Below are 57,036 nucleotides of genomic sequence, written 5' to 3' on the forward strand. Positions count from 1 at the left end.
TTGGTCAGTAAATTTCGGCGCCGGACGATGAATCGGATATCGTTTTTTTGACTTAAATTCTCCAAGTCCGTCGACCGTTTCACCTAAAAGATTAAAAACTCTGCCAAGCGTTTCTTTTCCAACCGGTACGGAAATCGGCGCGTCAGTATCTACGGCTTCCATTTGCCGACGCAGACCGTCTGTCGCGCCCATAGCCACGGCACGAACCAAATTTCCGCCAAGGTGCTGTTGGACCTCAAGAACAAGCTTTTCTCCATCTGCCTTTTTTATTTCCACGGCATTGTAAATTTGCGGAATTTTTTCTTTAAATTCCAAGTCCACAACCGGACCAATGATTTGTTTGACAGTTCCTTTGTTCATATTTTTTATATAATTTATAAATTAAATTAATGCTATTCCAGGGCCGCCTTGCCACTTACAATTTCCATAATTTCTTTTGTGATAGCCGACTGGCGAACTTGATTATACATTAAAGTTAAATCAAATATCATGTCTTCGGCAGAATCAGAAGCATTCTTCATCGCCACCATTCTGGCGGAATGTTCCGAAGCGTTAGATTCCAAAATTGCCTGAAAAATTTGCATTTCCACCATTTTCGGTAGCATATATTCCAAAACTTGATCGGGCGACGGTTCAAATAAAAATTCATATTCTTTTTCTTCACGCTTTTCCGGCGTTTTTTCTTCACTCACTTTTCCCAAATCCGCGTCACGCTCCCGAGAAAACGGCAAGAGTTTTAAAATTCTCGGGCGCTGGGAAATTGTAGAAATAAAATCAGTATAAGCCAGATAAACTTCGTCGTACTTTCCCGCGGAAAAATCATCAATCACAATTTTCGCAATCGCTCTAATCTCCGCGAGCCGTGTCACGCTGGATAAATTCGTAAAATCCGCCACGAGTTTTATTTTGTGGCGCGCCGTAAAATCCCGGCTTTTTTTCCCGACAGTTAAAAACTCCATTTCAATTCCCTTGTCCATTAAACCTTTGGAAAATTCCGCGATTTTTTTAATAATTTGCGCGTTAAATCCTCCGCACAAACCGCGATCAGAAGAAACCAAAACCACGCAAACCTTTTTAACTTTATCTTTTTTAACTAAGAAAGAATGAAGTTTAGAATCGGTTTTTCCCGACAAATCAGAAATCAAAGACCAAGCCCGGTTGGCGTAATCGCGAGTGCGAAGCGTTGCCTGCTGGGCTTTTCTCATTTTTGAAGCCGCAACCATTTCCATCGCCTTGGTAATTTTTTTGGTGTTAGTGATGGATTTGATACGTCTTCGGATGATTTTTGTAGAAACGGCCATTGCTGTGCGTTAAAATTATAAGCTTGCCTTAAAATCCGCGATAGTTGTTTTTAATTTTTCTTCAATTTCCGGAACTAACTCTTTCTTTTTCGCAATCTCTGCCAAAACGCCAGCCGGTTCGGATTTCAGATACGCATGGAATTTATCTTCCCACTCTTTTAATTTTTCCACTGGCACGTCATCCAAATAACCATTGATGCCGGCGTAAAGAATCGCGACCTGATTTTCCATAGACATCGGAACATATTGGCCTTGTTTTAAAACTTCAGTTAATCTTCTGCCGCGTTCAATTTGTTTTCTTGTTGCTTCATCAAGATCTGAAGCAAATTGGGCAAAGGCCTCAAGTTCACGGAATTGCGCCAAGTCCAAACGCAAACGGCCGGCAACTTTTTTCATAGCTTTAGTCTGTGCGGCGGAACCAACGCGGGAAACGGAAAGACCGACGTTTAGAGCCGGACGAATACCTTTGTAAAATAAATCTGATTCCAAATAAATCTGGCCGTCGGTAATGGAAATAACATTGGTCGGAATGTAAGCGGAAACATCTCCAGCCTGAGTTTCAATAATTGGCAAAGCGGTCAAAGATCCACCGCCAAAATCAGGATTCATCTTTGCGGCGCGTTCCAAAAGGCGTGAATGCAAATAAAAAATATCGCCCGGATAAGCTTCACGTCCCGGAGGTCGGCGAAGAAGTAAAGAGATTTGACGATAAGAGGCGGCGTGCTTTGAAAGATCATCATAAATAACAAGTGCGTCTTTGCCCTGATCCATAAAATATTCGCCCATGGCGCAGCCAGCGTAAGGCGCGATAAAAGAAAGTGAAGCGGGATCTGAAGCGCCGGCAGACACGACAATTGTGTGCTCCATAGCGCCAAATTCTTCAAATTTGGCTACAATTTTAGCAATTTTTGATTCCTTCTGTCCGATAGCCACATAAATACAAACACAATTTTTCCCCTTTTGATTAATAATCGTATCAATCGCGAGGGCGGTTTTTCCGGTTTGACGATCTCCAATAATTAATTCTCTTTGCCCGCGGCCGATTGGGATCATAGAATCGATAGCTTTAATGCCGGTTTGGAGCGGAGTCGCAACTTTTTGTCTTGTTATAACGCCCGGCGCAATTTTTTCTATCGGATAAAATTTACTTTCTTTTATAGCGCCTTTTCCATCTTTCGGCAGACCAAGAGAATCCACAACTCTTCCAATCAAATTTTCTCCGACAGGTACGGATAGAATTCTGCCAGTGCTTTTGACCGTATCCCCTTCTTTAATATGAATATGTTCACCCAAAATCATGGCGCCGATAATATCTTCTTCAAGATTTAGGGCAACGCCAAAAACCGACTCCCCTGATTTTTCACTGCTCACAAATTCAAGCATTTCTCCGGCCATGCACTCCGAGAGCCCAGTAATTCTTGCGATACCATCGCCAATCTCCGCGACATGGCCGACTTTTTCCACACCAGAGGAAACTTTTGCTTCGGCAATTTGTTTTTTTAAACTTTCAATAATAAAATTCACGTCCGACATAATTTTTTATTTAACAAATAAATGATTTTTTAATATTCTAAATTTATTTTTTAAACTACTGTCAAAAACCATATCTTCTGCTTCAAGAATAAAACCGCCAATTAAACTCGGGTCAACCTCTTTTGTAATATTTATTTTTTTAAAACTTTTTTTCAAAATAGTGGGAGCTGATTGTTTTATTTTCTCCATTAAATCTTCTTTAATCGGTTCCGCACTTTTTATTTTTAAATCCACAATTCCTTCTGCATGATTAGCATATTTTATAAAGTACTCGATAATTTGCGGAGCAAAACGAAACGCATTATTTTTTGCGAGCGTCTTTATAAAATTGCCCAAAATACTCCGCACCTTTTCTTTGGGTGCGTCTTTTACTGCTTCATACAGGGCAATCGCGTATTGTTTGGGTTTTATTTTCATAAATCAACTATTTTTTATCAACTTCTCGTAGGGTTTCTTCTATCAAACTTTTTTGTGCTTTTATATCAATTGTTTTACCAATTATTTTTTCTGCCACAGCTATAACCATCTCTGCCGCTTCTTTTTTAACTTCAGCCATCATCTTTATTTTCTCCTCGATCATTTGATTTTTTGCGACGGTAATTAGCTTTTCCACCTCAGCCTTTGTTTTAAGTTTTGTTTCCGCCCCAGCCACTTCAGCGCGCTTCCCCGCTTCTTCAATAATTCCTTTCGCTTCCTGCTTAGCTTTTTGAATTTCTGCGGCCTGAAGTTCTTTAGTTTTTTCCAATTCTACTCCAAGCTGTTCGGCGTCACGCAGGCCTTTTTCAATTTTTTCTTTTCGTCCCTCGAGCATTTTTAAAAGCGGTTTGTATAAAAATTTATACAAAATCAAAACCAAAATCAAAAAATTTACAAGTTGGGCGATTAAAAGTCGCCAATCAATGCCAAGTTTTTCTAATAATTCCATATTTTTAATATTAGTTCAAAGTTTTAAGTCCACGGCTTTTTGCCATGGACTCCGAACCGTGGACTAAACAAACTTAATGATTAGAGCCACGACAAGCGCGTAAATGGCGATAGCTTCGGTGAAAGCGATAGCCAAAATCATCGCGGTCTGCACTTTTGAAGCAGCCTCCGGATTTCGGCCGATCGATTCCATGGCCTTGCCAGCCAATTTTCCGATAGCCATAGCCGGGCCAAAAGCACCGACAGCAATTGCGAAAGCCGCAGCGATAGCTTTTACAGCATCTAAATTGCCAAGAAGCCCGCCCGCAGCCTGCGTTGTTTCTGTTACAGCCATAATTTTATTCGACAGTCATCCACTTTCGACGGAAATTTTTTTATTTAACGTCGGCGATTTACTGTCGTTATGTTAATTAATGATAAATAAATGAATTAATGCGCTTCATGTTCCTCGTGTTCATGTTCCGTGACTGCCATTTTTAGAAATACTAAAGTTAACATCGCAAAAACCAAAGCTTGAACAAATCCCACAAAAATTTCCAAAAATAAAAATGGCAAAGGCACAATATATGGTACGAGAAAACTAACTACTGTCAATAAAACTTCTCCGGCAAAAATATTTCCGAAAAGCCGAAAAGAAAAAGAAACAAATTTCGCTAGTTCGGCAATTAATTCTAAAAAACCGGCAAAAAAATTAATAATTCCGTTAAAAGAAGGAACCGGTAAAAATCCGTATTTTATTTTAAATAAACCGCCGAAGGGAAGAAATTTTTTTCCATATTTCCAAAGACCAATTCCAGCAATGCCGAAAATTTGAGTAGAAATTACAGAAACAATGGCGATCGCCAAAGTAACATTCAAATCAGCCGAAGCCGAACGAATAAAGGGAACTAAAATTGTTTTTCCGTGATGTTCTTCCCAAATGCCTATCGTCCCAAGTCCTGGAACAATTTCAATCCAATTAGATAAAATTACAAAAATAAAAATTGTAAAAACTATCGGGAAAAATTTTTTGGCCTGTTTCCGGTCGCCCGTGATTGTTTCCATAAAACTTAACGCCCCCTCCACAACTGTTTCCACAACATTTTGTAATCCTCTCGGTACTTCTTTTAAATTTTTTCGTACTACTAGCGCGATGATTATCAAAAATAAAATTATTACCCAAGCTACGAGCAAAGTATTTGTAACGGGAAAACTGCCGATATGGAAAATTGGTTCCGCGGCAAGGGAAATATTCATACTTATTTATTTTTGTTCAGTTTTTTCAGATTTTACCTTTTCGGAATCTGCCGTTCCTAAAATTTTTATTGTCTTAAAATAAACAGCAAAAGTTGAAATAACTAAAGATAAAAGCACTCCGGCCAATAAAAGCCAAGGTGAAGTGTCAAATCTTTTATCTAAAATTCTACCGAGCAAAGCAAGAAGAACTAACGGAACAGCAATAGAATAACCAAGTTGCCAAGCCAGAGACAGCGCATACCAAACCTGACTTTTTTCTTTTGTTTTTTGGGAAGTTTCTAGCTTATCCACAGGTTTAATTTTTACTTAATCTTAATTTAAATATTTAGGTATTCTAGAACATTTTTAAAAAATGGTCAATGCTTTTTAAAAAAAATAGGGGGCCGCCAGAGATGGCAGGCCCCCTCATAGGGAACTATCGAAAATGGGCTGCGTTGCATGCCCACCTCGCGTATCCCTCCCACACGGGTGAACATTCCAGTCCTCCTTCCTTGAGTAGCTGAATGAACTTCTTCCTTCGATTTTTGGACGGAGGAAGAAGGCTGATTTTGCTTGCGCCACATTCTGGGTTGATTCGCGAGATCCTCACCAAGATGTGCCTTCTCTGGGAATGGAGTAAGCGGATTAATTTTTCCGCGTGAGAATCGGAATCGTTAACCCCTTGAATCAGTGCGTAGTGGATCACGAACTTTACGCGTACTGCTTCTGCGTACGCTGTTCCTAGATCCACAATTTCCTGAACGGGGTCCCTGGCAGGAATGAAGTGTCTCCGTTCTTCATCAGTAGGAAAATGCATGGAGAAGCGGAGTTGGACGCGGTACTCGTCGCAGAACCTCACGTCATTGAGCATCTGCTGGATACCACTCGCAATGCCTGATGTGCAGAGAGAGAAGAATACTTGAACGCCACGCTTGGCAAAAATCTCATCAAGTCTCGTAACGGTCTCCTTTACGGCCTCATACCGCAAGAGTGGCTCACCGGCAGCCGAGAAGGAAATCACGAGACACTTCCTCTCTCTTCTCCAGAAGCGGTTTGCGAGTGGCGATTTCCTGAGGATCAAGCCAATCAAGTTCAACATTTCGAATGGGCTGAGGTGATAACAGGAGGTAAACCTCCCAATGTCACAGAACGAGCAACCACCCTGCCAACCTTGCTTCCTGCCCCACGCGGCCAATTCACAACCGCAGGACACTGGCACCTGAAGATTGGCGTGAACCCGCTTGTAGGGCAGATCCCGATAGATGATCGGCGTAATATTACGCCTCGTGACTCTCGCCCACAATTCTTCAGCTCCGGGTCGATCGTTAGAACCCTGGATGAGGCTCCGGTTTCTCACGATTTCCAGATCCTTACCTCCAAGTTCGCAGAGGATTTCGGCCCTCTTGCGGCATTCTTCTCTGGATTCCATTTCTTCACCATATGGCTCCACTTTTTCTCTGTAATCCACCCTCCGGCTATTCCCTAAGTGGTCCGCCGAAATTCGTCTTCCTGACGTTCTTCGGTAGACCACTTAATCTTTAAATTTAAATTAAAGAACCCGAAAGATTATCTTATAACATTTACACTATTTGTCAACCATCTCCAAACTCGATTTTTTTATTCGGTAAGCGAATAAAAAATTGACTACCCTCCCCCACTTTGCTTTGAACGTCAATAATCCCCCCGTGAGCTTCTGTAATTGATTTACAAATTGCCAATCCGAGCCCGCTGCCACCAATTTTTTCTCTGGTACGAACTTTATTAACGCGATAAAATCTTTCAAAAATAAACGGCAATTCATCTTCGGGGATACCGATGCCGTTATCCGCAATAATCACCTTAATTTCTTCGGCATTATTTTCCGCCGAAAGGCGGACCCGGCCATTGTTTTTTCCATATTTGATTGCATTAGATATCAAGTTCAACAATAATTTCAAAAATTTATTTTCATCAATCATGGCATTCACCCCGCTATTGACATTCACTTCTATTTTTATATTTTTTTCTTTAGCCAAGATTTCCATTGACTGAGCCGCTGTTTTTAAAAGATTTTCTAAATTTACGGTAGTTTTTTTAATATTAAGTTTTCCAGATCCGGCATGCGTTAAAACCATCAAATCAGCAAGAATTCCAGACATTCGCTCAACCTCCTCATCAATACTTTTTAAAGTTTCCTTGAGGTCCTTCACCTTCACTTTCTCGTCCAAAAGAGCAATATCAAGATTTCCTTTCATGATGGTAAGTGGCGTTCTAAGCTCGTGTGATGCATCGGCAATAAATTGAGACTTCAACTCAATTGATTTTTCTAATTTTTGATTGGCAATCTTCAACTCTTCTGTTCTTAGCTGGACTTTCTCTTCCAAATTTTTATTTAAATCTTTTACCCTTTCATACAACTGACTATTAGAAATCGCCACCGCCGCACTATTAGCCAGAGTGACCATCAATTCCGCATCCTCGTCCTTAAATCTTCCTGTTTCATCACTATCAATTTTTATAATGCCGATAACCTCCTTTTCTAAAATAATCGGCACGGCGAGTTCTGATTTAATATTTTCAATCTCTGGCCGGCTAATAAAATATGGATCATTTTTAAGATCATTACTATAATATGGCTGCTTGATAAAAGCGGCATGGCCGCAAAGTCCTTGCCCAACTTTGATACGAACATTTTGCCAACCAGCAGGCATATTATATGCCTCTTTAATAACTAAGTCATCCCTATTTTCAAGCATTAAAACAGCGCCGCTGACCGCGTTCGTCAATTTTACCGCGTTCCGAAGAATTAGCCAAAGAACTTCTTCCAGGTTCAACACAGAATTGATCGCTCTTGATATTTGGTCTATTAAGTGAATCTGTTTAACTTTATTTCGTACCTGTTCCAAGGCAATAAATGTTTCGGTGTTGTCTTGAGCAACCGAGATAGCTCCCTCTACTTCACCCTTTTTATTTTTAAGTGGTACGGCGTAAAAATTTAAAAATTTTCTTGGAATCCAGGAACTGCGTGTGTAGTTAATATACTGAAATGATTCGCCGTTTTTTAATAAATTGTTATATCTAGATTGGAGCTCCTCTGATTCGTACACAAAACCAAAATTAAAAATACTCTTACCTATTTTCTCCGATACCAACTTCCCTGAAAGTTCGGTAAAGTATGGATTAGCTGAGATAACTTCACCTTTTTTATTAAGAGTTAAAATACTGACGGGAACATTTTCTAAAATCTTTTCGTATTCTTCTTTTCGCCGCTGAAGTTCTTTTTCCAAAATATTTTTTTTTCTAAGAGCGACTCGGCCACTACAGTATAAGTAAGAACTTGCAATAAGCGCTGAAACAACAAGGGCGACCCAAAAATAATTTACTATTTGAAAAAGAGAAATTCCTAAATTAAAAGGTTTGACATCTTCCCAAAAAGCAAACTGGTGATGGGTGTATTGATATATAAAATAAAAAATTCCCAGCACTAAGCCAATGCTGGAAAGAAAATAAAATGAAAAATAATCGGAGAGATGAGACCCCGCCTTTTCGCAAGCAACTCTGCAGGATTCCACCAAATCAGTTTTTGATTTAGGTTTTAACATATTTAAACCTATCCTAAATTATTCATTTAAAAGACTTCTGATAGTTATTAATTCAATTTTACCGAGGCTCCTGAATTATCTTATAACCAACATTACGAACAGTTTTAATCAGCTGTAACGGAAAATCCCCGTCAATTTTTTTTCTTAAATTACTAACAGAGACGTCAATAACATTACTACTATCAACAAAATTATATCCCCAGATATGCTCACCAATCATTGTTCGCGTACAAACTTGCCCTGGACGGCGCATAAAATAATCAAGTAAGCGATATTCTTTACTCGTAAGTGTTAGTGGTTTATCGGCTCGCGTGACCTCGTGAGTTGCCGGATCCAAAATTAAATCAGAAATTTGTAAAACTGATCTTTTAACCGTTTTTTCCCGGCGAAGCAGTGCCCTGATTCTTGCTAGAAGTTCGCCGAAAGCAAAAGGTTTAACAATATAATCATCAGCACCTTGATCAAGCCCCCTGATACGATCTTCGATCGTATCGCGCGCGGTAAGCATTATAACTGGCGCGTCAATTTTTTTATCTCTAATTTCTTTACAAACTTCAATGCCATCTTTTTTGGGCAACATCAGATCGAGAATAATCAAATCATAATCATTCACGCCCAATTTGTTTAAGGCTTCTTCCCCATCATAAGCCACGTCAACTGTGTAATGCTCCATTTCAAGACCTCTCTGGATAAAACGCGTTATTTTATACTCGTCTTCTACTACTAAAATGGTCATATTTTTCTCCTTTAGTGAAATGAAATTCACTTTAATTTATTTAAATTTAGAGAAAAACTCTAAATATCCATTAATAGTATATTACAATTAAATTACGAAAAGATTAAGAAATTACTTAATCTTAATCCTCTCGCTGAATTAGTCAAGACAATAAATGGAATTAAGTTTAAAAAACCTCGGTTAATCCGAGGTTTCACTTATTTTATTTTTGAAAAAAGAAGTCTTGCGTTTTCCGTAGTAACTCTTGCTACTTCCTCATAAGTTTCATCTTTAACTCTTGCCACCTCTTTCGCGACATATTCAACGTAGCGCGGTTCATTTCGCTTTCCGCGGTGCGGCTCGGGCGTAAGATATGGACAATCTGTTTCCACCATAATTTTATTCAAAGGAATTTTTGCCAAAGTTTCTCCTTCATAATGAGCAAAGGTTATAACGCCAGTAAAGGAAATTAAAAATCCCAAATTTAAATATCGCCGCGCTTCTTCCCAGCTTCCCGAAAAACAATGCATCACTCCCCTCGCGTCAGAACCCGGTGGTTTGTTAAAATTTTCCAAAAGATCAATCAAATCAGTATGTGCTTCGCGGCAATGGATAATCACTGGTAACTTTTCTTCTGCCCCTAATTTTAAAAATTTAAGTAAAACTTCTTTTTGTAAATTTTTTATTTCCGCTGACGATTTAATCTGACGACCCGTTGCTACTCCACCCGCTCCTTCCGGCCGAATAGTCGTTGGCATTCTAAAATAATCCAAACCAATTTCACCCAGCGCCACGACTTTCGGATGCGCCGCTAATTTTTTATATTCTTCAATATCCACTTCTTCATCCAAAACATGAATCGGATGAAGGCCGACTGCCGCGTAAACACCTTCCTTAAATTCCTCGGCAATTTCTACTGTTTTTTTACTTGTTTCTAAATTACTGCCGACATTTATAATTTTAATATCAGCATCAAGCGCGCGTTTGGCAGTTTCCTTCCAATCATTTTCAAAAGCTTCAAAATTTAAATGCGCGTGAGTGTCAAATAACATAAGATTTTAATTGTTTAACAACTTCCGGAAGAAGCGGCATTAAAATTTTTCCCACGGTTATAAAATAATTTGCAATTTTGGAATCGGCCAAAGAATTTACAAACCAGTCTCCGAGCGGATATCTTTCCGCGACAAAAAGCGTTAAGCCCAAAACCAAAACTCCTTCAAAAAATCCAAACACTGCGCCGAGCAAACGGTTGATCGTGCTCAAAAAGGGAACAATTTTCAAAAACGAAAAAATTTTATCAATAATCCAAAAAATGAGGCCAACAAGACGATTAATTATGACAAAAAGAATTAAAAAACAAACAACTTTGGCTAAATTTTCATGGCCGCCGAAAAGAAAACCCGCCCAGCCAGCAACCGGCTCATACCACCTGGCTGCCAAAAACGCGCCGGCGATCGTGCCGACCAAAACACCAAGGGTATGGATTAAACCAAACCAAAGACCGTAAAGCACAAATCCGCCAAGAATTAGGAGAAGGATGAGATCAAGGAGAATCATAAAAATATATTATTTTTCCAATCTCGGAAAAAGCGCCGCGCCCTTTTTTATCTTTTTTCCCGGCGCAAGACCGCCCCAAACTTTCGCTTTTTCTAAACTTTTTTTCTTTTCCGTTTCTGGTTTCAATCCGAGCTGTTCAAAAATTTTATCCGAAGTCATTGGCATGAACGGCGCGATAAGCCAGGCGATGTGACGCAATGTTTCAAGTAAAGTATAAATCACCCGCGACAATTTTTCTTTATCAACTTTTGCAAGTTGCCAAGGCGCTTCAGTATTTATAAATTGATCGCAAAAAGAAATTAAATCCCAAACATCTTTCAAGGCCAAGTGCGGCGCCAATTTTTCCATGTTTATTTCATAACTCTGCCAAGTCCGTTCCGCACTACCGGAAACTTTCTCCGGAATTTTACTATCAAAATATTTTTCACACATTGCGAGCACCCGAGCAACTAAATTTCCCAATCCGTTTGCCAAATCGGCATTGTATCTCCCTTCCAGGCGAATAAAACCAAAATCCCCGTCTTCACCAAAAGAAACTTCGCGCGATAGAAAATATCTAATTTCGTCCACGCCATATTTCCCCGCGAGTTCCACTGGATCAATAACATTACCTAGCGACTTACTCATTTTCTGCCCGTCAATCGTAAAATATCCATGAACAAAAAGCTGCTTTGGCAATTTCTCCCCCATCGCCAAAAGCATAGCCGGCCAAATCGTGGAATGCACCCGCAAAATATCTTTGCTCATTAATTGCAAGTTAACGGGCCAAAATTTATCGTACACCTTTTTGTTTTTTGGCCAACCAAGACCGGTCAAATAATTTAAAAGAGCGTCAACCCAAACATAAAGAGTGTGATTTTTATCAAACGGCAATTCTATGCCCCACGGAACCTTTTCTTTTTTCCGCGAAATGGCCACGTCCTTTAGCTCCTCTTTTTCTAAAAAAGAAATCATCTCGTTTTTACGGGCTCCGGGGCTAATTTTAAATTTGTCACTTTTTATAAGACGCGATAATTCGTCTTTAAATTTAGACATCCGGAACAAATACGCTTCTTCTGCATGTATTTCCGGTTCGCACTTATGGTCCGGGCATTTCCCGTCAAACAATTCCGCCCTGGTTTTATATTGTTCACAGCCGACACAATAGAGCGCTTCGTATTTTCCCTTATAAATAAATTTCTTGTCAAAAAGTTTTTGTGTTACCGCGGCTACGGCTTTTTCATGCGCCGGATCAGTTGTTCGGATAAAATTATCGTTTGATATATTAAGTACATCCCATGCCTCGGAAAAAGCAGCGGAAATTTCATCAACAAATTCTTTTGGGTTTTTTCGCGTCTTATCGGCGATCTGCTGAATTTTCGCGCCATGCTCATCGGTGCCAGTTAGAAAATAAACATCATCGCCCCGCATCCTGTGATAACGCGCCAAAACATCGGCCGTAATCGTCGTGTACGCGTGGCCAATGTGTGGCTTGGCATTTACATAATAAATCGGAGTAGTGATGTAAAACTTTTTATTTTTTTCTGCCATATTTATTTGTTCCTAACCGCAACGACGAATTCTCCTTTTGTCGTGTCAGATTTTAATTTTTCTAAAACTTCGCCCGCAGTCCCCCGATAAATTGTTTCAAACATTTTTGTCAGTTCGCGGCAAACGACGATTTGTCTCTCCCCTGCTACGTTCTTCAATTCTTCCAAAGATTTTAAAATTCTATGAGTTGATTCGTAAAAAATAACCGTTTCTTCTGCCGTGTTAATTTTTTTAAAAAAAGCAGCGCGCCCATGTTTATGCGGTGGAAAACCGAGAAATAAAAATTTATCTGTCGGAAAACCAGAAACACTTGCCGCGGCGGCCACGGCCGTTGGTCCTGGAATCGGAATGATTTCTGCTTCATCTCCAAACGTCCGTAAAACTTCTTCAACTAATTTTCCACCAGGATCAGAAATGGCTGGTGTGCCTGCGTCCGAAACCAGAGCCAATTTTTTTCCGCTTCGCAAAAGTTCAATAATCTGGTCAACTTTTTGCATCTTGCTGTGCTGATGATAACTCAAAGTCAACGTTTTTATTTCATACCTATCCAACAATTTTTTTGTCTGCCTTGTATCTTCACACAAAACCAAATCAACCTCTTTCAAAATCCGAAGGGAGCGCAAAGTTATATCCTCCAAATTTCCAATTGGCGTGGCAATGATATATAGTTTTCCCATGAACAGATTATACCAACTTTCCCTTTAAATTTCAAGGGAAAACTACCATCGAGTATCTTTAATACGCAGAAAAAAACCTATGTTATTTGTGGCGATATGAAGAATCGGACTCACAATTAAAATTATAAGCAAGACTAGCGAAGAAGGAAAATAAACCGGCGCGACAAATATCAGAACGCCGAGTACAAAATCAATTTGATCAAAAGGAAACCACGGAGTCCCGGGTGCGAAATTTACTCTTCTTTTGAAAAAACTTTTTACCAAATCGCCAAAGAGCGCGCCAAAACCCATTAAAAAGCCGAAAAGCCATGGATTTATTTTTAAATAATCCAGTAAACTTATTTTTTGAAAAATTGGTATTGAGTATAAAAAATATTGGAGCCAGACGATGGCAATAGCCGCCACCACGCCAACCACAAATCCACGCCAAGTTTTATGCGTACCAAAAATTGGCTTGCCTCGAAAAGTCCGCCCTCCGTCAATTGGTTTTGAAAAAAATTTTAAAACACCCAATTTTTTTGCAAAAACCGGCGCCATATTCGCGATGTACGCCGGCAACATAAAGTATAAACTCTGAAGAATAATCATTTTATCTTTAAAATATTTAAAATAACGAGACCGCGGAAAGTATAATTTATAAAAGCAGTAGTAAGAGAAACTGTTACGGCGACAAAGAAGATGTTGGGATAAAAATCAAAAATTACCGCGAAAAACATAACCGTCTGAATAAAAGAATTTAACTTTCCCCAAAAAGCGTGCGGAAGAGCTATGTTTTTTGTTTGGAAAATAATTACCCAGCCTAAAATTATATAAAGATGATAAAAAATAGCAAAAATTGCTAATCCCGGCGGCAGACCATGGTTTAAATATAAAATTAGAAAAGCAAGGAGCGCTAAGAGCCGATCCGCCGCCGGATCCAAAATTTTTCCTAAGGTTGTCACTTGATTATATTTTCTTGCGAGATAGCCGTCCAAAACATCTGTCGCGATAGCTAACAAAAAAACTCCCGCCGCGGGAATTTTATACGAATTAAAAAGAAGTATGGCAAAAACAAACGCCAATACAATCCTAATTAAACTCAAAACATTGGGAATATTAACCATATTTGTTTATACTATTATATCAAACCTTTACCCAAAATAAAAACCCAACTTTATTTTAAGTAGGGTTTTTTATTAATTTAAAAATTCTAATAATTTAATCTCTCCAAATGAAGGCTGAAATATTGAATCCGCTCTTCAAAAGCTTGATGGCTTTACGCAATTCGTATTGACTGATCCCTTCATTCCATGATTCACGATCAAGAAGTGGTTGTCTATTATCATATGTTTCCAAAAACGGCAAAGCCTTTTTGTCACCCAGCTGTCCTAACGCCCAAATAGCATCATTTTTTCCATACCGATCGGATTCATCAGCAACCTGGCTCATTAGGGCATCAACGCATTCACCGCCGTATCTGCTTTGCGCTAATTCACACCGCTTTTTCACATCATAACCAATTTGTGTACATGTGACTAAAAACACAAAGAGAAAAACTAAAATGCCTACTCCGGCAACATAACCTATTAAATTTTTATCAATTTTTTTAAAATTATTCATAAAAAAATTTTTAAATTAAAATTATTACTTCTGGTATTGAAAAACATTTTCAAGCGTTTCATTAAAAACTCTCGCTATCTTAAATGCTAACTCTAGAGACGGAACATATTTATTTTTTTCAATTGCAATAATGGTCTGACGAGTAACGCCGACTTTATCAGCCAACTCTTCCTGTGTCATATCGCGCATCGCGCGAAAAACTTTAATTTTGTTCGTCGTCTGTTTCTCCATATTTTTTGCTGAAATATTTATAAGAAAGTGAATATATAGCCATGCTAAACAGGGTTACATAGCTCAAAATAATACCAAGCATTTCATAATTTGCTTCGCCGACTCGCCTGCCAATTATAATAAAAACTAAAGAAAGAAAAGCGATAGTGATTGTTAAAATCGCATATGTCAGACGAGCCGCGCGGCCGCTAATACTTTGGATTCTTTCATCAACTAAAACTGCTTTTGTTTTTTTTCTGACCAAGAAGAGAAAAAGCATGCCTATTAATACTCCGGCCAACGCTAAAATGATGTTGTTATAAACAACCGCGATGGCCACAATGGCCGAAGCAAAGGACGCAGTAAGAACCTTCATTTTTTTGAATTGTTTGTAATTCATGGTATTTTAGTTAAGTTTATTTTACTTATTGTAAAACATACATTACAATATGTCAAGAAAGTTATCCACAACATTTTAAAAATTAAAATTTAATATAAAACAATTCCAGCTTTTAGTTGGAATTATCTTATAAAAAAATAAAAATTCTTTTATGAAGGTTCTGACATAACCTCAGCTGACCAATACAAGAACCGTTGTTTATTTGGTAATTCGTAATAAAAATTGCCCGAAGCCCGGCCATCTTTAAAAATTCCCGTAAATGCGTGCTGTCCAAGCCAGGCTTCTATTTGCCCATTCTTTTGATTATATGTGCCAGTGACGCTGCCACTTGGAATATCAACCGGATAGCCCCTTATCCAGCTGCCAGAATCATAAATATTGCCTTCGCTGTCAACGCAATCGGCAGCTATATCTGGATCGTCATTTTCAGGACATTGCCAATAATCCCAAACACTCAAATCAATTTGGCCGCTAACGTTATTGCCAAAAATTGACAAATTAATTGTGCCACTGCCCGCTTTTTTGTGCAATCTGCCATCTTCCTTGATTGTAAAAGTTGTTGGCTGAACAAAGAGAGAACCAGACAGACTAAAGGCACTTGGATTAAACTCAAGAATTTTTCGTAAAATAGCTTCCTCGCCGGGTTCATAAACTTTACTTTCTTCAAAAATTTCCTTAACCAAAACTGGATTTTTTCTTAATTCTTCAATCCTGGCAAACATATTGACAATGCTTGTTATCATCCCTTGATCTATTTTTACTTCTTTATTCACAACCGGCACGGCATTCTCAACAATATCAATTACTTCGTAATCTCCGGCCGGCACACTAACTTTGGCTTCCCCGCTCGTTGTTTTGGCCACAGTCATTAAGGTTTTATTTTTTTCTATCTCGTTCAATTTCTCTGCAACGGCTCTCTTTTCTTTAATAGTCCATTGATCGTACGGCTGAATTTGTCCGGCTATTAATCCTGTGCGCGGATCATCCTCGGATAATTCATCGCTGTCTATTTCGCCAGCCAAAACACCATAAATAGCAGTTTGGACTTCTTGGGCCGTTACTATAATTATTTCGGTATCGCCTTCGCTTGGCACTTCGGCCGGATCGACTGATTCGTGCAAGACTTCAAATCCTGTATTTATAGCTTTGCTTTTCAAATATTCTATGACAGTTTCTTTATCAAGCATAATTTTTAAAAAATCTTCTAAGTCGCCGGGCAAAACATCCGGCTCCACGCTTTGAACGCCAGTGGCAGCCAAAATACCATCTACATAAGCCAAGGTGCCGGCCTTGCCCATTTCCGTAGCTGCCTTAGCTAAGTTAACTTCTTCTCTAAATAAATCTCCCAACCCCTCCTCTAAAGTGCTAGCGTCCCGGGTTAAGTCTTCAACTTTGGTAAAATGACAGGTAAAAATTTCGTTGATATTATTTATGCCATTTTTCTTTAATTCTGCATTCAAAATTTCACGATCAACCCCCGCGCAGCCTTGATAGGCTTTGTAAATTCCCAGGCGAGCGCTTTCATGCACAGTATCAAAACCGTCAACTAATTTTCCGACAACAGGAACTTTTGATAAAATAGCGCCAACCAAACCATATTTTTGTTTATAAGTTTGTTCGGCAAAAACGGGTTTAACCAATCCGGATCTCACCAAAAAATTTCCCTCTATCTCCTCAGCCTGCTTATGCAAATCCATCAGCAAATCGTAAACTTTTTTTCCCTTTTCTCTTACTACCTTCATTTGGTCGAGCATCTGTTCTGTGGTGTAGTTTTTATAGCCGTACATTGATAATCGAACATTTTCTTCCTGAAAGTTTAGATATTCGTTGTACAAAGATACGGACTGCTTATCAAAATTTTTTGTTTCTTTTGTTAAATTTTTCCAGGCAAAAAATGAAGCTCCTGCGATCACCAAGATTATCATGATAAAAACAATTATTTTTTTCATAAATTTAATATTATTCTTTAGTTCTATAATTTTATTATCTCATTATCTTGTCATCTGGTCAAAATAAAGGTTTCTTTGGCTTCGGGGGTGGGATTCTTTCCGAACCCCAACAATGAAAAAACGAGTATCTAGTGACACTCATTTTTTCATGGCTCCGAGCTGTGAGAGAACTTAGAACTATCATTTTAAGCGGTTGGAAGTCCTACGAACTGGACGCGGCCGTGGATATGCTGGAAGGAAAGTTCCCACTAAACTACTAATTCGATAAATTCCCTAAAAACTGGCGAGGAAATGAGAAAATTACTTTTTATACCCAACTACTAAATATAAAATTCCCGGAATAAGGGGTGTAAGCAAATTAACGCTGAAGTTTGCGTCCGTTAAAAGTCCGACAACAAAACCGATTATTATAGGAATGATCACAAGAAATCCTCCTGCCTTGGGATATTTCCAACCCAAAACCAAGCCGATAAAGACCAGTGGCATCATGGCCAGCGCGACATTTTCCCATAATGAATAATCCGGCTTGGCAAACGGCAAAGGATTGCCGTAGCCGAAATAAAACGGCAAGGTAAAGATTAAAATACACAATGCAAGTATTCTGGCAACCCATTTTATTGCTTTCATATTTTTATTGTTAGTTTAATTATTTTAAATTCCATCTATATTATAACAGGAATCGTTTTTATATGATATATGGCGCTCCTACGAACTGGACGCAGCCGTAGATATGCTGGAAGGAAAGTTCCCACTGAACTATTAATTCTTATGACGTTCTATCTCACGCGAAATTTTCTCTACCCCTTTATTGATCCCTTCAATATTTTTTGCCATCTCGTAAATTGGTGGCGTACCAAGCTGCCGTTCAACTAAACTCTTAAAACCCATAAGGTATTTATCGTTATAAGTATGTTCAAGGGAGTGATCACTATATTCCAACGAGATGGTCACATCTTTTTTCTGCAGGTCGTCTACTCTACCTACCAAAGAGAGTAAGGGAATTTTTATAGTTTGTTGAGGAGCGAGGGTGGGAAGACCGTTTTTTATAATTTCGATCTCGTTAAGATTTTCCTTCTCATTAAAAAGGGTCAAATTTCCGTCCACAATAAAGGAAATATTTCGAGCGATTCCGTTCCCGTAGTTACCGATCACTAACTCTATCAAATTCAGCCAATCTTCCCTTTGAGCAATAAAAACTGCTATCCGAGGACGTCTATTTTCCTCCTCAGTTTTAGACATCAGCTGAACTGTGCGTTTCGTTTGCCATGCATAATAGGCCGTTATAACCACTAGCAGTAAAGTAGCAACTGCCTGAACAAAACCGCTATTATTATTTAACCAATTGACTATTTGCATAAAATTAATCCCAACGTAAATCTGTTAAATCTGATTCGATATCATGACCTTTAGCTTCGTTTTCGTATGACTCAGAAATAGACTTAAGCAATGCTCCAGTTCTTGGCCATCTATTTTTTACAGAATCACTCATAGCCTTATATCTTTGAGATAATTCACGCTCCTGCTTTCCTCCATCCATTAATCCGCGAGAAGTGACTCCTCGGCTATTATATATTTCAACTTGAACATGTTCGTCAATCGTCTTACTATTGAGCTTCTCTATAAGGTTTCTTACGGCTGTATGAGGCCATACTCCATCTGGATCGCTGGGTGCATGGGCTAGTATAAAGCCTATCTGTAAATCGCCACCGATTGTGTGATTTGTTTCGGCACATTTCTCCCTGGCAGATTCGACCCACTCAGTCAATTCTTTTTCATCGACACTTCCGTCACTTTTTACGCCCGGCAATAGATACCAAGAGTCTAGTGCTTCGCGGGCAACACGTGCTCGTCTTTCAAGTAATATATCATCCACTTTTTCTTTTTCCGGATCGGGCGCACGATCATCTCGCCTGTAAATAAATGAAATTAATTGGGCAAAAAAACCTGGGTCTTTTTGTAATAATCTATGAATCGCAGTAGATGATGAAGTATATCGTTTTAAATCGTCAAAAAGAGCAGCGAAAGGCCATTCTAATTTAACCATTTCTTCCATGGAGAGATCATCATTTTTATAGAGCTGATCGAAAACATGACCCAAATGATATTCCTCCATTACACCTGCTTTTAACTTTTTATCCTCAAGCTTTAAAATCTCTTCGAGTAATCGTTTAAGTAATATACTTGGAAGTAATAACTTGGGATCGCCCGCAATCCGTAATGCCACCTCTGGCCGTTTTACATCGAGTAGTTTTTCAATAGCAATAGGTGCTTCCTCGCTTTTGTCAGCCCTAGAATAACCGCTTGCAATTTTCCAATAAGCCTCCTCGGCCTCTTTACCTTGGGAGTTAACGGCTGACCAGGTTTCCGCGTTTTCTGGTAATCCAAGATACAAAAGCGCACACGCTTCAGATGAATAATTCCCCTTGGTTTTTAAACGTTTGATTTGCTGCTCAACCCATCCTGGTCCAGCGACCTCAACTCTTCCAAGTGCGTATCCTCGGATAAGAAGCGATGCATCGCCAATTCGGTCGATCATCCCATCTAAATTTTTTGCATCCTCTTCCTCGTCACAGATTACTTTACCGAGCGCATGACCAAGAACTCCTACGTATTGGATCGTTCCAGCATATTCGATAATTCGCTCTAAGGATGCCTTGTCGAGTACCTCACGAGCCACTTTTTCTCGACTCGCATTTATAGTGGTATCCTTTGCGTCATATCCTTTTGGCTCCCCCTCGGGTAATCGTGGCCATGGATCACTTAAAAGCCAGCCAACACGGTCCAGTATGTCTTCGGGTTGGAATTTTTCAAGCACTCGATATAGAGCAGGGACTTGTTTTTTTCTTTCATCATCTCCATAGCTATTGACCCAATTACACGCCTCTCTAATACATTGGAGCAACCTAATTTTTTCTTCCCTTGAAAATGAATTAATATCGGCTTCTTCGAGTGTATTTAAAAGTTTTTCCCTGATTTCTAAAGGTAGTCGCGTAAATTCGTCGACGGATGAAATAAGATTCTCTCTTGAACATGCTAAATCGGTAAGTTTCGGTATTAATCCAGCCACATACTTCTGATGAGTCTCATTGCCTTCTGGCTCAAGTCCACGGCGATTGCCACCCATATCGCGCCAGCGAAACCGGTGTGCTTCGCTCATAGAACCATCCCCAAAATAATGCTGAGCGAATTTCCAAACAGTCTGCGAATCTTTAACAGTTATTGTGTCCCATGTAGCCAAACGTTCTTCTGGTGTTGCATACGTTTGTGGAAGCCCAGGAACAAAAATATCTTTCAAACTATTTATGGCTCGATTATTCCAGGTGCCGCCCTTATCAATTCTGGCTAGATCAAATAACAAATTCACTGCGCGAAAAAAATATTCTGAGCTCCATGCCATACCCTCTAATGCCCAAAGTAAGCCAGAATGTTTACAGTCACCAAATATACCTCCCTCGTCAGTCATTAATTCCTGAAAAAGAGCTGGAAATTTTTTTATTTGTTGTTCTGTGGCCTCCATAAAATCATCTGGGGCAGCCTCAGCAAGAAGTGGAGTGACGTCTTTCAAAGATGCCCAAGTCTCCCATTTATCTGCATTAGCAAAAACTTCTTTGACTACTTGATTAGCAAAGGTTTGTGTAGATGAAATATGCGAGGAACGATTTCCATATACCGCAATTAGGACTAATGATTCCACTATACCGGTTCTAAGCCATTCTGAGTAAGGGTTTGATTTACCGTAGATTCCCGCTGCCCATCGTTTATCAGCAGACAATTCATATTTTGGGTCTGTCTTAGTAAGAACTGAAAGGATCGCTCGTTCAAATAGCTTCAAATCAGCTTCAGTCAAATGCTGTGCGAGCATAAACCATGCATCCAGTGGAGATTTAAGCATCCAAATGCTCCCGACTTTACGTATTGGAGCGTCATCAGTTGAAAGAAATGGTTTTAATTTTTCAATAAATTTATCGTGCGATTCTCCTGATAAAAGCTCAATAACTTGTCTATCTCCGTCCTTGCGTTCGTCCCAAGAACCAACAAATAAAACAGGCAATAAAACCCTGGCTGAGGTTTCTTCCGCCCAGGTTGGGGCCTTTGCACTGGATAAAAATAGATGCCGACGCAGCACCGGAATACTTCTGCCCATATCACGTGCTATACGTTGAGCCTCTACTTCAGATAGACCATTTTTATTTAAATTCTTCTCAATTATTTCGCGTCTAGGACGGGATAATTCAAAAAGATTGCTTCGAAAATCGATTGATTTAGAATCAGCGCTAAGAAAAACATAATGACCTTTTTCAACTGCAAAACCTGCTGCTTCCCGGCACTCTGCCGGAGCGGCTATAATAAGAGAATTCTGGAAAGTAGTAGCACAAGACCTTAGCTGGTTAATGTTTTCAACTAATACGCAACGAGACAGGGCTCGTATTTTTTCGTTTTCAGGAAGGTTTGCAATCGCACTATACAAGAATGCAAATGGTTCATCGGGAGAATCTCCGCGGACCTCAAGAATCGAAGGACCTTTGGCTATCCATTGCTGAATCCTTTCCATATCTGAAAGGCGGCCGCCAATAACAATCTCCGTTGTCATTTTAGGTTTTGTTGCAGCTGACCATTCTTCCCAAAAACCTTCTATATCACGAATGTTATCTGATAAATTCTTAATTTGTCTGCCCAACCATAGAGCCACGGCTGGAGCTAAATCAAGCCATTGCTCAATAGCATCGGCAGCAATTACTCTGACATCTTTCCAAGCGGCAGTGGCTCTTTTTTCGTTTTGCCATTTTACTCTACCAGGCCAAGCTCTGGGAGTAACAAAAACAAAACTGGTATCTTTCTGGGTAAACCCTAAAGGATCGGCAGTGCGTTTTAAGTAATCCTCTTCTGCTTTTTTACCTGGCGAAGCTTCTGTTCCGATCTCCCAAGCAGAACTTCCTGTCGGGAAAAGAGTAGAAGCTACGGGTGTTTTTAAACGACCATCCCATCCGGGATTTGCAACGCTGTCACCACTAGGAAACTCAATTTCTTCAATGGTTGGAGCAGTAGCAAAAACAAGACGGCGGATAAGTTCCGGCAACGTCTGAGCACAATGTCGTTGATTGCTAGTTATCCAATTTTTAATATCTCCTGCTGTTATCCACTTCATAAATTATTTAAATAATTATTCACAATAGAGGGTATTCCATTTTCGTAAGATTTTCGGTATACTATAAATATATCACTTAGTTTTAAAAACATCAATCCATTATGCCTATACCAATTACAAAAAGACAAAAAGAAGTTTTAGACTTCATTAAGGGGTTCGTAAAAAAGAAGAAATATCCCCCAACTCTAGAGGAAATATGTAGTGGGCTTAAGCTTTCCGCTGTATCTACTGTTCATCAACACATTGAAGCTCTTGCCGAAAAAGGATACCTAAAAAAGGCCGGCAATAATGCCCGGTCAATTGATGTGAGCGAACCAGAAACAATGATTAAAATTCCTCTACTTGGAACAATTGCGGCCGGAGAACCGATTGAAGCAATTCAGCAAAATGAATTTATTGCTGTACCCAAAACAAAATTACCGGCGCATGGTGAAGTTTATGCCCTTCGAGTAATTGGCAACAGTATGATCGACGAGAATATTAACGATGGAGATATTGTCCTGGTTAAACATCAGAGTACAGCTGAAAACGGCCAAAAAATTGTCGCGCTTATAAACAATCAAGAAACTACCTTAAAAAAATTCTATAAAGAAAAGGGGCACATACGTTTACAACCGGCAAATAAAACCATCGAACCTATTATTTTAGACAGAGGAACTCCATTGGCTATCCAGGGAATAGTTTTGGATGTAATAGAAAGTCAACCAAGAATAGAGGTCTCAAACAAACAAGAGCCAAAAAAAGAGACTGCGCAGCAACTCCTTTCGCTATCACAAAAGAAAATTAAAATTTCTCATAAACCAGCCACAGATGCCGACGTGATACTTTTTCATGGTGACCGGCTTGATCTTATGAAAGGATTACCTGATAAATCCGTAAAACTTGTCGTCACTTCACCACCATACAACATTGGCAAAGAATACGAAAAAAGAAAAGATTTAGATTTGTATCTGGCCGAACAAGAAGAAACTATAAAAGAAGCGATCCGTATTCTTACTGATGATGGCAGTATTTGCTGGCAGGTTGGAAATCATATCGGCAAAGACGGTGAGGTCTTTCCGCTCGATGCGCTCATTTATGCTATAGGGAAAAAACTAGGTCTTAAATTACGGAATAGAATTATTTGGCGATTTGGGCACGGCCTACATTGTACAAAGAGGTTTTCAGGACGACACGAAACGATTGTTTGGTTTACCAAGGGCGATAATTATACTTTCAACCTTGATCCTGTCCGCGTGCCCCAAAAGTATCCAGGCAAAAAGAATTTTAAGAAAAATGAAAAGTATGGAACCTTATCAGGCAATCCCCTAGGAAAGAACCCTGAAGATGTGTGGGATATACCAAACGTCAAAAATAATCATCCGGAAAAAACAAATCATCCATGCCAGTTTCCAATTGAGCTTATAGAGCGTTTGATATTATCCATGACCAACCCGGGAGATGCTGTGCTTGATCCGTATTTGGGCGTAGGGAGCGCAATCTGCGCTGCAGTGATTCATAACCGCAAAGGATATGGATCGGACATTATGAAGGGGTATTTGGATACTGCTGAAGAAAGAGTCAAGGCAGCTGCAAATGGCACACTAAACCGCCGGATGATGGGAACACCGGTTTATCAACCAACCAGCAATGTAAAGCTTGCTGAATTACCAGATGAGTTTAAGAAAGCTCGTGAGAGTCTATTTGGGCCCGGGCTTTGACCCGTTGTATTTGCGAAGTTTTATTTTTGCTAGAGCCTCTGTTTTATTTGTTTTGAAAAGCTCTCTAAGAGTTTGGGATTTTGTTTTTTCTTCATCGGTCAAGCCGATACTTAAAACGAATACCGGAATATCAATATTACTTTCTCCTCGATTCTCAAAATCAACAAGTAGCTGTTCAAATGAGGAAACGCCGGTAGACATCAATTTTACTAGCTCACTACTAGGCACGATCTCTATTCCGCATTCGATATATTTGAGATTTTTGAAAATGATCATCTTAGAAAAAATGTCATAACCCATAAAGGCATATTTTCCAAACTGAATTTCCAACCCAACTTTATTTTTTATTCCATCCATTTCACGAAATCTGCCTTTACCAAAAGCATGACGTGGCTCAACGAAATCCCGTTTCTTACCGTCTTTTGATTTCTCGGTCCAACCCTTTTTGTGAAGCTCATGTTTTAAATAATCATTCATGTCCACCGGCGAGAAGAGAACTTGTCCTTTTTTAGTTTTTTCTTTGCTCTCCTTCGTTAAACAAATAGTGCTATCCAAGGATTTTATTGCATTAAAAACTTCCTGAAGTTCTTTCGGGTGTTTTTCTTTGAGAAATTTCTCTCCGCCCTTAAATGAATAAGTATTGATAACCTTCATAAACCTATCTAAATTAGAAATCCCTTATAACTACAGGATATCAGAGAAATTGAAAAAAATCTATAACTAAGTTTTTGTCAGCTTTTGCCAGAATAATTTATCCACAGGGGGCCCTATTGACGGCGGCCTTTATGGTCCGCTATTATGGACCTGTAAGATAGGAGTTTGCCTGACGGCGTTCCGATTTATCGGAACTAAGTGAGACGAGGCTACGACTTCTGTCATTAAGCACTACGTGTTTTTTGCTTGATGATTAGAAGTGGTAGCCTCTTTTTATTTATATAAATTAATTTAATACCCTTCTGAGGCAATCGCCTGGATAGGACATACATTTTGATAAGACGAGATTAGAGGCTAGCTCCCAGTTGGGGCCAGCCTTTTATGTTGCCCCAAGAAGCAGTCCAACAATTCAAAGAATTATACGAAAAACGCTACGGCGTAAATCTCACTGACGAGGAGGCTTCTTTGCGCGCTAACAATCTTTTTAATCTTTATAAAATCACCTATATCGGTGAACCTTCAATAAAAGACTTTAATAAAAAAGTAGTGAAAAGCCATGACCTCAAACCAAACCATAATTAGCGAAATCCAATTCTACCCCGTTAAGCCCAAGGACGGACTCCTCGGGTTCGTTTCGTTTGTCCTGGACGGAAAATTCTGGATGGGGTCAGTGGCAGTATTCAGCAGGCCAGATGGCAATTACAGGTTGGTTTATCCGACACGTAAAGTAGCGGGTCAGAATATTAATATTTTTCATCCGATCACATATGAGGTCGGCCAACAGGTCGAAGTGGCCGTCAGTGAAAAAGTAGCTGAAATATTTAGTGAAAATTATGGACCAGACGAACCAACAAGAAGCGAATGAAAAACATTTTAATTGTTTTTTCACTCCGCATAAAATTTTTGATGATGAAAAATTATGCCGGTCATTGACTCACGCCGAACACGGTTTTTTTACAGCTTTATGCCATTTACATAACCGTTGTGCTAACAAAGATGGATGGTTCTGGCATGTAGATCATTCTTTTACAGATAAAAACGGAAAGAAACTGGGATTTGCCACCATGGGTTTTGGCAGTTCAACCTGTAAGAGAGCGCGAATTAAATTAGTCAGACTTAAATTGATAGAAATCAAACCGTATATTACCGATGAAAGTACTTGGCCGGCTACAATGTATCGCATTAATCCAAAACTCCTCTACGGTACCGGAGACCAAATTGGTCCACGGTCGAAGACCAATTTGAACTCTGGCCCGGGACCACCATGAGCCCCTAAGTAATAAAGAGTAAATAATAAAAAATAATTAAGATTGCCTAATTAAGGCGAGCAAGCTCGTAAAAATATGAATCAACAACCTACAACTTCAAAGATGCCAAAAGAAACCGAGCAGCAATACACGGCTTGGCTTTTGTATTGCGAATACGGGAGCATCGACAAACTGCTTCAGGCTTGGCAAGGAATCGAGAGGCGGACAAAGGCGGATGAAAGGCGGACAGAATTTGAAGCTCTAATGGAGAAATTAGGTAATCCTCCGGCGCGAACCACCATAGGAGAATGGTCAATAAAATATCAATGGATAAAAAGAAAAGAAATGAAGATAGCGGAAGATTTGGAAGCTCTACGAGAAAAGACGAAAAAAATAAAGCGAGAAAAGCTCCATAGGATCGCTGAAATATTTGACCGAATTACTAACAAAATTCTCAAAGGGCTTCGAGGAAATGAAGAACCAACTATTTCAGAATGGAAAATGGTCTGGGACATGTTTCAGATCGAGCTTGGCAAACCTACCACCAGAGGCGAATTAAAGACAGAACCAGAACAACGACCACTGACTCCCGAAGAAAAAGAGCACGGAAAGAGACTTCATAAAGCTGTGGAATGGTATTTGGAAAACCAGCTGGATGATGAAGACAAATGGCAAGAATTCCAAAAGCTCATTGAGAAAAATAAGAAAATGAGATAAAATAGAATTGCGTCCTACAAGTTTGAATTAAAGCACAGGGTAATTGCTTCTTTTGAAGCCCAATTGCGGGCTGAAAGGGGCGACTATCCTCCACAATTGGTTGCCTTGTGCAATTCAATCTTGTGGGACGCAGGCTCTGGTCGTCCCTTTTTGTTTTGTTTGACTTCCTAAAACCTTCGGCCCATGTTGTGTGTAGAAAGGCCGAAATCAATATTAAGTAAATAATTAATGAACAAACATATGAAAAATAAAGCCATAATTTACGCCGTAATCGCCATTGTAGCGGTCTTTGGGGCAGGTTACGGAGTTTATCACCTTCTAAGCAACGTACCGCAGAATAAAGGCAACGTTGATGTAGCCTCAATAACGACATTCGAGGCATGCAACAAAGCAGGCTTCCCGACCATCAAACATTATCCCGACCAGTGCCAGACTCCTGACGGGAGAATCTTCGTCAATGAAAATCCTCCGAGCGAAGCCGAGCTCGCCAAAGCAGAATCTGCGATCAAGACATTTATGGGAGAGCCGAATCTGGAGCTTGAATACATAACGCAAAAAAGACATCCCGCAAACTTCTCAGTCTTAAGCAACGTCAAACAAAATGACGGCGGGTTCACAGCCGACACTCCCGAAGAATGGTATCGCCCAGTCTACATTTTCCAGCAAAAGAATTATATCAATGACCGATGTGAAGTCTACCAATACCAAGTGACGATCAAAACAAATCAGGTCGTGGAGATTGGAATTGTCTACCCGATAGAACGCAATGCCACAACGCCAGGCAATTGCCCTGATAATGGTTCGCTTGAGACTCCGTTAAAGACCAAAGCCGAGATTGAGCAGATTGCATTTGCTTATTTCGGCAGAGACCCGGAACACACAAAATTCATGCTCCGATCAGACATCCAGCCTCAATATATTCCAAGCAAGGCAGGCGCAGCGAATCCCGCACAAAACGAATGGCGATGGGAAGATAAAAATGTCTCGCTCCCAGATGGACTAACAGGCGATCCCTGGCAACATCCAATCGCCAGAATAATAATATCGAGTGGCGGTAAGCTGATTTATTACCTGAACACCACCGACTTATTTAAAAACTAATATGAACTCAGAGGAATTAACAAAAATAACATATTTCCTCTACGCCAGAAAATCATCTGAACAAGAAGACAGACAAGTACTCTCAATTGATTCTCAGAAAAGTGAGCTTGAATCATTAGCTAAAAAAGAAAGACTAAATATTGTAAGTCGGTTTGAGGAATCATACTCGGCCAAAGGCCCGGGCAGAAAAATCTTTAATGAAATAATCGCCCGGATAGAAAAAGGTGAAGCCAATGCTATTCTTGCGTGGCATCCAAACAGGCTCTCAAGAAACTCGGTTGATACCGGATATTTGATCTATCTCATGGATCAAAACAAATTGCTTGAAATCCGGACTCCGGGCCAGACATTCAAAAATACTCCCAACGATAAATTCCTTCTTAACCTGCTTTGCAGCCAGGCCAAACTTGAAAACGACAACAAAGGCATAGATGTGAAGCGCGGGTTGAGGCGCAAAGTAGAATTGGGATGGCATCCCGGTCCGGCTCCGATCGGCTATTTAAACACGCCCGACAAAGAAAAAGGATTTAAGACAATCCGTAAAGATTCAAAAATGTTCCCGATTATCAGGAAAATGTTTGATATGGTCTTGAGCGGGAGCTATACCGCACCAAGAGTGCATGAGATCGCAGTCAATCAATGGGGTTTAAAGAAATTGGCCCGAAGCGGCTTCTATCGCACGCTTTATAATCCCTTCTATTATGGCTGGTTTGAATGGCCAAGAGGTAGTGGTAACTGGCATAAAGGTAAACACGAACCGATGATCACGCGCGAAGAATTCGATCGCGTCCAACAGCTACTCCATCCTGGTCAAAAACCAAAGCCCGAAAAGCACGTCTTCGCTTATACCGGCATGATCCGCTGTGGCGAGTGTGGCTGTATGGTTACGGCCGAAAATAAAGTTAAAAGAAATAAGCAGGGTGGCGAACATTATTATACTTATTACCACTGCACGAAGCGCAAAGGCCCGTGCAGTCAGCAATGCATTGAAATAAAGGATTTAGAAAAGCAGATAGCAAAAACTCTGACCGGCATTGAAGTACCGCCAGAATTCCACAGCTGGGCTATGACATGGCTCCGGGCCGAGAACGGCAGAGAATCAAGCGACAGAAATAACATTCTTAACAATCTACAAAAGAATTACGAGGTGTGTGTCCGTAAGCTGGACACGCTGATTGATATGCGCGCTGCCGGGGAGATCACTGAAGAAGAATTTAACAAAAAGAAATCGACGGTGACCCAGGAAAAAGCCAGACTCCAGGAACTTTTAAATGACACTGACAACCGCGTAGACAGCTGGCTCGATGTTGCAAACCGGGTCATTAGATTCTCTGAAGACGCAAAAGAAGCATTCGAAAACAAAGGACTTCAGGCCAAGAAAATCATTCTGGCCGGCCTCGGTTCGAACCTCCTCTTAAAAGACAAAATACTCGAGATTGACGTACAAAATGCACTCCTGCCCATGCAACTCGTCTCTTCCGGGGCGAAAATAAAAACAAACCGGTTAGAACCGGTCAAAGTGAGCCTAAATAAAGAGAAAAGCAGAGCTTTTGGCTCTGCAAATCCCACATGGCTCCGGGGGTGGGATTCGAACCCACGACCAATCGGTTAACAGCCGAACGCTCTGCCACTGAGCTACCCCGGAATATCTTAAAAATTACCAAAATTACTTTGGTTTTATACTTTATCAATAATCTCTTAATTTTTCAATACCCTTAAATCCCTGCACTTTTTCAAGCGCCTTAGCTTCAATTTGACGGATACGTTCGCGCGTTACGCCAAACTCTTCACCGACTTCTTCCAAGGTATGCGAAACTCCATCAGAAAGTCCGAAACGCATTTCCAAAATTTTTTGTTCGCGAGGCAACAAATCTTTAATTGCTTCTTTAACATATTCGCGCAAAAGTTGCAGCGCCGCGGCGCGGTCCGGAGAAACATTTTTAAAATCTTCTATAAAATCTTCAAGCACACTGTCTTCATCTTCATCACCAACCGAAGTATCAAGAGAAACCGTGTCTTGCGAAATCTGAATTAAATTTCTGATTTTTTCCACATCCTCGCCCATTTCCGAAGCAATTTCTTCCGGCAATGGTTCGCGTCCTAAATCCTGAATTAATTGCCGCGCCACCTGCTGGTAACGATTAATTGTTTCCACCATATGCACCGGAATTCTGATAGTTCTTGACTGATCAGCGAGGGCGCGCGTGACAGCCTGACGGATCCACCAGGTCGCGTAAGTAGAAAATTTATAACCCTTACTCGGATCAAATTTTTCCACGGCACGCATCAAACCGATATTCCCTTCCTGGATTAAATCTGCTAAAGATAAATTTTTTCCCACGAATTTTTTGGCAATAGAAACAACAAGACGCAAATTGGCGACCATCAACCTCTGTGCCGCTTCCTGATCACCCTGGTCTTTTCGGCGAGCCAACGCCATTTCTTCTTCGGTTGTTAAAAGGGGGACCTTGCCGATTTCGCGGAGATACATCTGAATAGAATCAGTAGAAATATCACCGAGGTCTAGCCGCTTTTTTTCTTTACTGACTCCAATGTCTGCTAAAAGTTTTTTTCTTTCTTCAACGCGTCCCAAAATATCGCTCTTTACTTCGACCACGGAAATTCCGACCTCATCTACTTTATCTAAAAACTCTTCGTATTTTTTAATATAGTTTTCCAAATCAGAAAAAGTAAAAAGTATTTCCGAGTCAGTTAAAAAACCTCTCATGCGACCCTTGTCCAGGAGAGTTTTTGTCGCTACTTCGCTTGGCGGAAGAATTTTTGGTGTGAGAGCTCTCGCTGCTTTTTTCGCTTTATTTTTTTCCCCGCGTTTAACAATCTTTTTCTTCCCGACGCGCTTTTTAACTTTAATTTTTTTAGCGCTGCTTTTCTTCTTCGGCCGACGCGCTTTTTTAGTTTTCATTTATTTTAAATATTCAAAAATTTTAATCAAATCCTTAACCGCCAAAGACAAATTACAAAACTCCCCTCCCTATTTTATACTTCTACTTCAAATATTTATTAGCTGATTGAATTCTTCCGCCAATTCTTTTATTCGGCCAAGTTCTTTATTTTCTTCCGCTTTTTTCATTTCAGCTTGCAGCCGCCGGCGTTCGTTTTTAATATAGTTTTCACGCAATGATTTTGCGTTCTGCAAAATTTCATTACCAATTTCTTCTTCGCTAAATTCGGCAAAATCTTTTTCCGCTAAAAGAAATAAGCTCGCAATATATTTTTTTTCATTTGGATCATCCGAAATACTAACCATTACGTTCTCTAAATCTTCTTTATCCACAGACTTATTATAGTATAAAATTAAGTTTTTGTAAATTTCCCCGAAAGGCTCTTCCGGAAACATAAACGGCTCAAGATAAGGAACAGCCAGGGATAATTGATTGGGATATTTAAAAACCAAAGCAATAAATCTCTCAGCTAAAAGAGGGCGGCGTTTTTTTGCGGCGGCGGTAATGATTTTTTCTCCGGGCAACGACGGACTTGCCGCGATTTTTTCGTGAGGCAGGGATTCACGTAAAATCTGCTCCGGCACCCCTAAAATATTAGCTAATTTTTCCAGATAAAAATTTTGTTCAACTTTATCAGGAATTTTTATCAATTCCGCAAGTAGTGTTTTTGCCGCCTTCTTTTTGTCTTCCACCTTACGCAAATCAAGTCCGTTCAGAGTTTTTTTAATATAATAATCCATGAAGGCCATGGAGTTTGTAATCGCCTCGCGCCAAAGATTTGGATCTTTTTTTATATAATCATCGGGATCTTTTCCAATTTCCGGCGTTAACATTATAACTTTTATATTAATCCCTTCTTTCAGGGCGACGTCAATTCCCCGCATCGCCGCCGTATTACCCGCTAAATCCGCGTCAAAAGAAATCGCGAGGTTTGGCGAATATCTTTTCAATAAATTTATTTGTTCTACGGTCATGGCCGTGCCGGAAGACGCTACAACATTTTGCACACCCGCCTGATGCGAAGCAATTACATCCATATTACCCTCAACCATCACTGCCAAGTTTTCTTTTTTAATTTCCTGTTTGGCAAAATCTAAACCATAAATCACCCGACTTTTATCATAAACCAAAGTCTGCGGCGTGTTCACATATTTCCCGCCGGCGTTTTCCTTTTTCTCCGCCTCGGGCATCAAACGCGCCGTAAATCCGACAACGTGGCCGTGGATGTCGCGGATGGGAAACATTATTCTTCCCCGAAAACGATCGTAATATCCCGCGCCCCGCTCTTTTTTTACGGAAAGCCCGGCCAAAAAAATGTCTTTTTCAGAAAAACCTTTTCCGCATAAAAATTTTATCGCGCTATCCCAGGAATTCGGCCCGAAACCAAGAAAAAATTTCTCTACTGTTTCTTCAGTCAATCGACGTTTTTCAAAAAGATAATTTCTCGCCGCTTCAGCTTCGGGCATTTTTAATAAATTATAATGATAAAATCTCGCTGCCGCTTCCAAAACATCTAACAATTTTGTTTTTTGGCTTGAAAGACTTTTATCTTCATAGCGAAGCGTTACTCCGGCGCGCTTGGCCAAAATTTTTAAAGCTTCGGGAAATTCAATATTTTCAATCTTCTGGACAAAACTTATTACGTCGCCGCCCTCACCGCAGCCAAAACAATGCCAGATTTGTTTGTCGCGAGAAACCATAAAAGAAGGTGTCTTCTCGTTATGAAACGGGCAAAGACCCTTCCAATTACCACCCGCCTGTTTCATATTGGACACATACTCGCCAATAACTTCCACAATGTCCAGGCGGTTTTTAATTTCCTCAACTTGCGAATCGGGCATAATTATATTTTTTCTATTCTAATATTTTTGGAAAACATATCCTTTTCTTGTATATAAAATTCATCATTGAATGAAAGTATATAAGATTGTGAAAATGTTTTTACATTATCGGCCCCAATCAATAAATCTAATTGATATTTTCCTGCTTCTAAAATATTGGGATAGACATCCCCCTCAACCTTATTGGGCTGTGCCACGGTATCGATTTTAAACATAATCCGGTTATCCTTGATTAATACAAAAAAACCTATATCGCAGTGTCTAAAATGTTTGGGCAAAATTTTTTTAATAGTAATATCCCTATAATGACTCCATACTAAATTCATGGGTAAAAATTTCTTTAGCTCGTCTTTTTTCTCGCCATCAAATTTCCAACATTTATTTATCATAACCTCAACATTTTCTGCCGGATGCTTTCCTATATTCACTACTTTCATCCTCATATAGAATGAATCACTTTCACTGCCCGTTTCTCGATCTTTTAATTTTATTTTGTGACAATCTGGCGGCTCTAGTTTGATATCGCTCTCTATTTTTGTTTTTTTGAAACGGGCGGTTATTTTTACCTGAAATAAAGCAACCAGTGCAGTAAAAAACATCACTACTGCTACTATTATATTAACAACCAAATTTGTGGGATCTGTTAAGACGGGAATAATTTGTGGTGCTTGTTTTATTACTTCATTCATACAAAAATCACTATTATATAAATCAATTTTATGCTACAATTACAAAAGTATTTTGCCTTAATATTGTAGTTTAAAATCAGTTTTAAGTAAAGATATGGCTGACAAAAAAATTCCCGAATTAAAAAATCTTGCAAGTGAACCGAAAATCGCTTATTTTACGATGGAAATCGGTCTTCGCGAAGAAATTCCAACTTATAGCGGGGGCCTTGGAATTTTGGCTGGCGATGCGACAAAATCCGCAGCAGATTTGGAAATTCCTTTTGTCGCAGTTACCCTTTTAAACCATAAAGGGTATTTTACACAAGAGCTAACAAAGAACGGCCAACAAATCGAATACCCGGTAAAATGGAATCATAAAAAATATTTAACACCGCTACCCTTCACGACCGAAGTTCATATTCATGGCCGGAGAGTTATAATTAAGCCTTGGCTTTACACTATACGCGGCGCGACCGGCGCGAAAGTCCATGTTATTTTTTTAGATACGGATATTAAAGAAAATATTTTAAAAGATCGAAAAATTTCTTATTTTCTCTATGGCGGCGATGCTAAATACCGATTGAAACAAGAAATCGTTTTAGGAGTTGGCGGGACGCGCATTTTAAAATCGCTCGGTGTTGATGTAAAAAAATACCACATGAACGAAGGCCATGCCGCGTTTTTAACTTTGGAACTTTTGCGAATGAATAATTTTAATTTGGAAGAAACTAGAAAAAAATGTGTTTTTACGACACACACTCCGGTTGCCGCCGGGCACGACCATTTTGATTACGCCCTCGCGGAAGAACAAATGGAGCCGCTTGTCGCGCCGACACTTCTCCGGAAACTTTGCGGAAAAGAAAATTTAAATATGACTCGCCTCGCCTTCAATATGAGCAATTATGTGAACGGCGTGGCCAAACGGCATCGGGAAATTTCTGAAAAAATGTTCCCGGGATACGAAATTCACGCAATCACAAACGGCGTCCATTCTTTTACTTGGACTCATCCCGCCTTCCGAAAACTTTATGATAAATATCTTCCTGGGTGGGAGGCTGAACTAGAGCTTTTTATCCGTGCATCAATAATTCCCAATGAAGAAATTTGGAAGGCCCGCGACAAGGGAAAAAAAGAACTAATTGATTTTGTAAATAAAATAACTCATGTCGGGATGGAAAAAGATGTTTTAACGATTGGCTTTGCCCGCCGCGCCACGGCCTACAAAAGACATAATTTTATTTTTAAAGATTTGGAACGCCTTGAAGAAATTGCCAAAAAGTTTCCATTGCAAATAATTTTTGCGGGCAAAGCTCATCCGCGCGACCTTGGCGGAAAAAAAATAATTAAAGAAGTATTCCAAAATATCAAAAACCTAAAGGGAAAAATAAAAATAGTTTATCTCCCGAACTACAACATTGAAATGGCAAAAAAATTAACTTCCGGATGCGATGTTTGGCTGAATAATCCAGAACGGCCGATGGAAGCCTCGGGAACTTCAGGAATGAAAGCGGCGCATAACGGAGTTTTAAATTTTTCAGTATTAGACGGCTGGTGGCTTGAGGGATTCGTGGAGGGTGTAACCGGGTGGGCAATCGGACCAAAACCTGATGAAAAAATAGGTCCAGTAGAAGCGGAAAAAAGAGAATTGGACGATTTGTACAACAAACTTGAATACACGATTTTACCGATGTATTACGACCGCCGCGACGAATGGATGACAATGATGGAAAATTCTATCAGCAAACTGGCTTATTATTTTAATACGCACCGCATGATGCGACGCTATGTCCTTTATGCGTATCTATAAAAATATGCAGCAAAAAAAATTGCAAGCAATTAAAAAAAATCCGGCACAGATCGCCAAATACATTGATCATACCGAAGTCAGCCCGAATTCCACGGCAGCGGATATCCGAAAGCTTTGTGCCGAAGCGAAAAAATATGAGTTTTATTTGGTTATGGTTTTGCCGTATTACGCCGCGCTTGCGAAAAAATTGGTGCGAGGTACAAAAATAAAAGTTGGTGTGGTCATGGGTTTCCCTTTTGGCGCGCAATGTACTGAAGCAAAGCTCGCGGAAATGAAGAAAGCGTTTCCTTTTACTGATGAATTTGATTTTGTCATCAACCGCCAAGCCTTAAAAAATAAAGATTATGGATTTATCCTAAAAGAGCTAAAAACTTTGGCCAGGGCGAAACGCGGAAAAATTATGAAAGTTATAATTGAATCGCCGGAACTCACAAACGCGGAAATTTACAAAGCGTCGCAACTGGTTTTGGCTTCTGGCGCTGATTTTGTAAAAACTGCGGTCGGCCTGCGCGCCGGAGCGAAAATTTCCGACGTAAAAATAATGAAAAAAGTTGTAGATGATAAAATTAGAATTAAAGCCTCTGGCGGAATCAAGAATTTAAAAACCGCTTTGGCATTTCTCTCGGCTGGCGCCTCACGGCTCGGTACTTCGCACGGAGTGGAAATTATAAAAAGCGGGGTTAGTAAAAAGAAAAGTTATTTTCACGAATGAAAACCATAATTCTAAAAATAAATTCTAAGAAACCAGAAAAAGAAAAAATAAAAACAGCCGCCTCTGTTCTTCGCCGAGGCGGTTTAGTTGCGTTTCCCACGGATACGGTTTACGGCCTAGCCGCTGACGCCACAAATTCAAAGGTAGTTAAAAAAATTTATAAAGTCAAAAAAAGACCGCTCGCAAATCCCCTGCCAATTTTAATCGCAAAAAAAAGTGATTTGAAAAAATATACGCTCGGCGCGCGTGGAAAAATTAAAAAATTAACTGATAAATTCTGGCCGGGGCCGTTGACAATTGTCCTTGAAAAGAAAAAAATTATTTCTAACATAATTACTGCCGGAAAAAATTCCGTGGGCATTCGCGTGCCGGCAAATCCCATCGCGATAGCTATCATTAACGCGCTCGGCCGACCTCTTGCCACAACTTCCGCAAATATTTCAAATAAAAAAAGTCCGACTACCTCGCGCGACGTAAAAAAATATTTGAACACAAAAATTGATCTTATTTTAGACGGTGGAAAAACCAAACTTGGCAAAGAATCAACTATTTTGGACTGCACGACTTCGCCGCCAACTATTCTCCGTCCCGGCGCAATTTCCAAAAATACGCTAGAAAAATTGATTGGAAAAATTAAAACATAAAAACGGGCCTCGTGGCCCGTTTTTTTATTAATACTACTTTTATCTAACAAAAATATTTACCAGAAATGCCGACAAGAGAATTACAAATAAATTCGCCACGGTAAAAAGGAGCATTTTAATCGCTTCTTTTTTCTTATCATTTAACCAAAGATAAATCGGCCGACCAAAAACTAAAAGTCCGCACACAAGCGCCGAAAAAACAAAAAGCAAAAGGAATGCTACTGGTCCCCAAAAATTTTCCATCTGGCCAAAAATTTTCTCGCCGTTCGTTATAACCAAAACCACAAGCATCACATAGGCAAAAACTCCGATGGCGTTAACTGCCGACCACAACCAAATTTTTTGGTTCTTCATAAATTTTATTAAATTATTATTCTTTTTTAAGAGCAACAATCGGTTCAAGGCGCGCCGCGGCGCGAGCAGGATAAATTCCAGAAATTAAACCGACTAAAACAGAAACGCTAACTGCGAGAACAATATATTGCGGCGATAAATGAAATTGCCAGGCAAATCCCAAAGAATTAGCAATCACGCTCACAGCTAAGGAAATAAGCGTGCCTAAAATGGTTCCGGCCACGCCACCCAAAAAAGTTATACTAACAGCCTCTACTAAAAACTGATTTAAAATATCACGACTCTTCGCGCCAATGGCTTTACGCAATCCAATTTCAAAAGTCCGCTCGGCAACAGCAACATACATCACATTCATAATTCCTACGCCTCCGACAACAAGTGAAATACTAGCTAGGGCAAAAAGTAAAATTTTTATCGCGCCAGTAATTGTACCAAGTAACGCTAAACCTTCTGCCGCGGACATCACGGCAAAATCATCTTTTTTAGGATCGTCAATTTTATGCAATTCGCGCATTCTCGAGATAACATCTTCAACCGTAACTTCTGTGCGAGCAGTATCCTCAACTTGAATAAAAATAAATTGAATGTAATCTATGCCCAAAACTAATTTTTGTAAAGTACGCAATGGTAAAATGGCAATATCGTCAAAAGAAAAAACTCCGGCACTTCCCCTCTCTTTCATTACGCCAATAACCCTATAATTTTGTTTCCCAATTTTTATCCGTTTCCCAATAGCATCTTCATCACCAAATAAATTTTTCTTGATATTACTGCCAAGAACAACAACTCGCGCCAGACTTTTATCTTCCGCATCAGTGAAAAAACGACCCCTTTCTACTTCTCCGGAATCTATCGCGTCAAACGAAGATGTGACACCAAAAATTAAAGTTACTTTATTCTGATCTTTATAGGAAAAAACTGCCTGGCCGGTCTGCCCGGAATAAATATCACGGACATTGGCAAGTTTCTTTAATTCGTCCGCATCTTTTTCTTTTAGAGTAGTAACCGTGACGCCCTGCGCCATACCAGCCACGTTTTCGCTTGAGACATGCCCTGTTGAGGGAACTTTTACTTCTACTTCAATGTAGTCTGTTCCAAACATTGTCACTTGCCCAATAATAAAGTCTTCAATGGCTCGTCCAGCTGAAAGCACGACAATCACGGCAGTAATGCCGACTGTAATGCCTAAAACAGTTAAAATAGTTCTGAGTTTATGCCGCAAAAGCGCGTCAGTGGCAATATTGATCGGTGTTTTTAAAAAAGAAAAATTCATTTTATTCGTAGCGCAAGGCTTCAATCGGATTTAATTTTGCCGCCCGCCGTGCCGGATAAATTCCAAATACTAGTCCTATTAAAATGGAAATCGAGCAAGCAAGCAAAATTGCTTTGTAAGAAATTATAAGATCCCATTCGTAACCAAGCTGCCTGGCCACAAGAGCAACTAAAAAAGAAATCGAGATGCCAAAAATTATTCCGACAACCCCTCCGGACAAAGTGACAACAATCGCTTCGGCTAAAAATTGGCTTAAAATATTTTTATTTTTAGCTCCCAGGGATTTTCGCAAACCGACTTCCCTGGTCCGCTCCACCACGGCGATTAACATTATGTTCATAATTCCAATACCGCCGACTAAAAGAGATATCGCGGCAATAGCCGCTAAAAAATATGTCAGGGAATCGGTAATGGAAGAAAAAATTTCAAGAGCCTGAGTTTGCGCCCTGAGACTAAAATCATCAGGTTCATTTTTCTCAAGTTTATGGCGGTCACGAAGAAGCGCCCTGATGTCAGCCACGGCTCGGTCAACGTTTTCCTCGGAATCTATTTGAACTCTGGCCAAAGAAACGTAATTAACGCCCAACATTATCTTCTGCGCAGTCGAAATCGGAATGAAAGATAGGGCATCTTGATTTTCAAACATTTGCGTACCCTGTTTTTCCATAACGCCAATTACTTTAAATTCTTCTTTTTTTATTTTAATATTTTTTCCAATAGGATTATTATCTCCAAATAATTCTTCGGCAACATCTGATCCCAGCACAACTACCCTGGCCAGGCCCTTTTCTTCGTCCTCACTAAAAAAACGTCCGCTTGCTACCTCCGCGCCGTGCACTTTAGTATAACTCACCGTTGTTCCGACAAATGTTCCGTCATATTTTCTTTCCCGCCACTGGAAAGTTCCTACTCCGCGATTGTAATAAGTCACAGCTATGGCATTCGGGACATTATTGTTTTTCAAAATCGCGTCGAGGTCGGCATTTTTTAAAGTAGTATTAACAATTCCAAGCGCCGACGGCGGCGGCCCCTCTTCTTCCGACGCGCCTGGAAAAATTCCGATTAAATTTGACCCCATTCCCTTTACTTGATTTAAAATCAAACTCTGCGCTCCACCACCCACGGAAACAATAATGATGACTGAGGCAATACCAATAATTATCCCGAGCATTGTCATAAATGTTCGGGATTTTTTTGTTTTAAGTCCGATGTAAGCAATGCGAATTGTTGACTGCAAATCCATAGCACTATTTTATTAAAACATCTTCGTTTCTAGCAAAAAGGCGCTGCTTAACCTCCTCGTCTGCCTGAACTGTCCCGTCCATAACTTTTATAATACGCCGCGCGTGTTCGGCTGTATATTTTTCATGAGTGACAAGAATAATAGTTTTCCCCTTTTCATTCAAAGTTTGCAAAATTTCCATAACTAATTTTCCACTTTTAGAATCAAGGTTGCCGGTCGGTTCGTCGGCAAAAATAACTTCTGGCTCAGTTACAAGCGCCCGGGCAATAGCCACTCTCTGTTTTTCGCCGCCCGATAATTGATTAGAAAGATTATCCATGCGGTGGTATAGCCCGACTGCCTTAATCGCCTCAACAATAGCCTCGTGCTGATCTTTTATTCTCTTTTTTTCATCGTAGAGAAGCGGAAGGCGGACGTTGTCATACACGGAAGTTTTGGGTAAAAGATTGAAAGACTGAAAAATAAAACCTATCTTCTCGTTTCTAATTACGGCTAGTTCATCATCAGTAAATTGTGCTCCATCCTTACCCTCAAAAAAATATTGTCCGCAGGTTTGCCTCTCCAAAAAACCTAAAATCTGCATCAGAGTTGATTTTCCCGAACCGGACGGCCCCATAATCGCGACAAACTCCCCTCTCCTAATTTCAAGGTCAATGTTATGCAGAACCTTAGTGATTACTCCATCGTTATCGTATTCTTTGCAAAGATGAATAGTTTTTATAAGCGGCTGTTCCATATTAAGGTTTTTTCTCTAAAATAATAACTTTGTCTCCGACCGAGAGGCCCGAAATAACCTCTACCTCGCCTTCATCGCCGCGCAAACCCACCTCCACGTCTTTCTCTATCGGTTTGCCATCTACGAGAATTTTTACAAATTGTCTGCCATTTTCATCTTCTTCAAGCGCCCGATAAGGCATAGTCAAAACATTTTCCCGACTTGCTGTTAAAATATCGCAGTTTGCCGTCATGCCAATTTTTATTTCATAAGTTGATTCATCTATTTCCGCTTTAACTTTATAATAAACAACGTCTTGAATAACTGTTTCCGCCGGATAAACTAAAATTACCTGACCATTAAACTTGACACTATCAGGGTAGGCATCAAGCGTTATGGAAACTTTATTTCCAACTTTAACCTTGGCGATATCAGATTCGGGAATATCAACCTCAACATAAAATTTATTTTTTCCAAGCATAGAAACAACAGCCTTTGTTAAACTTAGCTGCTCGCCCACACTATAATTCACAAATGTTATTTTTCCATCAGTTGGAGCTTTCAGGATATAATCATCGAGCTGGCTTCTATAAAATTGGAGCGAAGCGCTCGCCTGCGCGACCTGGGCACGATAATAAGATACGTCTACTGTGCGTGGTGTGGCTGTTTTATAATCACGTTGGGCTTTAGCTAAATTATAAGAACCCAGGGCGCTATCCACAATAGCCTTTGAACTTGCGAGTTGAACATCTTTACTCGCCATAGCCGTGGAAAGATTTGTTCTCGCGGCTGTAAGAGTATTGTTAGCGGTATTTACTGCCGCCTGATAAGTATCAATCTGCGTTTGATAATTATTTTCCGCATTTAAAAGAGCCTGCTGAGCTGACTGAACCGCCGATAAGGCCGTAGAAATTGAAGTTTGATCTGTCTTAACATTTGTTTTTACTGATTCAATTGTCGTCAACTCTCCTGGATTGCCGGCCGCGGCCGTAGAAACTGCCGCTAAAAGATGAGAAAGTGAAGTTAAAATTTTATTCAATGTGGAACTGACCTGGCTCAAAGCCAAACGCACGTCATCTTTACTTTCAGTTATTTTTGCCAAAGCTAAAGTTGATTTGGCAATACCCGATTCATTAACAGCCATCGCCCTATCATTGTCGGCGGCGTAAATTTCTTGCTGATTAGCCGTAATGCCGCTTCTTACAATTGATAAATTATAATTGATGTTATTCAAAACTATATCACCCAAAAGTAAGTTTGTTTCCATGGCAACAATTGCGCTACTTCTGGAATTTACAACTGCCTGATCGTAATAAACTTTTGCGTTTTCCAAATTTTTCCAGCTATCAGCGAGCGAAGTCTCCGCCGAAGTTACGGCTTTTTCATAACCATCTATATCTTTATCCAATTTTGCCGCCAGGGCATCGTAATCGCGTTTAGCATTTTCATAAGCAATTTTGGCGTTATTAACTGTCTCTTCGGAAATTTTAATGTCTTCAGAGCTGGCCCCAGCTAAAATTTTATTTAAATTAGAAACAGCCGAAGATAAACTAGCCTGGGCTTGCGCCACCTGCGCCTGAGCCGCGCGATTATCAAGACGGGCTAAAACTTGGCCAGTCTTAACTTCATCGTCTTCGCTCACGGAAATCTCGGTCAGCGTTCCCGTTACTTTAAAATTTAAATCAATTTTTTCAGAAGTAGTAACCGCGCCTGTCGCCGAGACCGTCTGGCTTACGTTACTCATCTTGGCTTCTTCGGTAACATACTCAATTTTGTTAGCCTTCATCGCGGCATTAACAAAATATGAACCGCCAAGAATGGCTATAACTAAAATTATCCAAAAAGTCTTTTTTTTGACTAAAGACTGTAAAAAACTAAATACTTTTCCCATATAATTTATAAATAATTATTATTTACATTATTATATCACTAATATCTCTTCACGTCTTTTTATATTTTTTTATTTTTTTTAATACTCCCGTCATTTCATTAATAAGGGCATTAAATTTTTCTGGCTTAATCATGGCGACAATTTCATCATCGTGGGCGAAAACGAAAAATTTTTCCCCAGAATGGGTTTTCATCACAGATCGGACTTCCTTCGGAATGACAATCTGACCACGTTCTCCGACCGTGGTCACTCCATAAAATTTAAAATCGCTTGGTGAAAAGTGTGACATAAAATTTTATAATTAGATTTGAAAAGTATGATTTATCATATTTTTGATAATATCAAAAGAACCGCATCGTGTCAATACGGTTCTTGTGGATAAATTTTATAAAAAATTATTTCTTTTCAACTACTAAGGTACATTTGGTAAGTACGCCCGCAACGGCGCCGACAGCGGCTAAAATCGGAAGAAGAACTGCGCCAACCACGACAAAAGTGAGAGGAATTTCGATTATTGTCTCCCCTTTTTCACTTTTGATAATAATTTTTCGGGCGTTTCCCTCCTTGATAATTTCTTTAATTTTTTTCAAAATTTCTTCGCCGGAAATTTTAAATTCTTCAGTCATAAAAATACAAATAAATTATTTATGCTGTTTATTTTTTATGTCAAATTTAATGGTAATTATCGTTCCCGCAAAAGCTCCGAGCGCCGCTGGAATCAAATACCACCTGTTATCAACATAAGCCAAAACAACGAGGCCACCTAGAAGAACAATGAGCGAGGAAAAAGCCGCCGCGGAAATCGCTTTACCCTTGCTTGTTCGGCGAATATAAAAAACCCAGAGAACATCGGAGGCCGCAGTAGCCAAAAAAATTAAAATTACTTCAAACCAGTTAATCTCCGACATAATTAAATAAATTATTTTTTAGTTTCTAAAATTATCGTCTTTAAACTTAACTCGCCCTCGCCGACCTGAACTGATACCGGCCCGGGCGGCGGCATAAGGTCTGCCGGAAAATTACCCTGGTTAAAATAAATCACGTAATCACCCGGTTTGATTTTAAAAGTAGCGACTCCATCCGCGTTCGTATTTCTAAATCCCCCCTGAGGCGGCTGGCCAGTTTCCTTGGCCACATCAACTTCAATGTTAACCACGGGCGCGCCGTTCTGCCGCATGACGGTTACTTGTAACTCCGCGTCTCCACTGATATTTTCCGGCATCACACCGCGTCCTAAACTAAAAAGAAGAAACAACAGCAACAATAAGAGAACAACATCCAGTCTGAATCTTATTTTTGTCGTCACCAAAAAATATACGCTGACGGCAATTGATGGAATGGCAAAAACGACGAATGGCGACATTATATAAAAATACGCGACCGTTATAAAATCTTGGTTAGCTAATATCGGCGTAATAAAAAATAACCAAACCAAAATCAGCAAACCAAAAACGAATCTAGCATACTTGATGATTTTTACTTTCTGCTCAGACGAAATCATAAAATTAAAGTTAATGAATATTTTCCAGATTATTTTTAATTCTATCTGTTAAAAATCTAGAAAAAGCAAGATAATCACTTATTGTTCGGCTGTCCACAAAATCAGACCACAAATTTTCCAGGGCGATTTTATCCTGCTTGTCGGTTAATTTCTTAATTTGTGCTTCAATTTCCTCAACCTCAGAACTGCCAAGCGAGGCAACCTTTATGTCTCCTGCAACTAAAAAGGTTTCAGATGAATCCTTAAGGAGCGACGCGCTAAATTTTGCTTTTTCCAAACTCTGATCAATCAAGTTGCGAAGTCGATCCAATTCTTCTATATTTCGTTGTAATTCATTTTCTGTTCGTGCCAAATCGTCTCGCGTTATCGCTAATTTTTCTTTGTCCACTCCTCCCTGCCAATAAAAATAACCGGCAACAGAAATTGCTAAAACCGCGACAACAATCGCGATTATCAAGTAAATTCTTTGATTCATAATAAAATCGATTAACTTTATACCCGATTTTTAAAGACCACTCTACGCCCCAAGCACAGAGAATACTCTGTATGCCAAAAACGCCGGCCAAACTATTGCTTTTAATACTCCCAGCACACCCGCCCAAAAACCGTGTGATTGCTGTACAAAATAAACAGCCGTGCCAATTACGGTTAAAAAATAAAATCCACAAATTGAACCACGGGGACCACGCCATTTACGATAATCGCATTTTTCATTTTTTTCATTTTCCATAATTTTTTTATTAATAATTTTTCTACGTAATGTATATTTATCAAAACGGAGAGGGCGAGATTCGGGCTCCTCGGCGCAAGGTCGGCCGCAACGGGCCAGCGGTGTGAGTTCTCATCAAAACCCTCAATTTTTTTCAAATCTGCCAAAGGGCAAATTTGTAAAAACGGAGAGGGCGAGATTCGAACTCGCGATACCTTGCGGTATGCACGCTTTCCAAGCGTGTGCACTAGGCCACTATGCGACCTCTCCACATTTTACAATTTTAATCTATTTCTTTATAAAAATCAAACTCCCGCCAATCGCGGCGGGAGTTTTTATCGCTATAAAACCTATTATAAATAGCTATCAATAATTTGCTTAAATTGCTCATAAGGAACCGCTCCGCTCACCAACTCTCCGTTCACGAAAGTCGCGGGCGTACCTTCCACTCCGGCGGCTAATCCCTCTTCTTCTTCAGCGGCAATTTTACTCGCGTATTTTCCGGAATCTAAACATTCATTAAATTTCTTTGTATTCAACCCAAGATTTTTTGCTTCCGCTTTCCATTTATCCACGCCCATTGTTCCGGCTTCGTTAGCCGCAAATATTTTATCATACATTTCCCAAAATTTTCCTTGCTCGGCCGCGCATTCTGAAGCTTCAGCCGCTTTTTGTGCGTTCGCATGGAAAGAAAGCGGATAATGACGAAAAACAACTCTCACCTTATCGCCGTAATTTTCCATAATTTGGTCCGTAGTTTTTTTATGGTTTGCGCAATAAGGACATTCAAAATCAGAATATTCAATTAAAGTCACTTTGGCATTTGCGGAACCCTTCACGTGGTCATCAGAAGTCACGGCCGGCACTGGGGTATATGACACTTCCGTCGGTTCGTTCGCGACAGGCTGATTAACATTTACTACGGCGTTTGTGTTATTATTTCCATTCTCTTTAGCCAAATTTATCCCCTGCCCAGAAAAAGCCAAAGCAAAAAAACCAACTAAGGCGAATGTGCTCATCCCGGCGATTCCGCACATAAGTCCAAGAAAAAAAGATGTTCGCCGCGTTCCATTTACTAAGTCATTATTCATTTGATCATTCATAAATTTTAATTAAAAAAATTAATGTTTAATGAGTTAAAAAATTTTACTATAAATATCTGCCGCTGTCAAATTGCACTTTTACTATCAACTTTATTGCGGCGTTTTAATTTGTAAAATAACCAAATTCCGCCCGCCGACAAAATTATTGATAAATACTGCGCTAAGGTTAATCCAAGGTATCTCGGATCAGAACCGACTAAATCTTCTGCTCGAAAAAAATCCAAGAAAAAACGAACTGCTCCGTAAAAAATGGCAAAGGTTGAGACGTAAAAACCCGTGAACCGTTCTTTGCGCCGCAAAAATAAAAATATCAAAAAAATAGCTAGACCAAGTAGGGCGTCATATAATCCTAAATCATGGCGAACGCCGTCAGGAAAATTTACTCCTAAAAAAAATTCTGTTTTTATCCCAGGATGATCGTGAATTGAAAAGCACCCCAGTCGCCCGATAAAAAGCCCGAGTGGTAAACCGAAGGCCACTGCGTCGGCATATTGCCAAAAATCTAGTTTATATTTTTTTAAATAAATCACTGCGGCAAAAATAGCACCAAAAAATCCCCCATAAACCGACATTCCGCCGTGCCATAATTTTAAAATCTCAAGCGGCGCGGCAGAATAAAAATTCAAGTGTTCCACGACAAAAAATATTCGACCGCCGATTAAAGCAGACAAAATTATCCAAAAAGCTAAATCATAAATGCGATTGGCGTCCAGTTTTCTTTTCTTTAATTCAAAGTAAGCGACAACCATTCCGATAACAAAACCCAAGGATACAAAAATTCCCCAAACATTCAATTTCAGAAAACCCAAATAAATTGAGTGATATTCAAACCAAGGAATCATATTGACCTTATATTTTTCCTAAAATCATCAAAACGCCTAAAGCAAGCGCTCCTAATCCAAGAATTAACCTTAACCATTTCCTATTCTTGGTTCTCCACTCCTCAATCTGTTTCGCGGAAATACCGAAATAAACTAAGCCCAAAATAATAAAAAGAGGCAAGACAAAAATAAAATTATAAAGCAATAAATATGGCACAGCGGAAAGTTGCGTTTCCCGGCTCGCGAGCAGTCCCAAAATCGCGAGATATACTCCACCAGTGCAAGGCAGTTCAAAAGCAGAAACTAAAAATCCGAGAGCTACGGCCGCGGGAATTGAAGCCTTGCGCACATATTTTTCAATCAATGGCTTTTTTGATTCCGGAATTGCCAGAGTAAAGCCTTTTCCATACCAAAAAAAATCTTTAACATTAATAAGCCCGACAAAAATTAGAATCACGGCGGCAACTTTATACATAATCGCCGCGACGCCAAATGCTGTTAAGACTCTCAACAATCCCAGCCCAGCAAGAAAATAAACTATAAAAATTGTGGCGATATAAACCAAGCCGACCCGTAAAATTAATTTTGACGAGCCTAATGCAAGAAGATAGCCCAATAAAAAAATTATTACGGCAAAAGCGCACGGATTGATTGAATCAATCGCCGCTCCGCCAATAAGCGCTGGGATGGTTAAATTATCAAACATTATTTTTTATCTTAATAATAAAAAATGTAAATATAATGCCAAACGTTACAATTACGACAATTACTATCCATCCGACAATTTCGTTTTGGTTATTATTATTCCTCGGCTGGTTGGCATTTAAAGCCGAGTTAACATTGTTTTCCGCGGCGGCAAGTTTATCAGCTGGCGACAAGCAAGGTTCAAGAGAACATCTCTCCATGGCGCTTTTTAATTTTTCATAATTTTCACCAATTATTGCTTCATTGCCAATAAAAATAGCGGGCACACCATTGGAGGAGATTTTGTAGGCCGTGGCCATCTTTTCAAATAAATCTTGATTTTCTCGATTAAAATAAACTTCAAAATCTTTCACAACAAGATTTGGATAGTCAGTTTTTAAACCCTCCAAAAAACTTTTCATCTTGGCGCAGTGCTGACAGCCTTGGCCTTCAAAAAAATACAATTCTATGGAATTTGCCGCCGATCCAACTGTTGGTAAAACTAAAATTAAGAGAAAAACAATAAAAATAATCTTTTTCATATTCATCTATTTTATAATAAAAAACTGACTCAGTCAAACTTCCCAATCTTTTTAGTCCGCTATAATTAAAATAGCCCGCCGACTTGGCGAGCCATTTTTGTAAATCTACCAAAAATTACTTTCTTTTTCTTTCGGCCAATTCCTGCCAAACGACAAGCGCGGGGCTCGCGATGAAAATCGAGGAATAAGCGCCGAGGCCAATGCCGACAATCAAAGCCAGGGCGAAATATTTTACCGACTCCCCTCCCCAAAAGAAGATTGCCACGAGCGCGAGCAGGGTTGTCAATGTCGTGTTGATGGAACGCGCGAAAGTTTGATTCACGCTTTCATTCACAATTTTATCAAAGTTTTCATAATCTCCGCCGGCGTGAATTAAATTTTCTCGCACGCGGTCAAAAACCACTATCGTATCATTTACGGAGTAACCAACAATAGTTAAAATTGCCGCTACAAAAGCACTATTCACCTCCACTCCGGCAAAATGCCCAAGCACGGCAAAAAGACCAATCGGAATACCCACGTCGTGAAGCAACGCAAAGACGGCTATCACGCCATACTTCCAGGAAGCGACCGGTTTTGAAACTTTTCTAAAAGCCCAGGCAATATAAAGAATTATACAAATCAAAACAATCAAGATTGAGTACGTCGCTTTTGTCCGCAACTCCTTGCCAATCGTCGGTCCGATAGATTCAAATCTTTTTTCCTCTACTTCACCAAATTTTTCTCCGAGATGTTTTAAAATTTCTTGATGCCGAGCTTCATCAACTGACTTAAAACGTAAAAGCATGCCGTCTTCCCCTACCGACTGAATACTAACATTCTCCGCGCCAAAACTCGCAAGGTCAGAGGCTAAATCCGCGGTTGCCGGACGATTTACAAAAGACAATTCCAAAAGCGAACCGCCAGTAAAATCAATGCCAAATTTTAATCCCCAAATTGAAATAACCACAATGCTCGCCACGATTAGCGTGCCAGCAACAAGAAGCCATATTTTTCTGTGTCCAATTACGTTGAGTTTCATATTTGCGTAAGTAGATTAAATGCGTAGTAAATTTTTATTTTTTCTTGACCCCAAATATCCATGTTCCATGAAACCACGGCGCGATAAAGTTCAAAAAAGATCGCGTGATAAAGATGGCCGAAAATAAACTCATAATAACACCGACTGAAAGCGTCAAGGCAAATCCTTTAATCATGCTCGTGGAAAACCAAAATAAAACAAAACAGGAAATTAAAGTGGTAATATTGCCATCACGAATTGAGGGCCAAGCGCGTATGAATCCTTCATTAATCGCCGAGCCGAGCGGTTTTCCTAACCGCAATTCTTCTTTCATTCTTTCGAAAATCAAAACATTTGCGTCAACGGCCATGCCGACCGATAAGACAAACCCCGCGATGCCAGCCAAAGTCAATGTGACGGGGATCAATTTGAAAAGCGCGAGAACAAGCACGGCGTAAAAAATTAAAGATAGGGCCGACAAAAATCCGGGCAAACGATAATACAAAATCATAAAAACAATCACGGCTAAAAATCCGATTAAACCGGCAATTAAACTTTTTGTCACTGATTCTTGGCCCAGGGCCGCGCCAATTGTTTCCTGACTGATTAGATTGATCGGGACCGGAAGAGCGCCAGCATTCAACCGTTGTGCCAAAATTTTTGCTTCGGGAATTGTAAAGCTTCCGCTGATAATCGCGCTGCCATCTTTAATCGGTTCCTGAACGGTTGGAACGCTAATTGGTTCGCCATCCAAGAAAATCGCAACAAGCTTGCCAACATTTCTTTCCGTAATTTCACCAAATAATTCTTTCCCTTCGTCATTGAATTCCAAACCTACCTGCGGAGCGCTAGTATTCGGGTCAAACTGAACTTGAGCGCGCACTAATTGTTTTCCGGTAAGCCCGGTATAAATCCATTCTTCTGATGGAGGCACAACTTCTGATGAAGTTTTTTTATCAATCAAAATTCTCGAGACGCGATATTCTTTTACCGCCCGTTCATCGGTTTTATAAATTAAGTGATAGCCGAATTGTGTTTCAATCACATCGGAAATTTCTCCAACTTTCATGGCAAAAGTCGCTTCTTCAAACGGCTTTACCATCATGTCTTTTCCAAACCAACCCAAATCTCCGCCGGATTCCGAAGCGCCCGGTTCGCTTGAGTTCGCCTTAACTAAATCTATAAAATTAGCGGCTGTCGCTTCTGTTTTTAATTCATCAATTTTTTTCTTAGCGTCTTCTTTTGATAAATTTCCCGTGCAACTTTGCGCTCCTTCCCAACAGATCAAGAGATGATTGGCTTTTACTTCCTTTGAATCCTGCACGGCAACCAATTTTATGATGCCGATATATTCATCAGTTTCAATCAAACCGCTAACTCCTCCAACTTTTAATTTTGCCGCGTCATCATACCAATCCGCATAAACACCATCTTTTGTAATAAAGCCCAAATCGCCTCCAACGCTCTTTGTCGCTTCATCAGTGGAATACTCCTCCACTAGGGTAGCAAAATCCGCGCCCTTTGCCCGGGCTTTTTTCAAAGCTTCATTTGCCGTTTTTTTTGCCGTGGAATTATAATCATTCATTTCTTTTTTCTGTTCATCAGTTAAAATTTGCGCTGTTCCAATGTCTGGATTTTGCTCTTTAAATTCCAAAAGCGGCGTTTCGCCGATCATTTTAATGGCCTCTGACACATCTTTTATTCCAGCCAATTCAACAATAATACGCTGACTGTCTCCAGCACTCGTTGTCTGGACAACCGGCTCGGCCACGCCAAACGCGTTCACGCGGCGTTCAATCACGTCTCTCGCACCTTCAAGCGCGTCGTCGCGGTCTTTATCTGGAATTGCCGAAGTGTCGGCTTCGTAAATCAAATGTGTTCCGCCTTGTAAATCCAACCCGAGGCGAAATGGTAATTTATAAAATTCCGGCAAAGCAATGCCAGTAGTTTTTCTAAGCCAATTCACGCCCTGATCATAATATTTTGGATAATCCAAAAATCCGGCCAAAACTGTAATAGCTAAAATTAAAATGATAAGCCACCAAACTTTAGCTCTGGCGGTCGTAAATAACTTCTTTCCCGCGTTCGCGAAGAATCTTTTGATTTTGTTCATAGATTAAAAAAATTATCCTCCTTGTGGATATTTTATGAGTTTAGCGCAAGTTGATTGAAGTGTAAAGGATCGCTGGCGTGAAAGGTTAGTAAAATATTTCAAAACCCTTAGCCTCGGCCTCACCTGCTCTTTGGGGATTATGAAATCTGGAAAACTTAACTTCACCATTGCGCATAATCATCCATCGGTTCCACCCTCCATTCCCGTAAACAGAATAAACTGCATTTCCCGATTCTTCGGGTTCCTTTCCTTCGCTTCTCAATTCCTCGTCAAACGCGGCCAATCTTTTTAAATGTTCAATCGCGCCGCGAGTCGTGTAATCTGTCTTTTTACTATTTTGATCCTTATTAAACCAAGCCTCGCCTTCCACCTCGGCCATAGCGCGAATAGTTTCTTCGTAGTTTGTTAGAAGATTAAATTTTGCTGGCCGTTCTCTTTCTTCAATTTTTCCTTCTGATAATTTTTCTGGCATATTTATTTTATTTATTTCCCGCAACACTTTTAACTTCTTAATATCGCCCCAAGGGAAATGATTTCCATTTTATCGTAGCCACTCAATTCTTGAATTATTTCTTCCGTAAGTTCGTCGAAAAATTTATATTTGATCTTCAGTTCATTAATACCGCCTGTTATTTTCTTGACTGACATGATCCTTACTTCTAGACCCCACTCTGTTTTTAAAATATCTCCTTCCTTGAACTTTTCATATTCGTTGCTAACTCGAATTGTATAAACAATCTTTCCGTTATTAAGTCTGGATTTAATACTATCCCATTCATTTTTGGGAAAACTTATTATGTTCATACACAATTATCTCCCGCAACACTTTTTGTATTTCTGCCCGCTGCCGCAGGGACACGGATCGTTTCTCCCGATTTTTTCTCCCTCAGCCGTGCGAGGTTTGGCTTTGATGTCGGCCGGCGCATTGCGACTGTCGCCTTCTTTTGCCGGCGCGGATAATTTTATACCCTGGCGTTGCATCAAAGATGGCGCAGTTTTTGTTTCCAAGCCAACTTTATAAACATTATAAACAACTTCTCTGTTTATAAAATGCATCAACTCCTGGAACATTCTATATGTTTCTTTTTTGTATTCAACAAGCGGATCGTGTTGGCCATAGCCGCGGAGGCCAATGCCAGTACGTAAATAATCAACCGCGCTCAAATGATCAACCCAAAGAGAATCAATCGCCCGAAGTGTCATGGCACGTTCAATCTGGCGCATAATTTTTTCTCCGTCCTGATTTATTTTCGCCGCCTGCTCGGCAATACGTTTTTCCAAATCTTCATAAGCCTTTCGCGCGAGTTCCATTAAATACTCAATAATGCGAGTGCGAACCGCAGCGTCGTGCATTTTGTCACCAGCCCATCTCTTAATATCGTCCATTTTGATGCGCGCTTCCGGCGGCATCGGGAAAATCGTGCTGACAACTTCATAAATTTCTTCCAAATTCCATTCCCCTTCTTGTTCTGACGCAGTATGAAATAAAACAACTTGTTCAATTTCATCTTCAACCATTTCCAAAACTTTGGTCTTGCTATCTTCGGCCGCCAAAATATCCCGCCGTTTTTTATAAACTACTTCACGATGCTTATTTAAAACATCGTCGTAATCAAGTAAATGTTTTCTAATATCAAAATTACGGCCTTCCACGCGGCGCTGCGCTGACTCAAGAGAGCGGGAAACCATTTTATTTTCAATCGGCATATCTTCCGGCATATTGAGCCGTGTCATCAAACCTTTCAGCCGATCGCCGGCAAAAATTCTCATCAAATCATCTTCAAGCGAAAGATAAAATTGCGACGAACCGGGATCGCCCTGACGTCCGGCACGGCCGCGCAACTGATTATCAATTCGACGGGATTCGTGCCGCTCGGTGCCAAGAATGTGGAGGCCGCCCAATTCGCGAACTTTTTTTGCTTCTTCCGGATCGGCCGGGTTTCCACCTAAAATAATATCCACGCCGCGGCCAGCCATGTTTGTCGCGACAGTCACAGCGCCTTGCCGCCCGGCCTGAGCAATAATTTCCGCTTCTTTTTCATGATGTTTAGCATTCAAAACCTGATGCTTCACACCTTCGCGTTCCAACATTTGGCTTAAAATTTCATTTTTTTCAATGGAAATTGTGCCAACCAAAACCGGCTGTCCTTTTTCATAGCGCTCTTTTATTTCCCGAACCACGGCTGTAAATTTTCCTTGCTCTGTCCGATAAATTCTGTCGGCCAAGTCTCCGCGGATCATTGGCTTGTTGGTCGGAACAGAAACTACTTCCAACTTATAAATTTTGGAAAATTCTTCCGCTTCGGTTAAGGCAGTACCGGTCATACCGGCCAATTTTTTGTAAAGCCTAAATAAATTTTGAAAAGTAACCGTGGCTAAAGTTTTTGATTCTTCGCGAACGCGCACGCCTTCTTTGGCTTCAATCGCCTGATGTAAACCTTCGCTATATCGCCGGCCAATCATAAGGCGTCCGGTAAATTCATCAACAATTATTACTTCTCCCTCGCGCACGACATAATCTCTGTCGCGCTTAAATAAAGTTTCGGCGCGCAAAGCCTGTTCAATGTGATGAACCATGGTAATTCCGCCGGCCGTATAAATATTTTCCACGCCGAGCCATTTTTCCATTTTGGCAATGCCCGCTTCGGTCAATGTCGCTGCGCGCATTTTTTCATCAATATTATAATCTTCCTTTTCTTTCAAACCGCGCACAAGATTGGCAAATTTAGCGTAAAGATCTCCCGACTCCTCTGCCGGCGCGGAAATAATCAAAGGAGTCCGGGCTTCATCAATCAAGATACTGTCAACTTCATCAATAATCGCGTAATTCAATTCCCGCTGTACCATATTCTCCAAACTCGTCACCATGTTGTCGCGCAAATAATCAAAGCCAAACTCATTATTTGTGCCATACAAAATATCCGCGGCATAAGCTTCTTTTCTTGAAACCGGTCGCAAAAATTCTTGGACAACCTTAAAGCTGGCTTCCTGGCCGCTCTCTTCCGCCGTGGCTTCACCTTTATATGTTGAGTCGTATAAAAACGCCGCGTCGTGCTGAATACAGCCGACGGATAAACCCAGGGCGCCATAAACTTGCCCCATCCAAACCGCGTCTCTTTTTGCCAAATAATCATTAACTGTAACAACGTGCACGCCGCCGCCCGTAAGCGCATTCAAGTATACCGCCAGAGTAGCGGTCAAAGTTTTTCCTTCACCGGTTTTCATTTCAGAAATTTGTCCGCGATGCAAAACCACGCCGCCGATTAACTGAGCGTCAAAATGACGCTGACCCAAAACTCTCTTCGCTATCTCGCGAACTACGGCAAATGCTTCAGGTAAAATATCATCCAGGGTCTCATCTTTCCCGAGCCGCTCCTTAAAATCCGCCGTCATCTTTCTCAATTCTTCAAAAGAAAACGACTCGAATTTAGATTCGAGTTCGTTTATTTGCCGGATAATCGGCATTATTTTTTCTATTGTTTTTTTATTTGGATCACCAAAAATCTTTTGAAGTAATGGCATAAAAAAATTAAGGAACTAATACCGCCGCGGAAATCACCGTCGTCCACAAACCATTTTTGTCTGCCACGGCTGATTGCGTAATATTTGTTGTTTTAACTATTTTTCCGCTGACTTTATAAATTTGTTCTCGCTCATCCCAAGCTCTATCCATATCAAATTCAACGCCAAGAGTTGAGGCAAGCATGGAGGCAGCTAAGTCTTCGGCGTAATCACCGGCTTTTTCTTCCGTTTCGCCAAATGAATGATGTTCGGAAAGATATCCATAATGCGAAGTATCAGCCGGAACAGCCAGACCGATTGAGGCGGCTAAAAGGCGGTTTGGCTCATTTGTTTCGTTACGGGCCATTACACAATAAACGATTTGTCCAGCCTTAAGTTCGGCCAGCCCATTGGCTTTTTGAACCATTTTGGCTCCCGGCGGAAAAATACTTGAAACACAAACAATGTTAAATTTTTCAATTCCCGCGTCACGAAGCGCGGCTTCAAATGATTGAAGTTTTTCTTTATGTTTACCAACTCCTTTGGTAAAAAAAACTTTACTTGGAACCATTTCTTTAAAATTATGAATTAATTAATAAATTAAATTCCTTCTTCCCGTTCTCGTTTTCCTTTAATTTCTTCGTCTCTCGGTCGCACGCCTTTTGCTACAACCGTCATTCTCTTCGCCAACCGCCCTCCCCTTTTCACCTTCGCATCCCTGGCACCTTTATAAGATTTTATCTGCCTCTCCAATTCTTTTTTTATTTTAACAATTGCCTGGCGCAAATCTTTGTGTGTTTCTTCCGCCCGCAAAATTTTTCCTGGCAAACGGAGATCAGTTTCTGCAAGATAAACCATGCCTCCGGTTTTGTGGTGCTTCGTCGTCCGCGCTACTTCTACCCACGCCTCGGCCACGCCGTCGGCATCATAAGTCGGAATAAACTTTGCCAGGCCACCGATTTTTTCATCAACAAAAACACTGATGCTTTCTATCGGCTCTAGGTTCGTCCATTTTAAAGTAATTTTCATAAAATAGCAATAAATTTATATTAAAGCATTATAACACTTTTCAATCATCACTAAAATCCAACATACTCCACTTCTTCCTGCAATTGCACGCCAGTCTCGTCGCGGACTTTCATTTTTACCAAACTCGCGAGGGCAATGACATCAGCCGCCGTCGCGCTCCCCGCGTTCACAATAAAATTGGCGTGCTTTTCGGAAATTTTCGCTCCACCGATCCGCTTTCCCTTTAAATCACATTGCTCAATAAACCAAGCAGCGGGAATTTTTCCTTTTTGAATGTAGTCGGTCGGCACATCTTCGTGCGTATGTTCTTTGATAATTTTTATAATCTCCTCCGTCACTTCCACATTTTTAAAAAAAGATCCGGCGCTTGCATCAGTCGGAATTTTCCCGTCCCGCGCCGCGAAAATTTTATCCATCTCTTCTTTAATTTTATTTTTATCACCCGGAACTAATTTAAAAACCACTTTCAAAACAATCCCTCCTTCTTTTTTAAAAATACTTTCCCGATAACCAAACTTGCAATCTTCTTTTTTATATTTTTCAACTTTCAATTTTTGATTTAACACTTCAACTTCTTCTACCGCGTCACTCGTCGCCTTTCCATACGCTCCGGCATTTCCCCGCACCGCCCCGCCGACCATTCCCGGAATCCCCGCCGCCCATTCCAGTCCGCTCAAACCATTTTCCGCCGCCGCGTTTACAATTTCCGCGAGTTTCACTCCGGCCTCGACTTCAATTTTAGTGTCTTGTATTTTGTATTTTGTATTTTGTATTTTAATTATTAAACCATCAAAACCTATATCCGCGAAAAGCACATTACTTCCGCCACTCAAAACAAAAATTTTCAAACCCAAATCTTTCGCCGCCTTTACCGCTTTTACAATTTCCTCAGAATTTTTTGCGACAAAAAAATATCTGGCCGGTCCGCCGATTTTAAAAGTGCAGTGATTGGATAGGGGTTCATTTTCCAAAACTTCCTCGCCCAATTTTTCCCGCAATTCTTTAATCATATTTCTAATAAAGTTTACCAAAAATAACAAGTAAATACAAGACCATCATAACAGCCTAAAGGCTGTCAGTCCGTTATTGGGGAGTGACACCCTTTAGGGTGTTAATTAAGTCCTCACTAAAGTGAGGAGTCCGTTGAAATTGGAGTCCATTATAACAGCCTAAAGGCTGTCAGTCCGTTATTGGGGAGTGACACCCTTTAGGGTGTTAATTAAGTCCTCACTAAAGTGAGGAGTCCGTTGAAATTGGAGTCCCGACTTTAGTCGGGATTTTGTCTTAAATAAAAAAACCCGCACCAGCCGAACTCCAGATGAACCGGAATTGACCGATGCGGGCGTACTTCACTCCTTGTCTTCGCGTGGCTCGCTCTTCGGGAAGAAGGCGAGAATTTTCTTGAGCACCTCCCCTGCCTCTCGTCGGGATTCTTCGTACTGTCTGTCGCTCTGGTCCGGCTTTTTCTCGAGAACAAACTCACCGCAAGCGGGGCAAAGCCAGCCCACAATAATCGTCTGGACGCGAAAGAGAGGGATCCTCGTAGCCCTGTCCTTGGCCAGAGAGAATTCGAACATTCCCCCGCCGCATTCATGCGCCTTGTCGGACGGGTTCAGGTTGCAGCGAACGTTTTCTCTGCTTTCGTCGTCAACAGATCCCGCGTAGAGACGACGACCGCGCCGAAGAGAAAGATCAGTGCGGCCGGTCAACATGAAGACCAGCCATGTGCTCCAAATACCCACCAAGGCGCCAACCACCAACGAGGTCATGTCCATGGGTTTTTCTCTTTCTACCCGAATGCCAATCCACTAACTGACTTTATAAACTAACATGATTTTAAAAAATTGTCAAGAATTTTAAGCTTGTCTTAAATCACAATCTTCTATAAACTTTAAATATCATGAATCATAAAAAACCTGAGTCCGACGATCCGTTGGCCGAAAAAAAATATTCGCCGGTTCGAGGGATTGTCCATAAATATCCTGACCGCGTGATTTTTTGTCCAACCTTCGCTTGTCCCTCGCGTTGTTCTTTTTGTTTTAGAAAAAATCTTGTTGATGGCAAAAACGGACGGCTTTCCGAAAAAGAAATGGCCGCGGCAATTGATTATATTAAAAAAGATAAAAAAATACGCGAGGTAATTTTGTCCGGCGGCGACCCCTTATT

Annotated in this window: 63 protein-coding genes, 2 tRNA genes and 1 pseudogene (2 of these 66 cut by a window edge); 12 read left to right on the forward strand and 54 right to left on the reverse strand. The window is 40.3% G+C overall.

Features of this window, described 5'->3' with window-relative positions:
• From atpD to WC445_01695, 21 genes are all read right to left on the reverse strand, one after another.
• Positions 1-360, reverse strand: the beginning of a protein-coding gene (atpD, locus tag WC445_01595; protein MFA5128642.1) for a F0F1 ATP synthase subunit beta. 1,011 nt of this gene lie to the left of the window's left edge; 360 of the gene's 1,371 nt are visible here — the first part of the coding sequence; the start codon lies at positions 358-360; its stop codon lies off the left edge, out of view.
• 32 nt (positions 361-392) lie between these two features.
• Positions 393-1,301: an ATP synthase F1 subunit gamma gene (atpG, locus tag WC445_01600; protein ID MFA5128643.1), complete on the reverse strand. Its 909-nt coding sequence runs from the start codon at positions 1,299-1,301 to the stop codon at positions 393-395.
• A gap of 15 nt (positions 1,302-1,316) precedes the next feature.
• Positions 1,317-2,834 (reverse strand): F0F1 ATP synthase subunit alpha, encoded by a 1,518-nt coding sequence (gene atpA / locus WC445_01605; GenBank protein ID MFA5128644.1) that lies wholly within the window; start codon positions 2,832-2,834, stop codon positions 1,317-1,319.
• A 6-nt stretch (positions 2,835-2,840) separates the two neighbouring features.
• Positions 2,841-3,251, reverse strand: coding sequence for an ATP synthase F1 subunit delta (gene atpH / locus WC445_01610; protein ID MFA5128645.1), 411 nt, complete (start codon positions 3,249-3,251; stop codon positions 2,841-2,843).
• A 7-nt stretch (positions 3,252-3,258) separates the two neighbouring features.
• Positions 3,259-3,759 (reverse strand): F0F1 ATP synthase subunit B, encoded by a 501-nt coding sequence (gene atpF, locus WC445_01615; protein ID MFA5128646.1) that lies wholly within the window; start codon positions 3,757-3,759, stop codon positions 3,259-3,261.
• A 63-nt stretch (positions 3,760-3,822) separates the two neighbouring features.
• On the reverse strand, positions 3,823-4,092 hold the full coding sequence (gene atpE / locus WC445_01620) for an ATP synthase F0 subunit C (protein MFA5128647.1): 270 nt from the start codon (positions 4,090-4,092) through the stop codon (positions 3,823-3,825).
• 95 nt (positions 4,093-4,187) lie between these two features.
• Positions 4,188-4,994: a FoF1 ATP synthase subunit a gene (locus WC445_01625; protein ID MFA5128648.1), complete on the reverse strand. Its 807-nt coding sequence runs from the start codon at positions 4,992-4,994 to the stop codon at positions 4,188-4,190.
• Positions 4,995-5,000: 6 nt separating this feature from the next.
• Complete coding sequence (locus WC445_01630; protein MFA5128649.1) at positions 5,001-5,285, reverse strand: AtpZ/AtpI family protein; 285 nt, start codon at positions 5,283-5,285, stop codon at positions 5,001-5,003.
• Positions 5,286-5,409: 124 nt separating this feature from the next.
• Positions 5,410-6,441: a hypothetical protein gene (locus tag WC445_01635; GenBank protein ID MFA5128650.1), complete on the reverse strand. Its 1,032-nt coding sequence runs from the start codon at positions 6,439-6,441 to the stop codon at positions 5,410-5,412.
• A 124-nt stretch (positions 6,442-6,565) separates the two neighbouring features.
• On the reverse strand, positions 6,566-8,554 hold the full coding sequence (locus WC445_01640) for an ATP-binding protein (protein ID MFA5128651.1): 1,989 nt from the start codon (positions 8,552-8,554) through the stop codon (positions 6,566-6,568).
• A 58-nt stretch (positions 8,555-8,612) separates the two neighbouring features.
• A complete protein-coding gene (locus tag WC445_01645) occupies positions 8,613-9,290 on the reverse strand; it encodes a response regulator transcription factor (protein MFA5128652.1) in 678 nt (225 codons plus the stop codon).
• Between the two features lie 197 nt (positions 9,291-9,487).
• Positions 9,488-10,321, reverse strand: a complete 834-nt coding sequence (locus WC445_01650) for a TatD family hydrolase (protein MFA5128653.1) — start codon at positions 10,319-10,321, stop codon at positions 9,488-9,490.
• Positions 10,311-10,826: a CvpA family protein gene (locus WC445_01655; protein ID MFA5128654.1), complete on the reverse strand. Its 516-nt coding sequence runs from the start codon at positions 10,824-10,826 to the stop codon at positions 10,311-10,313. Before WC445_01655 ends, WC445_01650 begins: the two co-directional genes overlap by 11 nt.
• Positions 10,827-10,835: 9 nt before the next feature.
• On the reverse strand, positions 10,836-12,356 hold the full coding sequence (gene metG / locus WC445_01660; GenBank protein ID MFA5128655.1) for a methionine--tRNA ligase: 1,521 nt from the start codon (positions 12,354-12,356) through the stop codon (positions 10,836-10,838).
• Between the two features lie 2 nt (positions 12,357-12,358).
• Positions 12,359-13,033 carry a 16S rRNA (cytidine(1402)-2'-O)-methyltransferase gene (gene rsmI / locus WC445_01665; protein MFA5128656.1) on the reverse strand — a complete coding sequence of 225 codons (675 nt, stop codon included), beginning with the start codon at positions 13,031-13,033 and terminating at the stop codon, positions 12,359-12,361.
• Between the two features lie 42 nt (positions 13,034-13,075).
• Positions 13,076-13,621, reverse strand: coding sequence for a CDP-2,3-bis-(O-geranylgeranyl)-sn-glycerol synthase (locus WC445_01670; protein ID MFA5128657.1), 546 nt, complete (start codon positions 13,619-13,621; stop codon positions 13,076-13,078).
• Positions 13,618-14,136 carry a CDP-alcohol phosphatidyltransferase family protein gene (locus tag WC445_01675; GenBank protein MFA5128658.1) on the reverse strand — a complete coding sequence of 173 codons (519 nt, stop codon included), beginning with the start codon at positions 14,134-14,136 and terminating at the stop codon, positions 13,618-13,620. The genes WC445_01670 and WC445_01675 overlap by 4 nt, the downstream gene beginning before the upstream one ends.
• Before the next feature lie 94 nt (positions 14,137-14,230).
• On the reverse strand, positions 14,231-14,632 hold the full coding sequence (locus WC445_01680) for a HEAT repeat domain-containing protein (protein MFA5128659.1): 402 nt from the start codon (positions 14,630-14,632) through the stop codon (positions 14,231-14,233).
• 24 nt (positions 14,633-14,656) lie between these two features.
• The gene (locus WC445_01685; protein ID MFA5128660.1) at positions 14,657-14,863 is read right to left on the reverse strand and encodes a helix-turn-helix transcriptional regulator; all 207 of its coding nucleotides are present in this window, start codon (positions 14,861-14,863) and stop codon (positions 14,657-14,659) included.
• Complete coding sequence (locus WC445_01690; protein ID MFA5128661.1) at positions 14,835-15,242, reverse strand: DUF2178 domain-containing protein; 408 nt, start codon at positions 15,240-15,242, stop codon at positions 14,835-14,837. The genes WC445_01685 and WC445_01690 overlap by 29 nt, the downstream gene beginning before the upstream one ends.
• A 149-nt stretch (positions 15,243-15,391) precedes the next feature.
• Entirely contained in the window at positions 15,392-17,191 is a 1,800-nt protein-coding gene (locus tag WC445_01695) for a hypothetical protein (GenBank protein MFA5128662.1), read from the reverse strand.
• 131 nt (positions 17,192-17,322) lie between these two features.
• Between WC445_01695 and WC445_01700 the strand changes: the two genes are divergently transcribed.
• Positions 17,323-17,451 (forward strand): hypothetical protein, encoded by a 129-nt coding sequence (locus WC445_01700; GenBank protein MFA5128663.1) that lies wholly within the window; start codon positions 17,323-17,325, stop codon positions 17,449-17,451.
• Between the two features lie 40 nt (positions 17,452-17,491).
• Here the strand turns inward: WC445_01700 and WC445_01705 are convergent, their stop codons facing one another.
• The 3 genes from WC445_01705 to WC445_01715 form a co-directional block, all read right to left on the reverse strand.
• Positions 17,492-17,818 carry a hypothetical protein gene (locus tag WC445_01705; protein ID MFA5128664.1) on the reverse strand — a complete coding sequence of 109 codons (327 nt, stop codon included), beginning with the start codon at positions 17,816-17,818 and terminating at the stop codon, positions 17,492-17,494.
• 132 nt (positions 17,819-17,950) lie between these two features.
• Positions 17,951-18,547 (reverse strand): hypothetical protein, encoded by a 597-nt coding sequence (locus WC445_01710; protein MFA5128665.1) that lies wholly within the window; start codon positions 18,545-18,547, stop codon positions 17,951-17,953.
• A gap of 4 nt (positions 18,548-18,551) precedes the next feature.
• Positions 18,552-22,337: a hypothetical protein gene (locus WC445_01715; GenBank protein MFA5128666.1), complete on the reverse strand. Its 3,786-nt coding sequence runs from the start codon at positions 22,335-22,337 to the stop codon at positions 18,552-18,554.
• A 101-nt stretch (positions 22,338-22,438) separates the two neighbouring features.
• On the opposite strand from WC445_01715, the pseudogene lexA reads away from it, so the two are divergent.
• Positions 22,439-23,020 (forward strand): annotated as a pseudogene (gene lexA, locus WC445_01720) (transcriptional repressor LexA).
• Positions 23,021-23,155: 135 nt separating this feature from the next.
• A complete protein-coding gene (locus tag WC445_01725) occupies positions 23,156-24,037 on the forward strand; it encodes a site-specific DNA-methyltransferase (GenBank protein MFA5128667.1) in 882 nt (293 codons plus the stop codon).
• Here WC445_01725 and WC445_01730 read toward each other — a convergent pair.
• Positions 24,017-24,691, reverse strand: a complete 675-nt coding sequence (locus tag WC445_01730) for a BglII/BstYI family type II restriction endonuclease (protein ID MFA5128668.1) — start codon at positions 24,689-24,691, stop codon at positions 24,017-24,019. The genes WC445_01725 and WC445_01730 overlap by 21 nt on opposite strands.
• A 381-nt stretch (positions 24,692-25,072) precedes the next feature.
• On the opposite strand from WC445_01730, the gene WC445_01735 reads away from it, so the two are divergent.
• The 5 genes from WC445_01735 (at position 25,073) to WC445_01755 (ending at position 27,756) form a co-directional block, all read left to right on the forward strand.
• Positions 25,073-25,273, forward strand: a complete 201-nt coding sequence (locus WC445_01735; GenBank protein MFA5128669.1) for a hypothetical protein — start codon at positions 25,073-25,075, stop codon at positions 25,271-25,273.
• Entirely contained in the window at positions 25,248-25,556 is a 309-nt protein-coding gene (locus tag WC445_01740; GenBank protein ID MFA5128670.1) for a hypothetical protein, read from the forward strand. The genes WC445_01735 and WC445_01740 overlap by 26 nt, the downstream gene beginning before the upstream one ends.
• A complete protein-coding gene (locus WC445_01745) occupies positions 25,525-25,959 on the forward strand; it encodes a hypothetical protein (GenBank protein MFA5128671.1) in 435 nt (144 codons plus the stop codon). Before WC445_01740 ends, WC445_01745 begins: the two co-directional genes overlap by 32 nt.
• A gap of 75 nt (positions 25,960-26,034) precedes the next feature.
• Positions 26,035-26,655: a hypothetical protein gene (locus WC445_01750; GenBank protein MFA5128672.1), complete on the forward strand. Its 621-nt coding sequence runs from the start codon at positions 26,035-26,037 to the stop codon at positions 26,653-26,655.
• Positions 26,656-26,895: 240 nt separating this feature from the next.
• Entirely contained in the window at positions 26,896-27,756 is an 861-nt protein-coding gene (locus WC445_01755; GenBank protein ID MFA5128673.1) for a hypothetical protein, read from the forward strand.
• Between the two features lie 1,570 nt (positions 27,757-29,326).
• On the opposite strand, the gene WC445_01760 is transcribed toward WC445_01755, so the two are convergent.
• The 4 genes from WC445_01760 to WC445_01775 all read right to left on the reverse strand — a co-directional run bounded on the left by WC445_01760 (position 29,327) and on the right by WC445_01775 (position 33,249).
• Positions 29,327-29,401 (reverse strand) — tRNA-Asn (locus tag WC445_01760).
• Between the two features lie 42 nt (positions 29,402-29,443).
• On the reverse strand, positions 29,444-30,679 hold the full coding sequence (locus WC445_01765; GenBank protein ID MFA5128674.1) for a sigma-70 family RNA polymerase sigma factor: 1,236 nt from the start codon (positions 30,677-30,679) through the stop codon (positions 29,444-29,446).
• Between the two features lie 87 nt (positions 30,680-30,766).
• Entirely contained in the window at positions 30,767-32,560 is a 1,794-nt protein-coding gene (dnaG, locus tag WC445_01770; GenBank protein MFA5128675.1) for a DNA primase, read from the reverse strand.
• Positions 32,561-32,562: 2 nt separating this feature from the next.
• Complete coding sequence (locus WC445_01775) at positions 32,563-33,249, reverse strand: hypothetical protein (GenBank protein MFA5128676.1); 687 nt, start codon at positions 33,247-33,249, stop codon at positions 32,563-32,565.
• 94 nt (positions 33,250-33,343) lie between these two features.
• On the opposite strand from WC445_01775, the gene glgP reads away from it, so the two are divergent.
• From glgP to WC445_01790, 3 genes are read left to right on the forward strand one after another with little or no spacing between them, the layout of a single operon-like run.
• Complete coding sequence (gene glgP / locus WC445_01780) at positions 33,344-35,035, forward strand: alpha-glucan family phosphorylase (GenBank protein ID MFA5128677.1); 1,692 nt, start codon at positions 33,344-33,346, stop codon at positions 35,033-35,035.
• Between the two features lie 4 nt (positions 35,036-35,039).
• A complete protein-coding gene (gene deoC / locus WC445_01785) occupies positions 35,040-35,747 on the forward strand; it encodes a deoxyribose-phosphate aldolase (GenBank protein MFA5128678.1) in 708 nt (235 codons plus the stop codon).
• On the forward strand, positions 35,744-36,391 hold the full coding sequence (locus tag WC445_01790) for an L-threonylcarbamoyladenylate synthase (GenBank protein ID MFA5128679.1): 648 nt from the start codon (positions 35,744-35,746) through the stop codon (positions 36,389-36,391). Before deoC ends, WC445_01790 begins: the two co-directional genes overlap by 4 nt.
• A gap of 39 nt (positions 36,392-36,430) precedes the next feature.
• Here the strand turns inward: WC445_01790 and WC445_01795 are convergent, their stop codons facing one another.
• The 25 genes from WC445_01795 to WC445_01915 all read right to left on the reverse strand — a co-directional run bounded on the left by WC445_01795 (position 36,431) and on the right by WC445_01915 (position 56,645).
• On the reverse strand, positions 36,431-36,745 hold the full coding sequence (locus WC445_01795) for a hypothetical protein (protein ID MFA5128680.1): 315 nt from the start codon (positions 36,743-36,745) through the stop codon (positions 36,431-36,433).
• A 16-nt stretch (positions 36,746-36,761) separates the two neighbouring features.
• Positions 36,762-38,018 (reverse strand): ABC transporter permease, encoded by a 1,257-nt coding sequence (locus WC445_01800; GenBank protein MFA5128681.1) that lies wholly within the window; start codon positions 38,016-38,018, stop codon positions 36,762-36,764.
• Between the two features lies 1 nt (position 38,019).
• A complete protein-coding gene (locus WC445_01805; GenBank protein ID MFA5128682.1) occupies positions 38,020-39,261 on the reverse strand; it encodes an ABC transporter permease in 1,242 nt (413 codons plus the stop codon).
• A 4-nt stretch (positions 39,262-39,265) separates the two neighbouring features.
• Positions 39,266-39,997, reverse strand: coding sequence for an ABC transporter ATP-binding protein (locus tag WC445_01810; protein ID MFA5128683.1), 732 nt, complete (start codon positions 39,995-39,997; stop codon positions 39,266-39,268).
• Between the two features lies 1 nt (position 39,998).
• Positions 39,999-41,867 (reverse strand): efflux RND transporter periplasmic adaptor subunit, encoded by a 1,869-nt coding sequence (locus WC445_01815; protein MFA5128684.1) that lies wholly within the window; start codon positions 41,865-41,867, stop codon positions 39,999-40,001.
• A 49-nt stretch (positions 41,868-41,916) separates the two neighbouring features.
• On the reverse strand, positions 41,917-42,156 hold the full coding sequence (locus WC445_01820; protein ID MFA5128685.1) for an AbrB/MazE/SpoVT family DNA-binding domain-containing protein: 240 nt from the start codon (positions 42,154-42,156) through the stop codon (positions 41,917-41,919).
• A 106-nt stretch (positions 42,157-42,262) separates the two neighbouring features.
• Positions 42,263-42,493 carry a DUF4342 domain-containing protein gene (locus WC445_01825; GenBank protein MFA5128686.1) on the reverse strand — a complete coding sequence of 77 codons (231 nt, stop codon included), beginning with the start codon at positions 42,491-42,493 and terminating at the stop codon, positions 42,263-42,265.
• Between the two features lie 15 nt (positions 42,494-42,508).
• Entirely contained in the window at positions 42,509-42,775 is a 267-nt protein-coding gene (locus WC445_01830) for a hypothetical protein (protein MFA5128687.1), read from the reverse strand.
• 11 nt (positions 42,776-42,786) lie between these two features.
• Entirely contained in the window at positions 42,787-43,368 is a 582-nt protein-coding gene (locus tag WC445_01835) for a hypothetical protein (GenBank protein MFA5128688.1), read from the reverse strand.
• 10 nt (positions 43,369-43,378) lie between these two features.
• Positions 43,379-43,843, reverse strand: coding sequence for a hypothetical protein (locus WC445_01840; GenBank protein MFA5128689.1), 465 nt, complete (start codon positions 43,841-43,843; stop codon positions 43,379-43,381).
• Positions 43,844-43,885: 42 nt separating this feature from the next.
• Positions 43,886-44,098, reverse strand: a complete 213-nt coding sequence (locus tag WC445_01845; protein MFA5128690.1) for a hypothetical protein — start codon at positions 44,096-44,098, stop codon at positions 43,886-43,888.
• A 164-nt stretch (positions 44,099-44,262) separates the two neighbouring features.
• Positions 44,263-44,347: transfer RNA gene (locus WC445_01850), tRNA-Ser, on the reverse strand.
• 83 nt (positions 44,348-44,430) lie between these two features.
• Positions 44,431-45,180 carry a thioredoxin domain-containing protein gene (locus tag WC445_01855; protein ID MFA5128691.1) on the reverse strand — a complete coding sequence of 250 codons (750 nt, stop codon included), beginning with the start codon at positions 45,178-45,180 and terminating at the stop codon, positions 44,431-44,433.
• A 65-nt stretch (positions 45,181-45,245) separates the two neighbouring features.
• Positions 45,246-46,022: a prolipoprotein diacylglyceryl transferase gene (gene lgt / locus WC445_01860; protein MFA5128692.1), complete on the reverse strand. Its 777-nt coding sequence runs from the start codon at positions 46,020-46,022 to the stop codon at positions 45,246-45,248.
• A 7-nt stretch (positions 46,023-46,029) separates the two neighbouring features.
• Entirely contained in the window at positions 46,030-46,707 is a 678-nt protein-coding gene (locus tag WC445_01865) for a cytochrome c biogenesis protein CcdA (protein ID MFA5128693.1), read from the reverse strand.
• Positions 46,700-47,227: a hypothetical protein gene (locus WC445_01870; GenBank protein ID MFA5128694.1), complete on the reverse strand. Its 528-nt coding sequence runs from the start codon at positions 47,225-47,227 to the stop codon at positions 46,700-46,702. Before WC445_01870 ends, WC445_01865 begins: the two co-directional genes overlap by 8 nt.
• A gap of 115 nt (positions 47,228-47,342) precedes the next feature.
• Positions 47,343-48,248 (reverse strand): protein translocase subunit SecF, encoded by a 906-nt coding sequence (gene secF, locus WC445_01875; GenBank protein ID MFA5128695.1) that lies wholly within the window; start codon positions 48,246-48,248, stop codon positions 47,343-47,345.
• Positions 48,249-48,282: 34 nt separating this feature from the next.
• The gene (gene secD / locus WC445_01880; protein ID MFA5128696.1) at positions 48,283-50,340 is read right to left on the reverse strand and encodes a protein translocase subunit SecD; all 2,058 of its coding nucleotides are present in this window, start codon (positions 50,338-50,340) and stop codon (positions 48,283-48,285) included.
• Between the two features lie 85 nt (positions 50,341-50,425).
• The gene (locus tag WC445_01885; GenBank protein MFA5128697.1) at positions 50,426-50,812 is read right to left on the reverse strand and encodes a hypothetical protein; all 387 of its coding nucleotides are present in this window, start codon (positions 50,810-50,812) and stop codon (positions 50,426-50,428) included.
• 29 nt (positions 50,813-50,841) lie between these two features.
• Positions 50,842-51,144, reverse strand: coding sequence for a hypothetical protein (locus tag WC445_01890; protein MFA5128698.1), 303 nt, complete (start codon positions 51,142-51,144; stop codon positions 50,842-50,844).
• Between the two features lie 6 nt (positions 51,145-51,150).
• Positions 51,151-53,862 (reverse strand): preprotein translocase subunit SecA, encoded by a 2,712-nt coding sequence (secA, locus tag WC445_01895; protein MFA5128699.1) that lies wholly within the window; start codon positions 53,860-53,862, stop codon positions 51,151-51,153.
• A gap of 7 nt (positions 53,863-53,869) precedes the next feature.
• The gene (locus WC445_01900; protein MFA5128700.1) at positions 53,870-54,412 is read right to left on the reverse strand and encodes an arginine decarboxylase, pyruvoyl-dependent; all 543 of its coding nucleotides are present in this window, start codon (positions 54,410-54,412) and stop codon (positions 53,870-53,872) included.
• 29 nt (positions 54,413-54,441) lie between these two features.
• A complete protein-coding gene (locus tag WC445_01905; protein ID MFA5128701.1) occupies positions 54,442-54,870 on the reverse strand; it encodes an HPF/RaiA family ribosome-associated protein in 429 nt (142 codons plus the stop codon).
• Positions 54,871-54,920: 50 nt separating this feature from the next.
• Positions 54,921-55,880 (reverse strand): UDP-N-acetylmuramate dehydrogenase, encoded by a 960-nt coding sequence (gene murB / locus WC445_01910; GenBank protein ID MFA5128702.1) that lies wholly within the window; start codon positions 55,878-55,880, stop codon positions 54,921-54,923.
• A 339-nt stretch (positions 55,881-56,219) separates the two neighbouring features.
• Complete coding sequence (locus WC445_01915) at positions 56,220-56,645, reverse strand: hypothetical protein (protein MFA5128703.1); 426 nt, start codon at positions 56,643-56,645, stop codon at positions 56,220-56,222.
• A 125-nt stretch (positions 56,646-56,770) separates the two neighbouring features.
• Here WC445_01915 and WC445_01920 point away from each other — a divergent pair, with 125 nt between their 5' ends.
• Positions 56,771-57,036, forward strand: the start of a protein-coding gene (locus tag WC445_01920) for a KamA family radical SAM protein (GenBank protein ID MFA5128704.1). It continues 499 nt past the right edge of the window; only the first 266 of its 765 coding nucleotides appear in the window; its start codon is at positions 56,771-56,773; the stop codon falls past the right edge of the window.

The organism is Patescibacteria group bacterium, from assembly GCA_041650995.1.
Taxonomy (GTDB): Bacteria; Patescibacteriota; Patescibacteriia; order XYB2-FULL-38-15; family XYB2-FULL-38-15; genus JAHIRI01.

Excerpts from the sequence above, each read along its gene's own strand:
- WC445_01695 (MFA5128662.1), bottom strand. The coding sequence starts at position 17,191 with ATGAAAAAAATAATTGTTTTTATCATGATAATCTTGGTGATCGCAGGA.
- WC445_01675 (MFA5128658.1), bottom strand. The coding sequence starts at position 14,136 with ATGGTTAATATTCCCAATGTTTTGAGTTTAATTAGGATTGTATTGGCG.
- WC445_01790 (MFA5128679.1), top strand. The coding sequence starts at position 35,744 with ATGAAAACCATAATTCTAAAAATAAATTCTAAGAAACCAGAAAAAGAA.
- WC445_01885 (MFA5128697.1), bottom strand. The coding sequence starts at position 50,812 with ATGCCAGAAAAATTATCAGAAGGAAAAATTGAAGAAAGAGAACGGCCA.
- WC445_01715 (MFA5128666.1), bottom strand. The coding sequence starts at position 22,337 with ATGAAGTGGATAACAGCAGGAGATATTAAAAATTGGATAACTAGCAAT.
- rsmI (MFA5128656.1), bottom strand. The coding sequence starts at position 13,033 with ATGGGAAAACTATATATCATTGCCACGCCAATTGGAAATTTGGAGGAT.
- WC445_01625 (MFA5128648.1), bottom strand. The coding sequence starts at position 4,994 with ATGAATATTTCCCTTGCCGCGGAACCAATTTTCCATATCGGCAGTTTT.
- WC445_01805 (MFA5128682.1), bottom strand. The coding sequence starts at position 39,261 with ATGGATTTGCAGTCAACAATTCGCATTGCTTACATCGGACTTAAAACA.
- WC445_01735 (MFA5128669.1), top strand. The coding sequence starts at position 25,073 with ATGTTGCCCCAAGAAGCAGTCCAACAATTCAAAGAATTATACGAAAAA.
- WC445_01640 (MFA5128651.1), bottom strand. The coding sequence starts at position 8,554 with ATGTTAAAACCTAAATCAAAAACTGATTTGGTGGAATCCTGCAGAGTT.
- WC445_01730 (MFA5128668.1), bottom strand. The coding sequence starts at position 24,691 with ATGAAGGTTATCAATACTTATTCATTTAAGGGCGGAGAGAAATTTCTC.
- WC445_01680 (MFA5128659.1), bottom strand. The coding sequence starts at position 14,632 with ATGAATAATTTTAAAAAAATTGATAAAAATTTAATAGGTTATGTTGCC.
- WC445_01830 (MFA5128687.1), bottom strand. The coding sequence starts at position 42,775 with ATGTCGGAGATTAACTGGTTTGAAGTAATTTTAATTTTTTTGGCTACT.
- atpH (MFA5128645.1), bottom strand. The coding sequence starts at position 3,251 with ATGAAAATAAAACCCAAACAATACGCGATTGCCCTGTATGAAGCAGTA.
- WC445_01795 (MFA5128680.1), bottom strand. The coding sequence starts at position 36,745 with ATGAAGAACCAAAAAATTTGGTTGTGGTCGGCAGTTAACGCCATCGGA.
- WC445_01755 (MFA5128673.1), top strand. The coding sequence starts at position 26,896 with ATGAAAAATAAAGCCATAATTTACGCCGTAATCGCCATTGTAGCGGTC.
- atpA (MFA5128644.1), bottom strand. The coding sequence starts at position 2,834 with ATGTCGGACGTGAATTTTATTATTGAAAGTTTAAAAAAACAAATTGCC.
- WC445_01690 (MFA5128661.1), bottom strand. The coding sequence starts at position 15,242 with ATGAATTACAAACAATTCAAAAAAATGAAGGTTCTTACTGCGTCCTTT.
- atpG (MFA5128643.1), bottom strand. The coding sequence starts at position 1,301 with ATGGCCGTTTCTACAAAAATCATCCGAAGACGTATCAAATCCATCACT.
- dnaG (MFA5128675.1), bottom strand. The coding sequence starts at position 32,560 with ATGCCCGATTCGCAAGTTGAGGAAATTAAAAACCGCCTGGACATTGTG.
- WC445_01685 (MFA5128660.1), bottom strand. The coding sequence starts at position 14,863 with ATGGAGAAACAGACGACGAACAAAATTAAAGTTTTTCGCGCGATGCGC.
- deoC (MFA5128678.1), top strand. The coding sequence starts at position 35,040 with ATGCAGCAAAAAAAATTGCAAGCAATTAAAAAAAATCCGGCACAGATC.
- WC445_01900 (MFA5128700.1), bottom strand. The coding sequence starts at position 54,412 with ATGGTTCCAAGTAAAGTTTTTTTTACCAAAGGAGTTGGTAAACATAAA.
- WC445_01825 (MFA5128686.1), bottom strand. The coding sequence starts at position 42,493 with ATGACTGAAGAATTTAAAATTTCCGGCGAAGAAATTTTGAAAAAAATT.
- murB (MFA5128702.1), bottom strand. The coding sequence starts at position 55,880 with ATGATTAAAGAATTGCGGGAAAAATTGGGCGAGGAAGTTTTGGAAAAT.
- WC445_01765 (MFA5128674.1), bottom strand. The coding sequence starts at position 30,679 with ATGAAAACTAAAAAAGCGCGTCGGCCGAAGAAGAAAAGCAGCGCTAAA.
- WC445_01815 (MFA5128684.1), bottom strand. The coding sequence starts at position 41,867 with ATGGGAAAAGTATTTAGTTTTTTACAGTCTTTAGTCAAAAAAAAGACT.
- WC445_01915 (MFA5128703.1), bottom strand. The coding sequence starts at position 56,645 with ATGGACATGACCTCGTTGGTGGTTGGCGCCTTGGTGGGTATTTGGAGC.
- glgP (MFA5128677.1), top strand. The coding sequence starts at position 33,344 with ATGGCTGACAAAAAAATTCCCGAATTAAAAAATCTTGCAAGTGAACCG.
- WC445_01775 (MFA5128676.1), bottom strand. The coding sequence starts at position 33,249 with ATGAATGAAGTAATAAAACAAGCACCACAAATTATTCCCGTCTTAACA.
- WC445_01740 (MFA5128670.1), top strand. The coding sequence starts at position 25,248 with ATGACCTCAAACCAAACCATAATTAGCGAAATCCAATTCTACCCCGTT.
- WC445_01670 (MFA5128657.1), bottom strand. The coding sequence starts at position 13,621 with ATGATTATTCTTCAGAGTTTATACTTTATGTTGCCGGCGTACATCGCG.
- WC445_01655 (MFA5128654.1), bottom strand. The coding sequence starts at position 10,826 with ATGATTCTCCTTGATCTCATCCTTCTCCTAATTCTTGGCGGATTTGTG.
- metG (MFA5128655.1), bottom strand. The coding sequence starts at position 12,356 with ATGGCAGAAAAAAATAAAAAGTTTTACATCACTACTCCGATTTATTAT.
- WC445_01845 (MFA5128690.1), bottom strand. The coding sequence starts at position 44,098 with ATGGAAAATGAAAAAAATGAAAAATGCGATTATCGTAAATGGCGTGGT.
- WC445_01710 (MFA5128665.1), bottom strand. The coding sequence starts at position 18,547 with ATGCAAATAGTCAATTGGTTAAATAATAATAGCGGTTTTGTTCAGGCA.
- WC445_01810 (MFA5128683.1), bottom strand. The coding sequence starts at position 39,997 with ATGGAACAGCCGCTTATAAAAACTATTCATCTTTGCAAAGAATACGAT.
- WC445_01750 (MFA5128672.1), top strand. The coding sequence starts at position 26,035 with ATGAATCAACAACCTACAACTTCAAAGATGCCAAAAGAAACCGAGCAG.
- secA (MFA5128699.1), bottom strand. The coding sequence starts at position 53,862 with ATGCCATTACTTCAAAAGATTTTTGGTGATCCAAATAAAAAAACAATA.
- WC445_01820 (MFA5128685.1), bottom strand. The coding sequence starts at position 42,156 with ATGTCACACTTTTCACCAAGCGATTTTAAATTTTATGGAGTGACCACG.
- WC445_01905 (MFA5128701.1), bottom strand. The coding sequence starts at position 54,870 with ATGAAAATTACTTTAAAATGGACGAACCTAGAGCCGATAGAAAGCATC.
- WC445_01645 (MFA5128652.1), bottom strand. The coding sequence starts at position 9,290 with ATGACCATTTTAGTAGTAGAAGACGAGTATAAAATAACGCGTTTTATC.
- WC445_01835 (MFA5128688.1), bottom strand. The coding sequence starts at position 43,368 with ATGATTTCGTCTGAGCAGAAAGTAAAAATCATCAAGTATGCTAGATTC.
- WC445_01865 (MFA5128693.1), bottom strand. The coding sequence starts at position 46,707 with ATGTTTGATAATTTAACCATCCCAGCGCTTATTGGCGGAGCGGCGATT.
- WC445_01855 (MFA5128691.1), bottom strand. The coding sequence starts at position 45,180 with ATGAATGATCAAATGAATAATGACTTAGTAAATGGAACGCGGCGAACA.
- lgt (MFA5128692.1), bottom strand. The coding sequence starts at position 46,022 with ATGATTCCTTGGTTTGAATATCACTCAATTTATTTGGGTTTTCTGAAA.
- WC445_01840 (MFA5128689.1), bottom strand. The coding sequence starts at position 43,843 with ATGAATCAAAGAATTTACTTGATAATCGCGATTGTTGTCGCGGTTTTA.
- WC445_01705 (MFA5128664.1), bottom strand. The coding sequence starts at position 17,818 with ATGAAAGCAATAAAATGGGTTGCCAGAATACTTGCATTGTGTATTTTA.
- atpF (MFA5128646.1), bottom strand. The coding sequence starts at position 3,759 with ATGGAATTATTAGAAAAACTTGGCATTGATTGGCGACTTTTAATCGCC.
- WC445_01870 (MFA5128694.1), bottom strand. The coding sequence starts at position 47,227 with ATGAAAAAGATTATTTTTATTGTTTTTCTCTTAATTTTAGTTTTACCA.
- secF (MFA5128695.1), bottom strand. The coding sequence starts at position 48,248 with ATGAAACTCAACGTAATTGGACACAGAAAAATATGGCTTCTTGTTGCT.
- secD (MFA5128696.1), bottom strand. The coding sequence starts at position 50,340 with ATGAACAAAATCAAAAGATTCTTCGCGAACGCGGGAAAGAAGTTATTT.
- atpE (MFA5128647.1), bottom strand. The coding sequence starts at position 4,092 with ATGGCTGTAACAGAAACAACGCAGGCTGCGGGCGGGCTTCTTGGCAAT.
- WC445_01800 (MFA5128681.1), bottom strand. The coding sequence starts at position 38,018 with ATGAATTTTTCTTTTTTAAAAACACCGATCAATATTGCCACTGACGCG.
- WC445_01650 (MFA5128653.1), bottom strand. The coding sequence starts at position 10,321 with ATGTTATTTGACACTCACGCGCATTTAAATTTTGAAGCTTTTGAAAAT.
- WC445_01745 (MFA5128671.1), top strand. The coding sequence starts at position 25,525 with ATGGACCAGACGAACCAACAAGAAGCGAATGAAAAACATTTTAATTGT.
- WC445_01890 (MFA5128698.1), bottom strand. The coding sequence starts at position 51,144 with ATGAACATAATAAGTTTTCCCAAAAATGAATGGGATAGTATTAAATCC.